Raw genomic sequence first — 49,136 nt, 5'->3', positions numbered from 1 at the left:
ACTGGCCTTGGGCTGCGGTCCATTCCTCCAGGGCACGGGCTTCCAGGCGCACCAGCGGGGCCAGGGCCGCCATCATGGCGGGGCTCTTCATCATCCCCGGCCGGCCCACGATGCAGCCCCACAGGTTAGGGAACTCCTGCCAATCGCTGCGGGCCTGGGGGCGGATGGCGCAGCGCCGGCCCACCAGGTTGCCCAGGGCGGCCACCATGGGCACGGCAACGAAATCCGGCGGGCACTGCATGCGGTCGGCCACGTCCTGCACCCAGGGGCGCAGGCGGTCGGGCAACAGGGCGTAGTCGAAGGGCGCCACCGGGGCCAGACCCTCGGGCAGGGGCTGGGGATCGGGCCAGGAGGCGACTGGCCAGGTGCGTGGGTCGCCGATGGCCGGGGCCAGGGTGGCGCGCTCATCGAGGCGGGCGGGCTCATAGGGCGGCGGGGCCTTCATGGTTGCACCTCCACCCCGCGGGCTTCGCTGATGATGAACTCGGCAGCCGGCACCCTGCCCGGGCGCAACAGGATAAGCCGCTTGGGGCGGGCGGCCACCAGCTCAGCCAGCAGGTGGCGCAGGCGCTCCGGGTCGGGTGCTGGCGAGGTTACCACCAGCACCGACAGGGCGGCCAGGTAACGCCAGTCCAGGCGCCCGGGGTGGAAGTCCGGCGGGCAGCAGATGGCCGGCCCCAGGCCGGTCACCCGCCCCACTGGCCAGCGGTCCAGATACACGGCCACCTGCCGCTGGGCCGGCACCAGATCCCGCGCCCGGGCGTCGGCCAAGTCGCGGGCGTAGGCCGGCAGGCGCCGGCCCGGGGAGCAACGCCAGAAGATGCGGGGGTCGGAGTGGGGCGCGCTCATGATGCCGGCCTCCCGGGCGCCAGCACCACACCCCGGGCCAGATCCAGGGCACGCAGCAGCTTGCACAGGGCCACCGCTTCGGGGTCGGGGCTGTCCAGGCGCCACTTGCCCTTGGCGAGCACGGCAGCAGCGGCTTCGGCAGCGGCAAACAGATCCGGGGCGGCGGCGATCAAGGCTTCGTTGGCGTCCGCCTCGGAGCAGTTGCCCCACGAGTACAGCTCGCAGATGGTGACCCGGCTGATGCCCACGCCGGCCGCGATGCTGCGGTGACCGGCGCGGCGCCAGGGGGCGGGGGTGAAGGTGGGGGCGGTCACAGCAGCCCCCTTTCAGCGAAGCTGGTGGGGCGGGCGGCTCCACCCACGATGAAGTGATCGAGGACACGCACATCGATCATGGCAAGCGCGCTTTTCAGCGAATTGGTAAGGGCGCGGTCGGCCATGCTGGGTTCCGTCACACCAGACGGGTGGTTATGGGCAAAGATGACTGCAGCGGCATTCAGCTCAATGCATCTTCTAATCACCTCACGCGGGTACACGCTGGTTTGGTCGAGCGTCCCAACGAATAGCGGTTCGCACGAGGTGACCCGGTTCTGCGAGTCCAAGAAAATGACGTAGAACACCTCCCGGGCCTCCTCGGCCAACTCGAAGACCAGAAAATCCCGGACTGCCTTCGGGCAGTCAAAGACCGCCCCAGGCTCGCCCAGGCGCCGGGAAAGCACCTTTTTGGCGCGGGCAATCAGCCGGTCTTCACGGGTCATGGTGGCCGGGTCCAGTACGCATCGGCTGATGGGTGAGGCGTAGAGCGCACTGGCCTCCCGCACCAGGTAGCGGCGTTGCAGCAGGGGGGCGCCCTCCGTCCCGCGGTGTGCTTTGGGTTGAGCCCTGGAGGTCATGCTGCGGACCTCCAAGCGAAAGCCGCACGCCAGGCGAGCACGGGGCCGACCAGGGGGCGCAGGGCGCGGTAAAGCTGCAGGGACAGAATGGGAGATGTGGGCGCGTGCAGACGTCTGCACGCCAAGGCGAGTGTTGCCATGGTGTGATGCTCCTAGGATTCGGACTGAATCCGCTCCCGCTGCTAAACGGGGGGCGGGCCAAAGTGGGGTTAGCAGACCGGCATCCTAGGAACCGGCAGCCCGTGAGGGCTCCCCACCCGGCCCACCATAGAACAGGCGCACCATGGGTGCTACGGACGTAAAAAAAGCCGCGGGGCGGCAGTGTCCGCCTAGGAATGTTCGGGCTGCTAAACCCGGTCACCACTGTCTAGGTGACGTCAGCATGATGGGGGCTGCCACGCGCCCACGTCAAGCCCTTGCGCGCGGAATCCGGGGGAGGAAGGCTTTACGCCAGTTTGCGCAGGCGACGGACGAAGGCAGGGGAATGTTCCCGCTGTTCCCTCTATGTTGACTGAGAGAGGGAACAATCATATCTACTGGGAACCCGCGCCCCGCTTGGGTTTCGGCGAGGTGTTCCCGCTGTTCCCCGTGTTCCCATGCAATCCGGCCTGTCCGGACAAGCCACCCTCCCCCCTGTCCATTTCGCGGTGCTGCGAACAAAGAGTACCGGCCGGTCTCATTGGGGGGCAGGCTGGACTTTTCGATACCCCCCTCTTGGGGCTGCCAGGAAAAAAATTCCCAAAACTCGCGCACGTAAAAATGTGCCTAACCGTCCGGTCCTGCAGCCAGGTCGGCCAAAGATTGATACCCCCCCTCCCACATGGAGGGGGGGCACCAGAACGGATGCAGTGCCCAGGCATGGCAGTCGGCCCCGTGGTTGGGGGGCAACCGGCGGAGGGGATGCCCAGGCCCGAAGGTGGGGGGCAGGTCGGGCCGACCACCACACAGCCCATCCGAGAGGCCGGGTCGGGCGAAGTGCCCGCAGCTCCGGCACGTGTGTTCGTGGGTTGCTTTTGCTGGCGCAGATTTTCCGGGAAGCCCGCCCCCACCCGGTACATTAAATGACGTATGACTTGAATTTTTGTGTTTCTCTTCCCTTTCCTCTTCAAAAACGATGGGGACACTGGGAACGTGGGAACATAAAACACTATTTCCTTTTGAATCAATGTCTTGAGTGGTCTGATCTGTTCCCAGTCCCTGGCCTGTGTTCCCTCTGTTTTGGAGGGAACAGGCCGTTTTAAGGGCGCAATCGATGGTTTTTAGCCATTCATCCATGGTCAGAATCCCATTCGAGCAGCTCGGGCTTCAGGCAGAACATCCAGCCCGTTCCTTTCGCGCCTGGCTCCCTTACCTTCACTTGATGGCGGGTCTTCTGCCCGTCCTGCGTGATCTGCAGTAGCTCCCGTTTGATCAGCTCCCGCTCTACCTGCTTGGGGTCGAAGCCGTTGCACAGCTCATCCCGGAAGACCGTGGGATAGACCAGGTACTCGAAGACGTGATCACGTTCGCTCAGGGATGCGGTTTCCTTGGTCGGGCGCCGCCAGCCGGCCCGGTTCATCGTCCGCGGGGCGTGGCTATCGACCACCGACGGCCGGCGCCAATCCTCCAGGCGGGTGCCGGCGTTGGCCTGAATCCAGGTCTGAACCTGCTCCACCATCTTGCGGGGCTCGCGGTTCTCCTCGCCACCGTAGGCCGTGAGCCAGTCCCTGAACATGCGCATGGCGGCGGCGCCTGCCTCCCCGGTCCGCCAGCCGGTGATGCCCCAGCGTGTGGCCAGCTCCCCGGCGTAGGCCACCGCCGCAAAACGGGTGGCGGCCCGGATGGCCTGGCCCCCGGCCTTGTCGGTGAGGGCATGGCGTTCGAAGGTGGCGCGGAGGGCTTCAAACTCCCCAGGCAGGGCGCCCCGGTGGGCGATCACCTGGCGGATGAACTCCGGCCAGACGGTGCCGTAGTGGCGGGCTGCCCGCCCCTGGATGGCATCGGTGAAGCGGGCGCCATCGGGCTGGCCGTGCAGGGTCTCCCAGCAGCCAAAGCCCGCCCCTGCATCAGCCGGCAGCTCGCAGAAGCGCACTTCCTGGCCGGCATAGGCCCGTTCCCCGTTCTCGGCCAGGAACTGGGTGAGGCCGAGTTCCCCGTTCGATTGGAACAGCAGGCTGAAGGACGCGGTTTCCCGCAGCCCGCCAGCCGCCTGGCCCCGCCCCTTACCCTGGCCGCTGGCCAGCATATAGGCGGCCTGCGCCACGTCCCGGGGGTTGCCGGCCTGCTTGAGTTCATCGAGGAGCAAGGGGGCGTCACAATGCCCGGCCGCCAGCCATTCGACTGCCGTACCGGTCTGCATCCAGGTGCGCCGGTATTCCTTGGGGCCGCACAGGCTGGCCGCGGCGAACAGGAGGCCGGATTTGCCAAGGGACGAACCACCCGACCAGTGAAAGCCCCCAGCCACGTTGGGGTGCAGCCAGCACAGGGCGCCCGCAAAGGCGGCCGAGATGGCAAAGCACAGGCGGGAGTTACCTACCGCCAGGGCGGCCACGTTGTCCCGCCAGTCGGCCAGGGTGCCGGCCTGCTTGAACTGGGCATGGCCCGCCCCGCTGCCCGCGTGCATCCACAGTTCGGCGCCCTCCGGGCTGATGGGGTCAAGATCGCCCGGCAGCACGTAAGACCAGCGGCCGGGTTCGATCACATCATCGTGCCAGCCGATCCGGCTTGTGCAGCGGGCGCGGGCGGGCGGCCTGGAGCGATTCACGTACATCTTGAGCAGCCCGCCCTTGTTGTCGCCGATGAACAGGCCGTGTGCCCGCAGCAGCTTGGCCAGGGCGGCCCCGTCGCCTTCGAGCATCTCATCGGGCACCAGCACCCGGCGGCGGCGCCCGTCGTGGTCGTTGAAGGTAGCCAGGCGCTGCCAGCCCTCGCCCTTGGCATCGCGGACCATGTGGGTGATCTCCAGCGGGGCGCAGACGAACTGCTCGATTGGCGCCCAGCCATCGCCCCGGCGCTCGACCTTCAGGCGATACACACCCTGCCCCTCGGCGCCGTCGCGCAGCTCGAACAGATCACCACCCGGTGCAGACGCCTCGACACCGGCCGCCTTGCCTTTGCCCTTGCTGGCCGGCTTTGCCTTGGGTTTACGGGCGGGCGGCGCCTTCGCTCCTTCCGGAGCGGCCTCCGGTGTCGATGAGACCGGCTCCGGATCGGTCGGCAGCACCGCTTCCGCGGAAAGCGCAGCGAGCTCGGCCGCGTCCTTCAGGGCTGTTCGTGCGGTAGCCAGGATCTGGCGCACGGCATCAAGCCCGCCGATCTGATGCAGGTCGTTGAAGTCAGTCGGTGCCTTGCCGGTCTGCTGGAAGCCCTCCCACCTGGCGGCCGGATCGGGCCACTCAGGTGAGGCAACCACACCGCCCACCGCTTGGGCAGCTTCCCGTGCGCGGATCTGGCCCGCGTTGCGGCGTTTGTGGGGCTGGCCACAGGCCGGGCAGGTGTCGCCATCCTCTACCCGCACCGGGGCCTTGCAGGCGAAGCACTCGCCGAAGGCATCATCGTCGGCACACAGGATGAAGCGGGCGGCCGGGTAGGCCTCCTGCAGGGCCTTGGCGGCCGCCTCCAGGCTGCCCGCATCGAAGGCCACGGCAACGGGCCAGCCGGTGGCCTGGTGGATGCTGGCGGCCGTGGCGTAGCCTTCGGCCACGCACAGGGACAGATCCGGCGACACCTCACCAATCAAGTGGAACTTGCCGGCCTTCTCGCCACCAGGGAGGAAGTCCTTGTCGCGGCCGTCCACCTTGTCCTGGTAGATCGCTTGCAGGCTGTGCAGGGTGCCCGACGGGCTGCGCATGGGTACCAGCAAGGCGCCGGGGATTCGTTCCTCCCGCCATTCGCCGGGGCAGACCTCCACCCACTTGGGCCAGGCGCCCACGCGCAGGCCATGCGCCGGCACGCCCTTGCGGAGCAGGTAGGGGTGATCGTCCGGGGCCAGCTTGGCGTTGTTCCAGATCGCGTTCGCCTTGCGGCGTGCCTTGGCCCGTTTGGCTTTGGCGTCGGCCTCGCGGGCAACCCGCTGGGCTTCGATCCGGGCACGGCTGGCGGCCTCCTCTTCGGGGGTGAGCTGGCGGCCAATGTCGGCTCGCCAGTTCTCCCACTCCAAGCCATCCTTGAAGTTCTGGAAACCACCGGCCGGCACACCATCCAGGTGCAGCAGGTAGGCGCCATCCTTCCTGCCCTTGGGGCCGTCCCTCAGCTCGCAGCGATGGAGCTTGCCGTCTGTGTCGAGATGGTCGGGGAGAAGGAGTCCACGGGCCCCGGCAGCCTGGCGGAACTGGGCCAGGATGGAGGTGGTATCGATCATGCCCGCCCCTGTACTTTCAGCGCCTCGGCAAGGCGGGCACGGTAGTCCGGCATTCTCTCGCCCGGGCGTGCTTCAAGGCCGAGTTCTCGCCCCTTCACCAGTGTTGCCGCTTCACTGGATTGCCAGGCATCGGCCGATGCAGACGCCTGCACGGCTTGTCGAAGACGCTCGACGGCAAGCCAGATTGCCGCCAGCAGGAGGAGAACAAGGTGAGCTGTCCGCCCTGGCTTGTCGAAAATCGGTGTAAGCAGGGCTTCTGCCTGGTGAAGATCGTCAGTCAGGGACGGGGCAGGGCGCTTGTCGGAGGTCATTCCCAGGCCTCCCCTTTGAGTGCCTGGCGGATCTGCCCGACGTTCCAGGCAGTGACGCCTTCAGACAGCTTCCGGGGTGCCGGCAGGGTGCCCTTTTTTACCCTTCGCCAGACCGTTGCTGGCGAGCTAGCAAAAAGGGCAACCACCGTAGGCAGCCGAATGTATCCCGCATCAGGTAGATACGGAAAGTTGCTGAGGGCGTCCGGTACGGTTGCCCCTGCAGGGGAGGGCCGTTTTCTGCCATTCAGTCTTGAGGCGTCTTGCATTTCTGTGCTCTCCGATGAGTTGAGACGAGAGCACGAATATTCAAGCTACGACAAACAGCAGAAGCCCTGAGTAATTCACATGATTTTTGGGTGCAATCTGGGGCCTGATTTAACCTTATTCAGGGGAGGGCATTACTCCCCCCCTGAACAAATAGGACAAATTCTCGTGACTATTTCAGGGGCTCAGATCAAAGCCCTTTAGCGCGGCCTCAACATCGCTTTCTGACAGCGCCTCATGCCAATCAAGCCCGACCGCCACCAGTGTTGCAACAGTGCCCCTGAGGACCATTCCCGTTCTGGGATGCAAGGCCTTAACGATTGCTCGGATTGCATGGTTTGCGCGTCTGTTCTTGGTATCCCGCTCGACAAGTCTGGGTTCCTCGGCAGCGCGCGCAGCAATCGTAGAGGCGCGCTCCGCGAGACTCCTTAGCACTTCGGATACCGAGGGCCAATACATGGGGCTTGCGGGCGCCGTAGGCCTGCGGTCTTCCATGTAATCGAGGAACGAGCCGTACAGATCCCTTGTCAAGGGCAGTCCATACCCTACCGTCTCGCCGCCGCTGTCGTGGATATACCTGTCTGGGGTGTAGTTCTCCGGGAGCGGGTCGGGGCTCAGAAAGTGCCACGTATCGCAGTAATCTCCATCGAACCGTTTTGGATCAAACCTCGATAGGATTGCCGCTAGGGTCTTGTCTGGAAGTAGGTGCATGGCACCACCGAATATGTAGTCCTCGCCCAACTCCGTGAGATCCAATTGCGCGGCTAAGTTGTTCGCCGCGGCGGCAATAGATTCGTATCTGTCTCTTTTTGCCGCACGGCTTTCAAAATCTCGATTCGCATCGAAGGCCGCTTTGACGACTTCCATTGCTACAAAGCGAAGCCAATCGTCTTCGCTTCGGTGAAGCGCTGTCGCCCAAATCCCCCTTACTGTTCCATCCGGCTGAGGGCGGTACTTAGAAAGCTCGGGCCACGCGTGCTTCATGCGGTCGTCGGAAACAAGACGGCGGTAGATCGGCTCTTCGAAATAGCTGGGCCTGAACTGGGCTGCCCCATCGTGAGGATGGCTCATCCTCGCAACTACGCGCTTATGTAACTCACAGACCGCAGGCGGCGCCCACTCGGGGTAATTCATAATGCGCTCCATCGTGCGCCCCATCGAAGAAGGTGCCGCGCCAGCGGGGTGAAGGTGTCCCCGTTTTCGGTTGGCCGACCTAGGCGCGGCGTGCTGCTCGGTTGATCCTCAGTTCATGCGGCCCGCCCCCGCAGCGGGACGACCTTCCCACCTGGTGGCAACCACTCCCGGCCCTCTTCGCAGGCCTGGAGGAAGGCTGCCCACAGCTCCAGGGCGGCGCGGCGTTCAGTCAGGTAATCGTGCTGGTCATACACCGCCACCAGCCCCCCCAGGGCGTGATTGAGGCAACGCTCGGCAATGAGCACGGGCACGCCCAGGGCGGCCAGGTGGCTGCGGGCGGTGCTGCGGAGGTCGTGGGGGGTGAAGCGGCGCACCGTGTCGCCCAGGTGGTCACACAGCTTGTGGAGCATGGCGTTCATGGTGCGTTGCTCGAAGTGCCTTTCCTCTCCGGCGCGCTTGTGGCGTTGCTGGCGCGCGGGGAGTACGTAGCGGGAGCCACAGGCCAGGGCCTGGAGCTCTTGCAACCACGCCACCGCACAGGGCGGCAGCGGGATGGTGAAGCCCTTGCCCGACTTGCTGTTTTCGTCGGGGATGAACCATTCGGCCTGCTTCAGGCTTACGTCTTTCCACTCGGCGCGGGTCAGCTCACCAATGCGCGTGCAGGTGACGAGCAGCAGCTTTACCGCCAGGGTGTTCTCGGTGCCGATGAAGGGCAGGGCGGGGAGCAAGGCCCGCAGCTCGGCCTCTGTGAGCTTGAGACGAAGCCGGCGGGGCGCCGGCCGGCCACAGATGGCAGCCACGGAGATGCCGCTGCAGGGGTTGGCGGCCACCACGTGGCGGGCCATGCCGTGCTTGAAGATCTCGGAGACTGCGGAGAGGACCATCTCGGCCACGTTGGCGGACTTGGCGCCCACGCTTTCGAGGAGGGCGACCACATCGGCGGTGGTGACTTCCCGGGCAGGAATGGCCCCGAGGTGCTTGGCGATGGGGCCGTCGATGTAGCGGCGCCGCTGCTTGATGGTGCTCTCCGACAGGCGCGGAAAGTTCTTCTCCATGTAGTCGGTGGCCAGCTCGCGGAAGGACTTGGCGGCAGCCCGGGTAATGCGGGTCTGCTGTTTCTCGCGGGCCACGTCGGTGCCCTGCTGGATCTTGGCGCGGGCTTCGGTGGCCAGGCCACGGGCCACCGCCAGGGAGAGATCCGGGTAGCGCCCCAGGGTGAGCTCCCGCCCCTTTCCGTCGAAGCGGTAACGGACAATCCAGGAGCCGGCTTTGTCCCGGGCCTGGTTGGCGGACATGGTGAAGTAGAGGCCGCCGCCGTCAGACTTGACGACGGGCACGCCTGCCTTGATCCACTTGCGGAGCTCGATGTCTGTGAGCCTGGCCAAAACCACCCCCTAGGGAACGTCCATTTGCTAGCTACAAACGTAGCTACACACATTGTACGCGCTTGGGCGGTTCTGGATGAAACGGCGTGATGCGGCGATTTTGAGGAAGTGATTGAATCCAAAGCAATCAGGCCACCGCATGGGGCGGCCTGATACATCATTTGAATTTATGGATGGCTGCGTTGATTTCCCGGATGGCGCGTTCGATCTCGTCTTCGCTGAGATCTTCCTGGTCGCGCTTGTTGCGACCGAAGCCTTCCATCTGGGTGGTGAATGCGTCGGCGGGCATGGTGCGGGTAGAGACGGTATCGGGGGTGTCTTCCTGGTGGTCGTCGTGCCAGGTCATGGCGATCAGGGACATGTTGTCGCACTGGGCACCGCCTAGGGCTTCGGCCTCGTTCATGAGTCGCGGCACGCCGTCCATGACGCGGCCGTCGGCCAGGGTCTGGACCAGGACGTCGCTGTCGAGGGGGCCCCACACGCCGTCCGAGCAGATGGCAATGACGTCACCGTTGATGAGGGGGGTGCCGCGGGAGAATTCAATCTGGGGCGGATGGCTGCCTCCCAGGCAGCTGAAGATGCGGTTGCGTCCGGGGTGCACGGCGGCGCTTTCCGCATCAAGGAGCCCCTGGTCGAGCATCAACTGAACCCGCGAGTGGTCACGAGTCTGGGTGGCCAGCTTGCCCTTGCGGATCAGGTAGAGGCGCGAGTCGCCAGCGTGGGCCCAGTGGGCGACGCCATCTTGAACCAGGCACGCAACGATGGTGGTGCGGGGAATGTCGGCCAGGTGCTTGTCGAAGGCGTAGTCGAGGATGGCATGGTGGGCGTTGCTGAGCACCCGCGACAGAAACAGGATCGGATCGGTGACCTTGGGGCGGGCCTCCTGCTGGAAGGATTGGGCAATGAACTGCACCGAGATCTGCGCAGCCACCTCGCCATACAGGTGGCCGCCCATGCCGTCCGCCAGAACCAGCAACAAGGCATCGCGGGTGTAGGAATAGGCGACACGGTCCTGGTTGGTGCGCCGCTTACCGACCCGGCTTTCCTGGAAAATGGTGAATCTCATGTACGGCCTATCATTGTTTTGAGTCGGGAGCCCAGCCCTTCTAGCCAGGTCTTCTGCGGCGGGGGCGCCTCGCGGTGGCGTTGGGCGAGCACCTTTTGCAGTGCGAAGCAGCTTTGAGGGCGCTTCAGAGGGTCAAGTTGCAGGCACCAGTCGATGGTGGCCAGAAAATGATGGGAATACTTGCCCGCCCATTGTTCGGTGGCCGGGACGACGGTGTCGTGATTGATGCGTTCGTCGGAGCGCTGGGGGGAGTTGCCGGCCAGGCAGGCGTACATGCTGGCGCCAACACTGTAGATGTCGCTCCACGGGCCGAGGGCGTCCCGGTTGTTGAACTGCTCCGGCGATGCGAAGCCGGGCGTATACATGGGTTTCAGGATCGGGGTGTCCGACATCAGGGTTTGCCGGGCCGCGCCGAAGTCGAGTAGCACCGGGGTACCGTCGGCGCGCAGGTAGATGTTGGAGGGTTTGATGTCCAGGTGCAGCAGCTTGTGGGCGTGCACCTCTCGCAGGCCGTTTAGCATGCGCGTGAAGACGCCGCGGATGAAGCGCTCGCGGACGTTGTTCTTGTTTTTGTAGGCGTAGTCGTGAAGGGTTCGACCCCGCTCGAACTGCATCACCATGTACACCGTGCCGTTGGCCCGAAAGAAGTTGAGCACCCGCACCACGTTGGGGTGTACCAGCTTGGCCAGGGCCCGGCCCTCTTCAAAAAAACACTTCATGCCGTAGCGGAATGCGCCCTGGTGGGCTTCCGTGACGTGGGGTGTCACTTCACCTTCAGCCCGCAGGGCCAGGGAGTTGGGCAGGTATTCCTTGATGGCGACAGGGGTGCCGTCCTGATCGTAAGCCAGGTACACAATGGAAAAACCACCCAGCGAAAGCTGCCGCTCGACCCGGTAGTGGTCGAGCTGAAATCCGGACGGGAGGGCGCAGTTCTGTTGAGTGGCCATCAGGCGGGGCGCTACACTTCGTCTTTTGGTGGCAATCTGGCTCGCTAGTGTAGCTGCGGATTGCCGCTCTATCTCGGGAAAAAATGATGATTCACAGCATGACGGGTTACGCCGTCCAGACTCGCGACCTGGGCCGCGTGGCATTGCATCTCGAACTGCGGAGCGTCAATTCCCGCTATCTCGACCTTGCCTTCCGGATCAATGATGACCTGCGCCAGGCTGAACCCATGTTGCGCGAGGCGATCACCGCCAAACTGCGGCGGGGAAAGGTGGAATGCCGTTTCAACCTGCAGTCGAAGGATAACGCAGCCCGCGACATTTCCATCAACGGCACGGTACTGGGCCAACTGAAGCTTGCCCAGGCCGCCATCCAGGCCGAGTTGCCCCAGGCGGCCCCCCTGTCTGTGGTTGAGGTGTTGCGCTGGCCCGGCATCCTGGCCGACGACAGCGTGACCTTCGAAGCCATGCAACCGGAGATCGCGGCGACTATTGCCGTTGCCCTGGACGAGCTGATCGCCACCCGGCGACGTGAAGGTGACAAGCTGGCCGATATGATCCGCGGCCGTATTGCCCGCATGCGCCAGCTGGTGGCTACGGTGCAGCCCCGGGTTCCGGCGCTGGTTGCCGAATACCAGGAAAAGCTCGCCAGCCGACTGCGGGATGCTGCGGCCACCCTCGACGACGACCGTATCCGGCTTGAAGTAGGCCTCTTTGCCCAGCGCGTCGATGTGGCAGAAGAGCTGTCGCGCCTGTCCACCCATCTGGATGAGGTGGAGCGCATCCTGAAAGTCGGTGGGTCGGCCGGCAAGCGCCTGGACTTCCTGATGCAGGAGCTGAACCGCGAAGCCAACACCCTGGGTTCCAAGGCCATGGCTGCGGACATGACCGCCATCGCCGTCGAACTCAAGCTGGCCATCGAGCAGATGCGCGAGCAAGTACAGAACATCGAGTAGGAAGAGGCCTTCATGCCCGGCACTCTATTCATCGTCACGGCACCTTCAGGTGCCGGAAAGACCACCCTGGTAAGCGGTCTGCTGGCCCGCGATCCTTTGGTGAAGCTCTCTGTGTCCTACGCCACCCGTGCTCCGCGCGTTGGTGAAGTGGATGGCACGCATTACCATTTTGTCGATGTGCCCACCTTCCGCGCCCTGCGCGATAAGGGTGAATTCCTTGAGTGGGCCGAGGTTCACAGCAATTATTACGGGACTTCCCGCGCGTGGCTGGAGGCGCAGATAGCTGCCGGCAACGATATCCTGCTGGAGATCGACTGGCAGGGGGCGCAGCAGGTGCGCAAGGTCTTCCCGAAGGCGGTGGGCGTGTTTATCCTGCCCCCGTCGGTGGAAGAGCTGGAGCGCCGCCTGCGCGGCCGTGGCACTGACACGGAGGAGGTCATCGCCCGCCGAGTGCTTGGCGCCCGGGGCGAGATGCGCCATGTGGCCGAGTTCGACTACGTTATAATCAACGAAGACTTGCCTGCCGCGCTCGAAGATCTGGTTGCGGTGGTGCGAGCATCACGGCTTCGCTACGCCAACCAGGAGGCACGCAAGTCGGAGTTTTTCCATTACCTGGAACAGGATTGATATGGCCCGCGTTACCGTCGACGACTGTCTGAAAAGAATCCCCAACCGCTTCCAGCTGACGCTGGCGGCGACCTACCGTGCCCGTCAGCTGACGGCCGGGGCTACCCCCCAGGTCGATCTGGACCGTCACGACAAGGACAAGCCCACCGTGATCGCGCTGCGCGAAATCGCTGCCGGCAAGGTCGGCGCCGAAGTTCTCAACCGCGGTCAGGCTTGAACGCCTGTCCCGAGAGAGAGATGTCATGGAATCCGCCGCCCCAGTCCCCGTCAGTGGTAGCGGCGTTTTCCAGCCTCCTCCCTCCTGTGTCCTCCCCCTTGATTTCGGGCGGCTGAGGGCACAGGTTGCGGTTTACCTCCGCCCGGAGGACGTAGGCCGCATCGAAGCGGCATACCATTTTTCTGCTGATGCCCACCGTGGGCAGGTGCGCAAGAGTGGTGAACCCTACATTTCCCACCCGGTTGCCGTAGCCGAGATTCTTGCCGGCTGGCATCTGGATGCCCAGGCCCTGTGTGCGGCGCTCCTTCACGATGTGATGGAGGACACCCATATCACCAAGGCCGAGATCTCCGAGCGCTTCGGGCGTACCACGGCAGAGTTGGTCGATGGCGTCTCGAAGCTCGACAAGATCGAGTTTCAATCCCAGGAAGAAGCCCAGGCCGAAAACTTCCGCAAGATGCTGCTGGCCATGGCCAGCGATCTGCGGGTGATCCTCATCAAGCTGGCCGACCGTCTGCACAACATGCGGACGCTCGATCACATGCGCCCCGACAAGCGCCGCCGCATCGCCCGCGAAACCCAGGAGATCCATGCCCCCATCGCCAACCGGCTGGGTCTCAACAGCCTGTATCGCGAGCTTCAGGAACTGGCTTTCAAGCACCGCTACCCGCTGCGTTTCGGTGTGCTATCCAAGGCCATTCTTGCAGCCCGGGGTAATCGGCGTGAGGTGGTAGGCAAGATCCTCATCGCCATCGAGGAGCGCCTCCCCCAGTGGGACATCCAGGCCGAGGTCCGGGGGCGCGAGAAGCACCTCTACAGCATCTACCGAAAGATGGTCGAGAAGCGTCTGAGCTTTTCCCAAGTGCTCGACATCTACGGTTTTCGCGTCATCGTCCCCGATATCCAGACCTGTTACCGGGCCCTCGGGGCGCTGCATGCCCTCTACAAGCCGGTGCCCGGCAAGTTCAAGGACTACATCGCCATCCCCAAGGGCAATGGCTACCAGTCGCTCCACACCACGCTCATCGGGCCTTTCGGCACCCCGGTGGAGGTGCAGATCCGCACCCACCAGATGAACCACATCGCCGAGAGCGGAGTGGCCTCCCACTGGTTGTACAAAGAAGACGAAAAGACACTCACCGAGCTCCAGCACAAGACCCATAGCTGGTTGCAGTCTCTGCTTGAGCTTCAGTCCACCTCGGGTGATTCCAGCGAGTTCCTGGAGCACGTCAAGGTTGATCTCTTTCCCGGCGAGGTTTACGCCTTCACCCCCAAGGGCAAGATCTTTGCCCTGCCGCGGGGAGCGACAGTGGTGGATTTCGCCTATGCGGTGCATACCGACGTGGGCAACCGCTGCGTGGCCGGGCGCATCAACGGTGAGTTGATGCCCCTGCGGACCGAACTGCATAACGGTGACCAGATCGAGATCATCACCGCCGCCCACGCCAGCCCCAACCCGGCCTGGTTGAGCTATGTGCGAACCGGCAAGGCCCGCGCCCAGATCCGTCACTTCCTCAAAAACGCCCAGCAGGAGGAAGCCTCCACTCTGGGCGAGCGCCTGCTCAACCAGGCCCTGCGCCCCCATGGCCTGACCCTGGGCCAGGTAAGCATGTTTGCCTGGGAGCGCTTCTTGAAGGAGTTCACCCTGCCCAGCCGCCGTGAGTTGATGACCGACATCGGCCTTGGCCGTCGTTTGCCGGCCATTGTGGCGCGCCGTCTGGCGGAGATCCAGGATGTGGAGTCGGGCCGTGCCGATGTGGTCAAACCCAAGCCCGCCGGCGCCATCCTGATCCGCGGCACCGAAGGTGTGGCGGTGCAACTGGCCCGGTGCTGCCGGCCCATCCCGGGTGATCCCATCGTCGGCATCATCCGCAAGGGGCAGGGCCTTGAGGTGCACCTCCACGACTGCCCCCAGGCCCGCAAGCTACGCAGCGAGCGGGATCGCTGGATCGACGTGGAATGGGAGGCCTCGTCAGACCGCCTGTTCGACGTCACGCTCAAGCTGCTTACCCAGAACGTGCGCGGGGTGCTGGCCAAGGTTGCCAACGCCATTTCCGAGCAGGACTGCAATATTCAGAACGTGAGTACGGACGGGGAGCAGGGGGCCTACTCGACCATCTACATCACCCTGCAGGTCACCCACCGCCTGCATCTGGCCAAAGTTATCCGCGGGGTGCGCAACATCCCCGAGGTGGTCCGCATCAACCGTCTCAAGGGCGACCAGAAAAGCGCCTGAGACTGCTAGAATCCACGCCGCTAAAAGGGAGATCAAACATGGCAGGTTACGAATCCGAGCACACCAAGTTCATGCGTGAATGGATGGAGAAGCATCCGGAAGAGCGCGAAGAGCAGAAGAAGGGCCGCGCTTTGTGGTGGGACAAGCCCCAGGATGCAGAGACCACCCGGCAGTACGCCGAGGGCCAGGTGCCGGCCAAGGCCTATCCTTACTCGACTGAAGCTTAAGCGGCGGATTGTTCGCGCCACGACTCGCCTTCATTGACGTCGAAACCACCGGAGCCAATCCGGTGGTCGACCGGATCACCGAGATTGCCGTCCTGCGGGTTGAGGACGGTAATCTCGTTGAGCGCTGGTCCAGCCTGGTGAACCCAGGCATTCCCATTCCCGACAATATCCAGAGCCTGGTTGGCATTACCGATGAAATGGTGGCCAACGCACCGGCCTTTGCCGAACTGGCTTCCCGGGTAAGGCTGTTGTTCGCCGATTGCATTTTCGTCGCTCACAATGCCCGTTTCGACTACGGTTTCATCAAGAACGAATTCCAGCGCATCGGTGAGCGCTTCGAGGCGCCGGTGCTGTGTACCGTCAAGTTGTCCCGGGCGCTGTATCCGCAGCATCACAAGCATGGGCTGGATGCGCTGATTGAACGCCATGGCCTCAGCTGTTCGGCCCGCCATCGGGCCATGGGCGATACCGAGGCTTTGCACCAGTTTGCCGGTATCGTGACTGCCAGCTTCGAGCGGAGTGTGCTCGACATGGCCATCGTCAAGGCCATGAAGGCGCCGAACCGGCCGGCAGGGCTGCCTGAAGGCGTGCTCGAAGGCATCCCCGAAGGTCCGGGGGTGTATATTTTTTACGGCGAGGATGATCTCCCGGTCTATGTGGGGCGTGGGGTCAGCCTGCGTTCCCGGGTGATGAGCCATTTCTCGTCCGACCACAAGGGCAGCAAGGAAGCCAAGATCGCCCAGCATGTGCGTAGGGTGGATTGGCGGGTGACTGCGGGGGAGCTGGGTGCCCTGCTCCTTGAGTCGCGCCTGCTCCGTGAGCTGAAGCCTGCCGAGAATCGCCAACAGCGGGATTCGGAGGGCGTGTTCGGACTGCGCTACGATGCAGCCCGGAAGCGTGGCCCGGTCTTGCAGCGAGAGAGCCTGAACGGGCTTGACCCCCAGGCGGGGGTCGCGCTTTACGGTGCGTTTCGCAGCAAGAAAGAGGCAGACAGTGCGTTGCGGGAATTCGCCAGCCTCTACCGTCTGTGCCCCAGGCGCCTGGGTACGGAGCCCTGGAATGACGGCCCCTGCCTGGCCCACTCGGCAAAACGCTGTGCCGGTGTGTGCGCCGGCAAGGAAAGCCCGGCGGAACACGACCAGCGCCTGCTCAAGGTGCTGGAAAGCCTGCGCCTGAAGCGCTGGCCCTGGGCAGGGCCGGTGATTGTTCGCGAGGCGCATCCGGAGTCCGGCCGCCTGGCCTTTCATCTGCTGGACGGCTGGTGCGTGCTGGGGTCGGTGGAGGATGAAGCCGCTCTGGCCGCGCTCATCGCCGCAGCACCGCCGCGGGTCTTTGATCTGGATACCTATCGCATCCTGCTGCGCTGGCTGGATACGCCGGCCGGGAAGGCGTCTGTCAGTGTCGTGCCCGGGGCGCCGGAAGCCACGCCCTGATTCCGCTCAGCCGAACGTCGGCTCGGTAGCCTTGTGGCGCCGCTCACGCCAGCCTTCCACCAGTGAATACACCGCCGGCACCACCACCAGGGTGAGCAGGGTCGAGCTGATCATGCCGCCGATCACGGCAATCGCCAGAGGCTGATTGGTCTCGTTGCCGGCGCCAAAACCCAGCGCGGCCGGGGCCAAGGCCAGGATCACCGTTGCCGAGGTCATCAGCACTGGACGCATGCGGATCGGACAGGCATTGCGCAGGGCCGCGTCCACGGGCAGACCTTCACTCCGACGCTGGTTGGTGAGGTCCACCAGCAGGATCGAATTCTTGGCCACCAGGCCGATCAGCAGCACCAGACCGATCATGGAATAGATGTTCAGGGTGTGGCCTGTGGCCCACAGGGCTGCCACGCCCCCGACGATGGCCAGAGGCTGGGCCAGCATGACGATGAAGGGCTGCACGAAGCTGTTGAACTGGCTGGCCAGCACCATGTAAAGCAGGGTGAGGGCCAGGGCAAAGGTGAAACTCATGTATTTCTGGGTCTTGCCGAACTCCTCGGCCTGGCCGATCAGCTTTATCTGGTAGCCCGGGGGCAGCAGCTCTGCCGCGCTGCGTTTGACCAATTCGACCGCCTCGCCCAGGGGTAGGGTTGGAGATGCATAGAATGTGGCGGCGTATTGCAGGTCGAATCGCCCCACGACGGCCGGCCCCAGGGTTTCCCGGAAGCTGGCCACGCTGTCGAGGCGCACCAGCTGGCCCGACTTGTTGCGCAGGAAGATCTTCGACAGATCCGAAGGTTGGGTGAAGCTGCCCTCCCGGGCCTTCACCCGGATGTCGTAGCGCTGGCCGTCACCGGGCTCGTCGCTGTACTTGGCGATGTCCACCCCGCCGGTGAGCATGTTGATGGCCAGGGCCACGTCCTGGGTGCTCAGGCCGGCATCGGCGATGCGCAGGCGGTCGGGGGCGAAGGCCAGCTGGGGGAGATCGAGCTGCAGGTCAGTGTCCATGCGGCCGATGCCGGGGATGGTGGCCAGCTTGCGTTGCAGGGCCACCGCATGGCGACCGAGCTCCTGCAGGTTCTCGCCGGTCAGCACGAACTGCAGCGGCTCGCCACGCTGCCCCTGGACCATCGGATAGGGTGCGGCAAAGACCCGGGCGCCGGCAATCTGACTGAATTCCTTGCGCAGCAGCGGGATCACGTCCTGCTGTTTCACGCTGCGTTCCTCTCGCGGAACCATGCGCACCACCACCGTTCCCTGATTCACCTGCCCGGCGGTGCCGAGGCCGATCAGGGCGAACTCGGAGCGGATCTCCGGGTGTTGGTCGAGGATGGCCTCCACCTCGCGCAGCTTGCTGTCGGTGTAGTCGATGCTCGATCCCAGGGGCGTGCGCAGGGACACCAGAAAGCGTCCCTCGTCCTGCTCCGGGGTGAAGGCCTTGCCTACTTGAGTGAAGAAGAAGGCACTGGAGCCGACCACGGCCAGGGTGGTCAGCAGCACCCATAGGCGATGGCTGAGGGCGCCTTCCAGCAGGCGCACGTAGATGGCGTCCAGGCCGGCGAACAGGCGATCAAAAGCCCGGTAGATGGGGCCGTGCTGCTTCTCGACCCGCAGGTAGCGGGCGCACAGCATGGGCGTCAGGGTGAGGGATACGAACAGCGAAACCAGCACGCCGAAGGTGACCACCAGGGCAAAACTGCGGAAGAACTGGCCGATGATCCCGGAGATGAAGGCCACCGGCGCAAAGATGCACACCAACGAAAGGGTGGCCGCCATGACCGCAAAGACCACTTCGTTGCTGCCGTTGATGGCGGCGGATACCGGGTCCGGATCCAGCTCTTCCCGGTGCCGGAAGATGTTCTCCAGCACCACGATGGCGTCGTCCACCACCACTCCGATGAGCAGCAGCAGAGCCAGCATGGTGAGGGAGTTGAGGGTGAAGCCAGCAAAATAGATCACCGCGATGGCACCCATCAGGGAAACCGGGATGGCCAGGGCGATGATCAGGGTGGAGCGCACGGAGCGCAGGAAGAACCACACCACCAGGGAGGCCAGCAGGGTGCCCTCGATCAGGTGCTCCTTCAGGGAGTCCACGATCTCGAGGATGAAGACCGCATCGTTGGAGACCACCGACAGGCTCATGCCCGGCGGCAGGGCCGGGCGCAGCTCCTGTTCCACACGTTCCAGGATGCGTTCGGTGATGGCCACGGTGTTGGCGTTGGCGATCTTCACCATGCCCAGGCCTACCGTGGTCTTGCCGTTGAAGCGGGCCAGCTGGCGGTTGTCGGTGAGGCCGTCCTCGATCTCGGCCACGTCGCCCAAGCGGATCGGTGCCTTGTTGCGCCAGGTGACTATGAGGCCCCGCAGTTCATCGACCTGGTGGAACTCCAGGTCAAGCTTGAGCAGGCTTTCGGTTTTCTGGCCGACCACGAAGCCACCGGCGAGCTGCACGTGCTCCCGGGCAAAGGCGTCGCTGATGTCCTGGGCGGTGATGGTATGGGCGGCCATGCGCTCCGGCAGCAGGTTCACCCGGATGGTGCGGTCACGGCGCCCGCCGAGGCGCACCTCACCCACGCCATCGATGGTCTCCAGGCGTTTCTTGAGCACGTTGAGGGCGTACTGGTTGAGCTGCTGCTGGGTGCGGTCGCCCTGCAGGGCCAGCCACATGATGGGCTGGGCGTTGGTCTCGACCTTGGCGATGACCGGTGGGTCCGCGTCCTTGGGCAGGCGGCGCAGCACCTGATTGACTTTGGACTGGACCTCGTTGAAGGCGACGTCCACTTTCTTTTCGAGGGCGAAGGTGATGTTGACCACCGAGACGCCGGGAGACGAGGTGGACTGCACGTGCTCGATGCCCGGCACGCTGTTGACTGCCGATTCGATCACGTTGGTGATGCTTGAGTCGACAATGTCCGGGTTGGCACCCTTCAGCGCGGTGGTGATGGAGATGACCGGAAATTCAATATACGGAAAGCGGTCCATGCCGATCCGCTGGTAGCCGATCACGCCGACCAGCACCAGTACGGCGCTCATCATCCACGCCAGCACATGGCGTTTGATGGACAGCTCGGGCAGGGTCATGGCTTGAGGCTGGGCGGGGCCTTGATATTGACGCTGGCGCCGTCACTCAGAAAACCCGCGCCATCCTCGGCCACTGTTTCGCCATCGGCCAGGCCCTTGACGATCTCCACCCGGCCATCGCGTTTGGCCCCGACTTCAACCACCCGCTGGACGGCCTTGCCATTGGCGATCACATAAACCACCTTGCCGGCCGGTCGCAACACCACACTCTGTTCAGGGACCATCACCGCCGCGGCCTTGTGTCCCGTGATGATCGATGCATTGACGGTGCCTCCCGACAGTAGGCTGCCGTCGTTGCGGAGCCGAACGAGGACGTCCAGAGCCCGGCTGCTGTCGTTGATGGTGGGCTTGACGTCCTCCACCGTGCCCTCGATCACCTTCCCGGGTAGATGGGGCAGGCTCAGACGCACAGCCTGGCCGGCGCGGATGCGCCCTGCCGCAGACTCCGGGTAGGGCAGGTGGGCGCGCAGAATGCGGTTGGAGATCAGGCGGAAGAGCGGGTCGCCCACCTTCACATAGTCGCCGGGGGAGACGATCTGGGTTTCGATTATGCCATCCACCGGCGCCACGACCCGGGTGCGCCCGAGATCGTTGCGGCTGCCACTCTCCCGTGCCCGTGCGGTGGCCAGTTGGGCGCGCAGGGCATCCCGCTGGGCCAGGCTGTCTTCAGCGCCGTTGCGCGAGATGAAGCCCTTGGCGACCAGGCCCTGCTGACGCTCGGCAAAGCGCTCGGCCTGGGCCGCCAGGGCTTCCAGCCGGGCAATCTCGGCGCCATCGACCCGGGCCTGGGTGGTGAAATCGGTTGCGTCCAGTTCGGCGAGCAGTTGGCCACGCCGGACCTTGTCGCCGCTATGGGCCAGAACCCGGGTGACCCGAGCCGCCACCTCGGCGCCGATGCTGGGATCAATCAAGGCTTCCAGCGTACCCAAGGTGTCCTCGGTGATGTCGAGGGCCAGGCTGCGTGAGGTGGTGGTGGTGACCAGCGTGGGGGGCGGGCCGGAAGGTTTGTCCGGGATTGCTTCGGGTTTGTTGCCGCAGCCGGCGAGCCCGAGGGCGAGGAGCAGGGTGACGCGGGAAGCGAAACGCATGATCGTGGCCATCGGGCTGGGGGTTGGGCGGGGTCAGGGAAGTGGGCGCTCGCCTTTGAGCAGATGTTCGAGGGTTTCCCGCTCGCGGATGACATGGACCGTGTCTCCGTCCACCAGCACCTCGGCGGCCCGGGGGCGGGTGTTGTAGTTGGAGCTCATGGTCATGCCATAGGCGCCGGCAGAGAGGATTGCCAGTAGGTCGCCGGTGTCCACTGCCAGGTCCCGGTCGTGGCCCAGGAAGTCTCCGCTCTCGCAGATCGGGCCGACCACCTCGTAGCGGGTGGCGGGCAGGCTTCGCGGGGCGACGGCGACGATCTCGTGGTAGGCGTCGTAAAGCGCCGGTCGGGCCAGGTCGTTCATGGCCGCGTCGATGATGGCGAAGTTCTTCTCTGCGCCGGGCTTGAGATATTCGATGCGGGTCAGCAGCAGGCCGGCGTTGCCCACCAGGGAGCGGCCCGGTTCGAAGCACAGGGCTTCATCGCGGCCGGCAAAGCGTTCCAGCAGGGGCTTGAGGTATTCGGTGGGGGTGGGCGGTTCTTCGTCGCGATAGCGGATGCCCAGGCCGCCGCCCAGGTCGATGTGATCGAGCTTGATGCCTTCGCTGGCCAGCTGGTCCACCAGGCCGAGGATCTTGTCGGTGGCTTCGGCCATGGGGGCCGGGTCGAGGAGCTGGGAGCCGATGTGGCAGTCGATGCCGCTGATCTCTATGTTGGGCAGGACTGCAGCCTTGCGATAGAGATCCAGCGCTTCGGTGAAGGCCACACCGAACTTGTTGCTGCGCAGGCCGGTGGAGATGTAGGGATGGGTGTTGGGATTGACGTCCGGGTTTACGCGGAAGGCAATCGGCGCACGCTTGCCCATGCTGGTGGCCACTTCGTTGAGCCGGTCGAGCTCGGCGGCGGATTCGACGTTGAAACAGCCGATGCCGGATTCGAGGGCGTAGCGCATCTCGTCGCGGGTCTTGCCGACGCCGGAAAAGATCACCTTGCCGGCGTCGCCACCGGCCGCCAACACCCGCGCCAGCTCGCCTCCCGAGACGATGTCGAAGCCGGCGCCTAGGCGGGCGAACACCGACAGGATGCCGAGGCTGGAGTTGGCCTTGACGGCGTAGCACACCAGCGCCTTGCGCTGGCCGAGGGCCTGCTGATAGGCCTCGTAGGCGGCGGTGAGGGCGGCGCGGGAGTAAACGTAGGTGGGCGTGCCGAAGCGCTCGGCGATGTCGGCAAGGGCGACCCCTTCGAGGGTCAGGCCGGCGGGGCCGGCAGTGAGCGTCGGCACGGGCAGGGCGGTCGTCATTGGGCGGGGTCCTGGGAGACGGGTTTGTTATGATCCATGTCAGGCACCCGGCTGGGCGCAGGCGTGGTGTCGGCAGGTGTGGCGGCCTTGGCTGCAGGCTTGGGGATCTGCGGGTAGTGCAGCGGGCCCTTGATGCCGCAGGCGCTCAGCAGGAGTGCGCCGCAGGCCGCGGCGGCGATGGCGATGGCGAAGGTTCGCATGGGTTCCGCGCAAAAACGGGAATGTTAACAGAACAAGGGATCAGACGATGGATGAAGCAGACTTCAATGCCCTGGCGGAAGCGGAGTTGGACCGCCTGGAGCATCTTCTCGATGCGTGTGCCGCGGATATCGACTATGAGGTCAAGCCGGGGGGAATCGTCGAGATCGAGTTCGAGAATGGCAGCAAGATCATTGTGAATCGCCACTCGGCCGCTCGGGAGATCTGGCTGGCGGCCAAGTCCGGGGGCTTTCATTTCCGTCCCGTCGAGGGGCGTTGGGTTGGGACTCGCGACGGCGCCGATTTCTATGCCGTGCTGTCCCGCTGCATGTCGGAGCAGGCTGGGGAGGCGATCAGCCTGGCGGGCTGACATCCTCCCTTCTGATCAGTTAGTCCCGACCCCGGGGCTTGCAGGCGCTTCCTCCGTGGGGGTGCCAGAAGGCTCAGGCGGTGCTTCGGGGGGCGCTGCGGGCAGGTTCTCCTGGTAGATCATTTCCTCATTTGGGCTGCCGGCCGGCTGGATGCGGATCAGACCCTTCGGTGCCTTCGGATAGCTTTCGGGTACGTTGTCCAGGGCCTTGCGCATGTAGTTGATCCACATGGGCAGGGCTGCGGCACCCCCGGTTTCCCCGTTGCCGAGCTTGCGTGGTTGGTCAAAACCAATCCAGGCGACGGCGGCGACGGTGGGTTGATAGCCGCAGAACCAGGCGTCCACGTATTCGTTGGTGGTGCCCGTCTTGCCAGCCAGGTCGCCCCGCTTGAGCACCATGGCCTTCGTTGCCGTGCCCCGGCGTACAACGTCCTTCATGATTGAATCCATGAGATAGGCGTTGCGTTCGTCGATGACCCGTTCGGCGGTTTCACCGGCGATCGGGGGGTCTACGCGGGCGAGAACGTTGCCGGCTTCGTCGCGAATTTCCTTCACCAAGAATGGCTCAACCCGGTAGCCGCCGTTGGCGAACACGGAGTAGCCGCGCAGCATCTGCCAGGGGGTTACCGAGCCGGCGCCGAGGGCCATGGTCAGATAGGGCGGATGGCGTTCCGGATCAAAGCCGAACTTGGAGATGTAGTCTTGGGCGTAGCGGGGGCCGATGGACTTGAGCAGGCGGATCGACACCATGTTTTTTGAGCGCGCCAGGGCTGAGCGGAGCGAAATCGGGCCGTCGTAGCGGCCGTCGTAGTTTTTCGGCTCCCAGGACTGGCTGCCAGTCTCCCCGGCCGGGAAGGATAGGGGGGAGTCGTCCACCACACTGTTCGGTCCGTAGCCTTTTTCGAAGGCCGCCGAGTAGATGAAGGGCTTGAAGCTTGAGCCGGGCTGCCGCCAGGCCTGTGTGGCGTGGTTGAATTTATTGCGGTTGAAGTCGAAACCGCCTGCCAGGGCGCGCACGGCGCCGGTCTGGGGATCGGCGGCTACCAGGGCGCCTTCGACCTCGGGTAGCTGGGTGATCTCCCAGCGGTTCTCGCCGCGGGTGATGCGGATGATCGCGCCGGGACGGATGCGCTTGTTGGGCGGGGCCTTGTCGCCGAGCATGCTGGAAGCAAAGCGCAGGCCGTCGCCACTGATCCGGATGGATTCCCCGTAACGGTAAACTGTGACCGATCCGCCTCCCGCCTGGGTGACGATGGCAGCCAGCATGTCGTCGTAGTCGGGGATCTCGGAAAGGATCTCGTCCATGGATTCGGTGTGCTGGGTATTCAGGCGGCCCGGGTCGGCGTAACTCTCTGCGCCGCGGTAGCCGTGGCGTCGGTCGTAGTCGAGGATGCCGCGGCGGAGCGCCTTGTATGCGGCCTCCTGCTCGGCCTTGAGAACGGTAGTGATGACTTTTATGCCTTTTGTATAAGTCTCGTCCCGGTACTGTTCATAGGCGATCTGCCTGGCCATTTCGGCAATGTAGTCGGCACTGCCGCCCAGGTCGGCTGCACTGCTGACCACCTTGAGGGGTGTGTCTAAGGCTTGTCGGTGTTCGGCGTCGCTGATGAAGCCCAGTTCGGCCATCCGGCGCAGCACATACTGCTGGCGCTGTGCGGCCCGCTTCGGATTGACGACCGGGTTGTAGGCGGAGGGTGCCTTCGGCAATCCGGCGAGCATTGCCGCCTCGGGTACGTTCAGATCGCGGATGGATTTGCCGAAATAGGTGTGCGAGGCCACGGCGAAGCCATAAGCCCGCCGCCCGAGAAAGATCTGGTTGATGTAAACCTCAAGGATCTGGTCTTTGGTGAGGTTCTGCTCAATCTTGAAGGCGAGGAGAACTTCGTACAGCTTGCGAGAGTAGGTCTTCTCCCGGGTCAGGAAGAAGTTGCGCGCCACCTGCATCGTGATGGTCGACGAACCCTGGCGCTTGCTGCCGGTGGCCAGGTTGGCGCCAGCGGCGCGCAGGATGCCCGCGAAATCCACGCCGGGGTGTTGGTAGAAGCGGTCGTCTTCTGCGGCCAGGATGGCATGCTTGAGTACGGGGGGTACATCCTGGATGCGAATGAAAGCACGACGTTCTTCGCCGTACTCACCGATCAACTCACCGTCCGCGGTGTAGACCCGTAGTGGGATCTTGGGGTGGTAGTCGGTAAGGGCTTCCAGCGAGGGTAGGGTCGGCCAGGCGAAGGCCACGGCGAGGGCAAGGATTGCCATGCCGATGGCGATCAGGCCGAGGAGGGCAACGAAGGGGTAGAGTACCCAGCGCATGTCAGGGGCGGGAGGCAGATTAAAGTCCTGCATTATACGAGGCGGGGCGTTTTGACGCCCGTTGCATGAATCGGTGTTTTACCGGCACTTGCTTTACACATGTCATGGTTGTTGTTAGGATTTGAAGTAGATTGTTGTAATTGCGCCTAACGTGAAGAATTTTCAGGACTTTTTGTGATCGACCTATCCTTTCTCAGCCCTGGGGCGCGCCCCCTGATCGGTGTCGACATTTCGTCGTCATCGGTCAAGATGGTCGAGTTGGCCGCCGCTTCCGGGGGAGGGTTCCGGGTAGAGCGCTACGCGATCGAGGCTCTGCCCAGAGATGCGGTCTCCGATGGCAATATCGCTAATCTCGAGGCGGTGTCCGAGGCGATTCGGCGGGGGTGGCGCAGGCTCGGCACCAACACCAAGTTCGTTGCCTTGGCACTGCCTGCATCGGCGGTCATCACCAAGAAGATCATTTTGCCGGCAGGTCTGCGTGACCAGGAGCTTGAAGTTCAGGTCGAGTCGGAGGCCAACCAGTACATTCCCTTTGCTCTCGATGAGGTCAATCTCGACTTTCAAGTTGTCGGGCCGGCCGCGTCGGGTGCCGATGAGGATGAAGTGCTGATAGCAGCGTCGCGCAAGGAGAAGGTGGAAGATCGGGTTGCCGCGGCAGAGGCGGCGGGTCTGAAGGCGCTCGTGATGGATGTCGAGTCCTACGCGGCGCTTTCCGCTTTCGATCTCGTTCAGGCGGATCTCCCCGATGCGGGGCACGATAAGATCATTGCTCTTGTCGATGCTGGTGCCAATGTCATGAATGTGTCGGTCCTGCGGAATGGCGTGCAGGTCTATGCCCGGGAGCAGGCCTTTGGCGGTTTTCTTCTGACCCAGGACATCATGCGGCACTTCGGCATGTCGCTTGAGGAAGCCGAGGGCAGTAAGCGTACAGGGGCTCTCCCGGAAAGTTATGAGGCGGATCTGCTGAGGCCGTTCATGGATGCTCTGGCACTGGAGGTGTCGCGTGCCTTGCAGTTCTTCTTTACTTCGACCCAGTTCAACCAGGTGGATCACATCGTCCTGGCCGGGGGCTGTGCAGTGATCCCGGGGCTTGCTGAAACGGTTGCCGGTCGTACCCAGGTCGATACTCATATTGCCAATCCTTTTGCGGGAATGAGCCTGAGCCCCAAGGTCCGCCCCAAGAACCTGTCGGCGGATGCTCCGGCGCTGCTTGTGGCCTGCGGCCTTGCCCTGCGGAGGTTTGATTCGTGATCCGCATCAACCTGCTTCCCCACCGGGAGGAAAAGCGCAAGGCCCGGCGCCAGCAGTTTGTCCTGCTGGCAGCGTTGACGGCAGTGGCGGGTCTGGCCGTCTGGTTTGTCGGCCATTCCATCATCGCCGGCTATGTCGAAGGGCAGGAGGCCAAGAACGCCTTTCTCAAGCAGGAGATTGCCGTCCTCGATAAGGAGATCGCCGAGATCAAGGGCTTGCGCGAGCAGGCCGAGGCGCTACTGTCGCGCAAGCAGGTCATTGAGTCTCTGCAGACCAACCGGACCGAGACCGTGCAGATATTCAACGAGCTCGCCCGGCAGATGCCTGAAGGTGTCTATCTCAAGTCACTGAAGCAGACGGGTTCGAAGATCAATCTGGTTGGTTATGCCCAGTCCAATGCGAGAGTCTCCAATTTGATGCGCAATCTCGAGGCGTCACCCTATCTAGAACGCGCCGATCTCGTCGAGGTCAAGGCTGCTGTGCTGAATACCCGTCGTGTGAGTGAATTCAGCCTCAACGTTGATATTGAACGTGCCAAGGCTGCAGATACCGATCTGGCCAAGGAAAAGGGTGCGTCGGCCGCGGCCCCGAAGGGAAAACCATAATGGGCCTCAAAGATTGGCTGGAGAGCCTGCGCAATCTCGATCTGCAGACCCTGCAGCGGGAATTCAGGGGGCTTGATCCGAATGATCCCGGGCAATGGCCCCTGTTGCCGCGGGTGGTGACGCTGGTGGCCTTGTTTGCTGCCATTGTTGTGGGTGGGTGGTGGTTCGATTGGAGCGATCAGTTTGCTACATTGGATAACCGCGAGCGGGAGGAGCTGACCCTCAAGGAGGACTGGCTGGGCAAGAAGCGGCAGGCGGTCAATCTGGCGGAGTACCGCAGGCAGCTCAGCGAGATTGACCGGCAGTTTGGCGCTCTGCTCAAGCAACTGCCCAACCGTTCCGAAATCGAATCCCTTCTTGCCGACATCAACCAGGCCGGGTTGGGGCGTGGCCTTCAGTTCGAGTTGTTCAAGCCGGGCTCCGAAGGCTCTAAGGATTTCTATGCCGAATTGCCGATTGCCGTGCGTGTCACCGGCAACTATCACGATCTCGGCGAATTTGTCAGTGACGTGGCCCAGATGCCTCGTATCGTGACCCTCAACGACATTGCGATCGAGGCCATGAAGGAGGGCAACCTGAAGTTCGACGCCACTGCCGTCACCTACCGCTATCTGGACGACGAGGAAGTTGCCCGGCTGCGCAGGGAAAAAGCCAAGGAAAAGGCGGCCAAGTGAGGATCATGCGACTGACTTTGATGCTGCCGCTGGCGGCTTTCCTCGTCCTGCCGGGCTGTTCGGATCAGCAGGACGACCTTCGGCACTGGATGACCGAGTCTTCGAAAGACCTCAAACCCAATCTCAAGCCCCTGCCTCCGATCCAGCAGGCAGTGCCGGTGGTTTACGAGGGAGCGGCAAAGATTGACCCCTTCCGTGCGGCGAAACTCGAGCCGGACAAGAAGTCAGGGATGTTCATGCCCGATGCCAACCGCCGCAAGGAGCCGCTGGAGTCCTTCCCTCTCGAATCCTTGAAGATGGTGGGGGTCTTGATCAAGCGGGGCCAGTCCCACGCCATTGTGGCGGCGGACAAGACCTTGCACCAGGTCAAGGTCGGAAACTATCTCGGACAGAACTACGGCCAAATCACGGCCATCTCCGAGTCGGAAATCACATTAAAAGAGCTCGTCGAGGATGCCGGCGGCGAATGGACCGAGCGTATCAGCACGCTGCAACTGCAGGAGCAGGCGCCTCAGGAGGCGAAGAAATGAAAATGGGACGTTGTAGCTTCAGGTTTGGCGCATTGGCTGTCGTGGCAGTGCTGGGATGCATGGCCCCAGTGGCGCCTGTGTTCGCCCAGACCACTCAGGCTGCTGTGCCGGCGGGGAATCGGATCGAGAAGATTGTTGCCGCCGAGCAAGGGGGGAGCATCATCCTCAAGCTGACTATGGCACAGCCGCTGGCGGTGGCGCCGGGTAGTTTCAGCGTTGCAAGTCCTGCACGGATTGCTTTCGACTTTCCGGATACCGCCAATGGCCTGGGCAGGAACAGTCAGGTTCTCAATACCGGCGATCTGCGCAGTGTGAATATCGTACAGGTTGGGGATCGTACCCGGCTGGTGCTGAACCTCTCCCGGGTTTATCCCTACGAGACACGGATTGAAGATCGAGAGATCTACATCACCCTGGCCGCCGGATCTTTCAAGGAGGCCTCGGGGGCCGCGCCCCAGTCCACCCAGTTTGCGCCGGCAGTGGTCGGGGAAAACGAAAAGCATGCCATTCGTGATGTCAATTTCCGGCGCGGGAAGGACGGGGAGGGGCGCCTGGTGGTCGATCTGTCCGATCCCAATGCGGGCATCGACATTCGCCAGCAGGGCTCCAGCCTGATCGTTGATTTCCTGAAGACAGATGTTCCCGAGCAACTGCGTCGCAAGCTTGATGTCGTGGACTTTGGGACGCCCGTGTCCTCTGTGCTGACCCAGGCTCAGGGGGGCAATGTACGGATGACAGTGACGCCTCGGGGGTTGTGGGAGCACAACGCGTATCAAAGCGACAATCAATTCGTGCTTGAGGTGAAGCCTGTCAAGGAAGACCCTAACAAGCTGACCCAGGGGGCAGGCAAGGCACGTTTCGGTGGAGAGAAGCTCTCCCTGAATTTCCAGAATATCGACGTACGCTCGGTTCTCCAGGTGATTGCCGACTTTACGAACTTCAACATCATCACCAGCGATTCGGTCCAGGGAAACCTTACCCTGCGCCTCAAGGATGTTCCGTGGGACCAAGCCCTGGACATTATCCTGCAGGCCCGGGGTCTTGATCTGCGCAAGAATGGCAACGTGATCTGGATTGCGCCGCGGGACGAACTTGCGGCCCGTGAGAAGCTTGATCTTGAATCCAAGGCGCAGATTGGTGATCTGGAGCCCTTGCGGACGGAGAGCTTCCAGATCAACTATCACAAGGCCAAAAATGTCGCTGAGTTCCTCAAGAGCAAGGATCAAAGCGTGCTCTCGAAGCGCGGCAGTGTGGTGCCTGATGAGCGCAGCAACAAGATCTTTGTCAATGATGTGGCATCGCGACTGGAGGAGTTGCGTCGCCTGATCGCTGAAATCGACGTAGAGGTCCGCCAGGTTCTGATCGAAGCCCAGATTGTCGAAGCCACGGACACCTTCACCCGGAACCTTGGTGTACGCCTCGGTTTTGGTGCCAAGACCGGCGGGTTGCTCGGCAAGACCGATGGTGGCGTTTCCGTGTACCGGAACACTTTTGGTTCCGGTTCCCTGACTTCAACGGGTTACCAGGCGGGGCAGATCTCCACGGTGCCCAATTTCACCGATTCCTTGGCAGTCAATCTGCCGGCTTCCACCATCAATGGCAAGCAGGCCGGTGCCTTCTCCCTTGCCTTGTGGAACAGCGCGGCTACCCGGTTCATCGATATGGAAGTGTCTGCACTGGAGGCTGATGGCCGGGGCAAGGTGGTTTCCAGGCCCCGGGTCATGACTGCAGACAAGGTTGAGGCACTCATTGAGCAGGGTACTGAAGTGCCCTTCCAGACCCAGGGTGGTGGAACGACGGCGCCGACTGTGTCGTTCAAGAAGGCCAACCTGGCGCTCAAGGTCAAGCCGCAGATCACGCCGGACGGCAAGGTAATGATGAGCATCGAGGTCAATAAGGATCAGCCGCGTTACGATCGTCCGGTGGCCAACGGCAATGTGCCGATTGATACCAAGCACGTGAAGACCGAAGTCGTAGTGGAAAATGGTGGCACCATTGTGATTGGCGGCATCTACACGCAGGACGTATCTAACAATACGGTTAAAATTCCGCTTCTCGGCGATCTTCCTGTCCTGGGTTACCTGTTCCGCAGTAACGAGCGGACCGACAACAAGACCGAGTTGCTCATTTTCATTACGCCCCGCATCATCAACGATCAGCTGGGTTTGCGCTGACCACTGGCCAGAATGGATTTTTCAATGCGTGAATTTTTTTCAGGGGCTGCCCGCTCCCATGTCCGACTCATCGCCCCGTCACTGATTGCTCTGGCACTGGTCAGTTGTGGTGGCGGAGGTGGCGGCGGTAGTGGTTCCACCAGCTGCCCGGGTGGATTTTTGACCTGTAGCGGCACAGGAACCGACAATGGCAGCACCACCCAGACACCGAAGGTCACCTTGACCTTGGTGGACGCAGGGACAGGAACCGCCACCAATAATCTCACCTCCGGGAAGCCGCTGACGGTTCGTGCCGTGCTTGTGTCACCCACGGGGTTGCCGCTTGCGAATCGGGTGGTCACCTTCACGACAGATAGTTCTCTGGCGGTTTTTGATCCGACCTCTGGTACCCGCCTGACTGATGCAAATGGGCTTGCCACGATCAATCTGCTGGCTGCGGATCTCGCCTCCAGCGGTGCAGCTCAAGTCACCGCCACGGTGGATGTGGATGGTGCTTCGGTCACTCAGAAGATCGCCTATGCTGTCAGCCCAGGGGCGGTGACTTTGTCGAATCTGACGGCGAATTCCAACTCCCTGAGTGCCTATGGGAGCACTTCGGTGTCTGTTCAGGTGTTCTTTAACGGTGTGCTGACGACGACGCCGCTCACCGTCAATTTCTCGTCGGGCTGTGACAGTAACGGTAAGGCCAGCATCACCAAGAGTGTTGCAACCATCAATGGTGTTGCGACTGCCACCTATACCGACAAGGGTTGTGCCGGTTCGGACATCATCACGGCCTCCCTGCAGGGCACATCCGCCCAGACCACGATCGCGGTTGCTGCGCCGAGGGCTTCGAATATCGGCTACGTTTCGGCCAGTCCTTCGTCGATGGCGCTCGCAGGTACTGGGGGAGCCGGGCTGTCTTCCAGCTCTGTCGTAACCTTCAAGGTGGTGGATAGCACCAACAATCCGGTCGCATCCAAGGCGGTCAGCTTTGACCTTTCCACCCGTGTGGGCGGTATCAAGCTCAACAATCAGGCGTCCGGTCCGGTGCAGGCAACCTCGGATGGTTCCGGTCTGGTCAGTGTGACGGTGTCTGCCGGTTCTGTGCCGACCCCCGTCTGGGTCACGGCCACTCTGGTGGACGATCCGACCATCGTGACCCAATCCACCAATCTCACGATCTCCACGGGGCGTCCGACTCAGGATCGTTTCTCCCTGTCGATCGGAACCTTCAACATTGAAGGCTGGAGCCGGGACGGCACGACGACAAGAGCCAATGTGTATGCGTTCGACCGGTTGGGTAATCCGGTGGCCGATGGCACGGTGATCAATTTCATCAGTGAAGGCGCAGGCATTCAGCCGTCCTGTGTAACAGCAGCCGGTTCCTGCAGCGTCACCGTTACTAGTGGCGAACTCCGTCCGCGGGTGGACAGCGAACCCTCCAACTTTGCGGTCAAGGCCGGTCGGGTGACGATTCTTGCTTATGCTCAGGGCGAGGAAAGCTTTGACGATCTGAATCAGAACAACATCTACGATGCAGGCGAGGTGTTCCGTGATTTGGGCGACGCTTTCGTTGATAACACGGAGGACAGGGTTTGGGCTTCAGGTGAGCGGGAGATCCAGTTCAGCGCGCTGAACACCTCCGCGTGCCCGGCTTATCCGTCCGACGGACGATATGCCAATGCGCCCTACAAGGCGGGCACCTGCGATGGCGTCTGGGGTAATGCTCACGTGCGTCGGAACATCGTGCTGGTCCTGTCCAGCCATGTGATCGGTACCGTGACCCCGTCGACCTTCACCATAACCCCTAAGGCCAACCCGACGGCAGTGCCGCCGGTGGCTCCGGTTTGTTCGGCCTCCTTCACGTTCAGGATGTCTGATATCAACAATAACCCGTTGCCTGCCGGTGCCGCCCTCACGGCGACCTCCAGTGTCACTTACAAGAACGATACGGGTGATACGGTGAAGGCAACCGTTTCCTTCCCGCCGGGGTCTGACACTGTGTCCAATACCAACGCTCCGGGTGGAACGTTCCATACTGTGCTGATCGAAGGTTCCAAGTGCGCAACGGACATGGCCGGCAAGATCGGTATCACCGTGACTTCTCCGAGCGGGGATGCGAGCAGCGCCGAACTTACGATCAACTGATGACTGTTCCGGGGATTCCTAGCCGAGCCCCGGTCCTATGGGGCGGGGCATGAATCATCCGAAATGTATCGTCCTTGTCGGAATGCCCGGTTCCGGCAAGACAACCGTAGGCCGAGAGCTTGCCAAGCGTCTCGGCCTTCGGTTTGTAGACAGTGATCACGAGATCGAGCTGCGCACTGGCGTCAAGATCCCGACAATTTTCGAGATCGAGGGTGAGGAGGGCTTTCGCAAGCGCGAGACCTGTACCCTCGATGCTCTCACCCAAGAGGCTGGCCTGGTGCTGGCCACGGGTGGTGGGGCGGTGATCAGCCCCACCAACCGTGAATTGCTCTCGGGGCGCGGCGTGGTGATCTACCTCAACGTGCCTCCGCACATCCTGTGGGAGCGCACCCGTCACGACCGCAGCCGTCCGTTGCTGCAGGTTCCCGATCCGCGGGGGCGGCTCCAGCAGCTTTATGTCGCCCGTGATCCTCTTTACCGCGAAGCCGCACACATCATCGTCGAGGGTGGGCGGGGAACGCCCCACGCCATGGTCCGGATGATCGAGAAAGAACTGCAGATCCTATGCGCACACTGAATGTAGAGCTTGCCGAGCGCAGCTATCCGATCCGTATCGGTGCCGGGCTGGTGGGCGACCCAGCCCTCCTCCTGCCTTACCTGAAAACAAAGCGAGTTGCGGTGATCACCAATGATGTGGTCGGGCCACTCTACCTTGCACCCTTCGTGGCAGACCTGCATGCCCTGGGGCTGCAGGTAACCGAGATCGTTCTGCCGGATGGCGAGGCCAACAAGGACTGGCCGACCCTCAACCTCATCTTCGACGGGCTGCTGGCGGCGCGCTGTGACCGCAGCACAACTCTCATTGCCCTGGGCGGAGGTGTTGTCGGTGATATGGTGGGATTTGCCGCCGCGACCTATCAGCGTGGCGTGCCCTTCATCCAGGTGCCGACAACGCTGCTGTCCCAGGTGGATTCTTCGGTGGGTGGGAAGACCGCCATCAATCATCCCCTCGGCAAGAACATGATTGGTGCCTTTTATCAGCCCCGACTGGTGCTGGCTGATACTCGCGTGCTCAATACCCTGCCTGATCGGGAGCTCAGGGCGGGGCTTGCGGAAGTCATCAAATACGGCCTGATCCGTGACCTGCCCTTCCTCGAATGGATCGAGTCCCACCTGGACAGCCTCCTCGCAAGAGACCCTGAAGCGCTTGCGGAGGCGGTTGAGCGCTCCTGCCGCAACAAGGCCGAAGTGGTTGCTGCTGATGAAACCGAGCAGGGTGAGCGGGCTACCCTCAATCTCGGTCACACCTTTGGCCACGCCATCGAGACGGGGATGGGCTACGGCGAGTGGCTGCACGGCGAGGCCGTGGCCGCCGGCACCATCATGGCCGCCGATCTTTCCCGGCGAATGGGCTGGCTCGGCGACGCCGATGTGGCCCGCATCCGGCTCATTCACGAGCGCGCCGGGCTGCCGGTGCTTGGGCCGGCGCTCGGTGCCGATCGCTACCTGGAGCTCATGTCCCACGACAAGAAGGTGTCGGACGGCACGCTCCGGCTCGTGCTCCTGAAGGGCCTGGGGCGCGCGGTGATCAGCGCCGAGGCGACGCCTGCGCAGATGCGGGCCAGCATCGAGGCGTGCTGCGCCTAGGCGCGGTTGCGCAGCCATGACTCAGCTCGCATCCTACGCCGTCACTGAAGCCAACAGCCGGGGCCGCCAGCTTGCTGAGGCTCCCCCTACGGCCCGGGGCGAGTTTCAGCGTGACCGGGACCGCATCGTGCACAGCACCGCGTTCCGGCGGCTGGAGTACAAGACACAGGTGTTTGTGAATCACGAAGGAGATCTGTTCCGAACCCGTCTGACCCACAGCATCGAAGTTGCCCAGATCACCCGTTCCATTGCCCGGGCCCTGCAACTCAACGAGGATCTGGCCGAGGCTGTCGCCCTCTCCCATGACCTCGGTCACACCCCCTTCGGTCATGCCGGTCAGGAAGCCCTCAATGCCTGCATGAAGGACTTCGGCGGCTTCGAGCACAATCTCCAGTCCCTCCGCACCGTGGATCTGCTTGAGGAAAGTTACGCCGAATTCAACGGCCTCAACCTCATGCATGAAACCCGGGAAGGCATTCTCAAGCATTGTTCTCCCAAAAATGCCGAACTGCTCGGTGACATCGGCCGGCGTTTTCTCGAGGGGCGTCAGCCCTCCCTGGAGGCCCAGCTGGCCAATCTGGCGGACGAGATTGCCTACAACAACCACGATGTCGACGATGGCCTGCGTTCCGGCCTGATCACGCTCGAACAACTCGAAGCCGTGCCGATCTTCGCGCTCAAGCGCCAGGTCGTCGAGGAGGCCTATCCCGGCATCAGCGGTCGGCGGCTGATTCACGAAACCATCCGGCGCATGATCAACATGATGGCAGTGGACCTGATCGAGCAGACCCATCGCAATATCGCCGCTGCCGGCGTAGGCTCCCTCGATGAAGTCAGGGCTGCTCCGCGCCTCGTGGCTTACAGCCCCGATCTCCTGCCAGCGCTGCGCGTCCTCAAGACCTTTCTGCGGGACAACCTCTATCACCACTACCAGGTGCTGCGCATGACCGACAAGGCCAGGCGCATCATCCAGGATCTTTTCGGGGCGTTCATGAACGATCCCCGTCTGTTGCCGCCCCAGTACCAGCTGATGGCCCGGATCGACAAGCCGCGTGCCATTGCCGACTACATCGCCGGAATGACCGATCGCTATGCGATGCGGGAGCATCGGCGCCTGTTTGCCGTCGGCGAGATCCATTGAGCCGCAGCTGCCATGCGGCAGCGCAAAAATTCCTTGAAGAACGGGCGCCTGCGGCGGTATATTCGACCCTCGCCCAATGTGTTTGAACGGTCTCCTCGCCGGGATCGAGCGTAGCCGGCTGGCCAGCATCCGCCGGCTTTTTCACGGTTCGGACGGGGCGACTTTCCGCAGTTTGAATGTCCGGCGCCGCAGGAATGCTAGCGCCGGTGTGTGTTGTGTCGAGGAAAAACAAGATGGATCTTCCCCTGGAGCAGGGTCTTTACGACCCCGCCAACGAACATGACGCCTGTGGTGTCGGCTTCATTGCACATATCAAGGGCAACCGAACTCACGAGATCGTAAATCAAGGTCTCGAGATCCTCAAAAACCTGGATCACCGGGGTGCTGTTGGCGCCGACCCGTTGCAGGGCGACGGTGCCGGTATCCTGATCCAGATTCCGGATACCCTTTTCCGCGAGGAAATGGCCAAGCAGGGCGTGACGTTGCCGCCCGCTGGCGATTACGGTGTCGGCATGGTCTTCCTGCCGAAGGAGCACGCTTCGCGCCTCGCCTGTCAGGACGAAATCGAGCGTGCTGCCCGTGCCGAAGGCCAGGTCGTGCTCGGCTGGCGTGATGTGCCCACCGACCCGGCCATGCCCATGTCGCCGACCGTCAAGGCCAAGGAGCCGGTGATCCGTCAGGTCTTCATCGGTCGTGGCCCCGACGTGATGGTGACCGAGGCCCTTGAGCGCAAACTGTACGTGATCCGTCGCCGCGCCGCCAATGCCATTGGCAGCCTCAAGCTCAAGCACTCCAAGGAGTTCTATACGCCGTCCATGTCGGCGCGGACCATCAACTACAAAGGTCTGCTGCTCGCCGATCAGGTTGGCCAGTATTACCTCGACCTCCAGGATCCGCGCTGTGTTTCCGCGCTGGCCCTGGTGCACCAACGCTTCTCCACCAACACCTTCCCCACTTGGCATCTGGCCCATCCGTTCCGCTACATCGCCCACAACGGCGAAATCAACACCGTACGCGGCAACTACAACTGGATGCGCGCCCGCGAGAAGGGTACCCACTCTCCGTTGCTGGGTGATGACCTGCAGAAACTGTGGCCGTTGATCTACCCGGGTCAGTCCGACTCGGCGTCTTTCGACAACGCCCTCGAACTGCTGGTAATGAGCGGTTACTCCCTGGCCCACGCCATGATGATGATGATCCCCGAAGCCTGGGAATCCCACACCCTCATGGACCAGAAGCGCCGCGCCTTCTACGAGTATCACGCCGCCATGATGGAGCCGTGGGACGGCCCCGCCGCCGTGGCCTTCACCGACGGTCGTCAGATTGGCGCCACCCTCGACCGCAACGGTCTGCGCCCCGCCCGTTACTTCGTCACCGACGACGACTACGTGGTCATGGCCTCCGAGTCCGGCGTGCTGCCCTTCCCTGACGAGAAAATCGTCAAGAAGTGGCGCCTCCAGCCGGGCAAGATGTTCCTGATCGACATGGAGCAGGGCCGCATCATCGACGACAAGGAAATCAAGGATTCCCTTGCCGCCGCCAAGCCCTACCAGGAGTGGATCAGCCGCATCAACATCCGTCTCGACACCTGTGCCGAGCCGGAGAGCGCAGTGGCCCCCGAGTACGCAGCATCCCTGCTGGATCGTCAGCAGGCCTTCGGCTACACCCAGGAAGACGTCAAGTTCATCCTTGAACCGATGGCCAAGAGCGGTGAAGAGTCCACCGGCTCCATGGGCAACGACAGCCCGCTGGCCGTGCTGTCCGCCAAGTCCAAGCCGATCTACAACTACTTCCGCCAGCTCTTCGCTCAGGTGACCAACCCGCCGATCGACCCGATCCGCGAACAACTGGTCATGTCGTTGGTGTCCTTCGTCGGCCCGCGCCCCAACCTGCTCGGCATCAACGAGATCAACCCCCCGTACCGCCTGGAAGTTCCCCAGCCGGTGCTGACCTTCTCCGACATGGCGAAGCTGCGGGAGATCGCCCGTTATACCGAGAACAAGTTCCGCTCTGCCGAGCTGGATATCTGCTACCCGCTGGCCTGGGGCAAGGAGGGCGTCGAAGCCCGCCTGGCCTCCCTGTGCGCGGAAGCCGAGAACGCGGTGCTCAGCGGCTCCAACATCCTGATCATCTCCGACCGTAAGGTGGATGCCATGCACGTGGCCATCCCGGCCCTGCTTGCAACCTCTGCGGTTCATCAGCACCTGGTGACCAAGGGCCTGCGCACCCGCACCGGCCTGGTCGTGGAAACCGGCTCCGCCCGGGAAACCCACCACTTTGCCGTGCTGGCCGGCTACGGTGCCGAAGCCGTCCACCCCTATCTGGCCCTGGAAACCCTGGCCCAGATCGCCGGTGGCGATGCAGAGACCGCCGAAAAGTACACCAAGCACTTCATCAAGGGTGTCGGCAAGGGCCTCATGAAGGTCATGTCCAAGATGGGCATCTCCACCTTCATGTCCTACACCGGCGCGCAGATCTTCGAAGCCATCGGCCTGCAGAAGGGGCTGATCGAGAAGTACTTCACCGGCACCTCCTCGCAGGTCGAGGGGATCGGCGTGTTCGAGGTCATGGACGAGGCCATCCGCCTTCACCAGCAGGCCTTCAGTGCCGACCCTGTGCTGGCCAACATGCTCGATGCCGGCGGCGACTACGCCTACCGTATCCGCGGCGACGAGCACATGTGGACGCCGGACGCCATTGCCAAGCTGCAGCATTCCACCCGCTCCGGCAAGTTCGACACCTACAAGGAATACGCCAAGATCATCAATGATCAGAGCAAGCGCCACATGACCCTGCGCGGCCTGTTCGAGCTCAAGCCCGCCGGCACCCCCGTGCCGCTGGAAGAGGTCGAACCCGCCAAGGAGATCGTCAAGCGCTTTGCCACCGGCGCCATGTCCCTGGGCTCCATCTCCACCGAAGCCCACACCACGCTGGCCATCGCCATGAACCGCATCGGCGGCAAGTCGAACACCGGTGAAGGCGGCGAAGATCCGAAGCGTTTCATCCCCATCGCCCAGCCGACCAAGCTGTCCGAGATCATCGGCGCCAGCCGCATCGAGCGCGACATCGAGCTGCAGGCCGGCGACAGCCTGCGCTCCTCGATCAAGCAGGTGGCGTCCGGCCGTTTCGGTGTCACCACCGAATATCTGGTCAATGCCGACCAGATCCAGATCAAGATGGCCCAGGGTGCCAAGCCCGGTGAAGGCGGTCAGCTGCCCGGTCACAAGGTCTCCGAGTACATCGGTTTCCTGCGTCACTCCGTGCCCGGCGTCGGCCTGATTTCGCCCCCGCCGCACCACGACATCTACTCCATCGAAGATCTGGCCCAGCTGATCCACGACCTGAAGAACACCAACCCCGTGGCGGATATCTCCGTCAAGCTGGTGTCCGAAGTGGGTGTGGGTACCGTGGCGGCCGGTGTGGCCAAGGCCAAGGCCGACCACGTGGTGATCGCCGGTCACGATGGCGGCACCGGTGCCTCGCCCTGGTCCTCCATCAAGCACGCCGGTTCGCCGTGGGAGCTCGGCCTGGCCGAAACCCAGCAGACCCTGGTCCTCAACCGTCTGCGCAGCCGTATCCGCGTGCAGGTGGACGGCCAGATCAAGACCGGTCGCGACGTGGTCATCGGCGCCCTGCTGGGGGCGGATGAATTCGGCTTTGCCACCGCTCCGCTGGTGGTCGAAGGCTGCATCATGATGCGCAAGTGCCACCTCAACACCTGTCCGGTGGGTGTGGCCACTCAGGATCCGACCTTGCGCAAGCGCTTCTCCGGTCAGCCCGAGCACGTGGTCAACTTCTTCTTCTTCATTGCCGAAGAAGTCCGCGAGCTGATGGCCCAGCTGGGCGTCCGCAAGTTCGATGACCTGATCGGCCGTGCCGACCTCCTCGACATGCGTGCCGGCATCGAGCACTGGAAGGCCCGCGGTCTGGACTACAGCCGCATCTTCCACATGCCCAACGTGCCCGCCGATGTGCCGCGCATCCACACCGAAACCCAGGACCACAACCTGGCCAAGGCGCTGGACAACAAGCTCATCGAGCTGGCCAAGCCGGCTCTCGAGAACGGCGAGAAGGTCTCCTTCGAGATCCCCGTGCGCAATATCAACCGCACCGTCGGCGCCATGCTGTCCGGGCGTTTCGCAGCCAAGTACGGTCACGCAGGCCTGCCTGACGACACCGTGCATATCCGCCTCAACGGCACCGCCGGCCAGAGCTTCGCTGCTTTCCTGTCCCGTGGCCTGACCCTCGAACTGGTGGGTGAAGGTAACGACTACGTGGGCAAGGGCCTCTCCGGTGGCCGCATCATCGTGCGTCCGGCGGCGGGTTTCCGTGGCGATACGCCGAGCAACATCATCATCGGCAACACCGTTCTGTACGGTGCCACCGAAGGTGAAGCCTACTTTGCAGGTGTCGGCGGCGAGCGTTTTGCCGTGCGTAACTCCGGCGCCACCACCGTGGTGGAAGGCGTGGGCGACCACGGTTGCGAGTACATGACCGGCGGCACCGTGGTGGTGCTGGGCATGACCGGCCGCAACTTCGCGGCAGGCATGTCCGGCGGCGTGGCCTACGTGTTCGACGAAGACGGCACTTTCGAATCCCGCTGCAACATGGCCCAGGTGGCCCTGGAGCCGGTCGAGGAAGAAATCGAAGCCCGCAAGGGTTCCGAGTCCGGCGACGAGCTCGAATCCCACGGCCGCGTCGATGTGCGTCACCTGGGCATGGCCGACGAAGCCCTGCTCAAGATGCTGATCGAACGTCACGCCACCTACACCGGCAGCGAGCGCGCCAAGTCCATTCTTGCCGACTGGGCCACCTACCGAGCCAAGTTCGTCAAGGTGATGCCGCACGAATACCGTCGCGCGCTGGCCGAGATGGCCGCGCAACAACAGAAAGAACTGGAGGCCGCGTAACATGGGCAAGCCAACTGGATTTCTCGAGTACCAGCGTCTTTCCGAGGCCTATGCCCCGGTCGAGCAGCGTCTCAAGCACTACAAGGAGTTCGTCGAGCACCTGAGCGACGACGAGGCCGCCAAGCAGGGCGCCCGCTGCATGGACTGTGGCGTGCCCTTCTGCAACAACGGCTGCCCGGTGAACAACATCATTCCCGACTGGAATGACCTGGTTTTCCGGGGCAACTGGCAGGAGGCCATCGCGGTTCTGCACTCCACCAACAACTTCCCGGATTTCACCGGCCGGATCTGTCCCGCCCCGTGCGAGGCCGCCTGTACGCTGAACATCAATACCGATGCCGTGGGCATCAAGTCGATCGAGCACGCCATCATCGACAAGGCCTGGGAGAACGGCTGGGTCAAGCCCCAGCCCGCCGCCGTCAAGACCGGCAAGAAGGTTGCCGTGGTTGGCTCCGGCCCCGCTGGCCTGGCCGCGGCCCAGCAGCTGGCCCGTGTCGGCCACGACGTGACCGTGTTCGAGAAGAGCTCCCGCATCGGTGGCCTGCTGCGTTACGGCATCCCCGACTTCAAGATGGAGAAGTCCCACATCGACCGTCGCGTCGCGCAGATGGAGGCTGAAGGCGTCACCTTCCGCACCAAGGTCTGTGTCGGCACCAAGCCGGGCGTTACCGGTATCAACGACGATGCCGTCGAAGTGGTGACCGCTGACCAGCTCAAGTCCGAGTTCGATGCGGTGATCCTGGCCGCGGGCTCCGAAGTGCCCCGTGATCTGCCTGTTCCGGGCCGCGAGCTGGCCGGCGTGCATTTTGCGCTTGAGCTGCTGGTGCCCCAGAACAAGGAAGTGGCTGGCGACGACAAGAACCCCATCTCCGCCACCGGCAAGCATGTCATCGTGATCGGCGGCGGCGACACCGGTTCCGACTGCGTGGGCACTTCCAACCGCCATGGTGCGGCATCCGTGACCCAGTTCGAAGTCATGCCCGAGCCGCCGAAAGAAGAGAACCGTCCGCTGACCTGGCCCTACTGGCCGATCAAGCTGCGCACCTCTTCTTCCCACGAAGAAGGCTGCAGCCGCGAGTTCGCCGTGTCCACCAAGGAGTTCATCGGCGAGAACGGCAAGGTCAAGGCCCTGCGTACCGTCGAACTCGAATGGAAGGATGGCAAGCCGTCTGAAGTTCCGGGCTCCGAGCGTGAGCTGCCGGCCGATCTGGTGCTGTTCGCCATGGGCTTCACCAATCCGGTGGCCTCTCTGCTGGAGGCTTTCGGTGTCGACAAGGATGCCCGCGGCAATGCCAAGGCAAGCACCGACGGTGAAGGCTGTTATGCCACCAACGTGGCCAAGGTCTTTGCTGCCGGCGACGTGCGCCGTGGTCAGTCCCTGGTGGTGTGGGCCATCCGCGAAGGCCGTCAGGCCGCCCGCGAGGTGGACAGCTTCCTGATGGGCAGCAGCGTCCTGCCGCGCTGATCAGAAACAGGCACCCAGCAAAAAGGCCCGGTTCTCCGGGCCTTTTTGTTTGAGCGGGGTGTGTGGCCGGGTAAGCGATGTCCGGCCAGCGCCTGTGCTAGCCGAGGCCCAGCAGATTCACCGCATGGTGGCCGATCATCCATTCCTCATTGGTGGGTACCACCAGCACTTCGATCTTGCTGTCCCTGGCGTGGATGCGGGTGGCGTGGCGTTCGTTGGCGGCAGGGTAGAGAGACAGCCCCGTCCATGCCAACCATTCGGCAATGCGGGCACGCACCGGCGCTGCGTGTTCGCCGATGCCACCGGTAAATACCAGGGCCTCAAGCCCGCCGGCAGCCATGCTGAGCTGGCCGATCATGCAGGCAGCGCGGTAGCAGAACAGTTCAATGGCCTCCTTCGCGGATTCCTCATCCGACTCCAGCAGGGCGCGCATGTCCTGGCTCAGGCCGGAGACGCCGAGCAGGCCCGACTGCTTGTAGAGCAGATTGCTCAGGGCTTTGGCGTCCATCCCCTTTTGCTCGACCAGATGCAGGATCACACCCGGGTCCAGGCTTCCGGTGCGGGTGCCCATCATCAGGCCGTCCACCGCGGTGAAGCCCATGCTGGTGTCCCGTGACTGGCCGTCCCGCAGGGCGCACATGCTTGCGCCATTGCCCAGGTGGGCGATGACGATGCCGCTCCGCGCTTTCTCTTCACCCAGCAGATCGGGCAGCTGGCGCGATACGAATTCGTAGGAGAGACCGTGGAAGCCGTAGCGCTTGATGCCCTCGTTGCTCAACGCACGGGGGATGGGAAAGCGGCTCGCCACCGGCAGGCGGGTACGGTGGAAGGCAGTGTCGAAGCAGCCGACCTGGCGCACATTGGGCATCAGCCCGAAGAGCAGCTTGATGGCGCGCAGGTTGTGCGGTTGATGCAGGGGGGCCAGGGGGATCAGTCCTTCAAGTTCGGTAACCAGCTCGGGCGTCAGCATCACCGGCGCGCCGTAATGATCACCCCCGTGGACGATGCGATGGCCGGCGGCCACGATCTCCACGCCTGGGCTGTGGCGGTTGATCCAGTCGAAGATGAACTCCAGGGCCAGGCGGTGCTGGCCGTTCTGGTCGGTCCCTTCCGGCACGCTGAGCGCCTCGGTGAAACGTTCGCCGGTGTGGGTGTCCTTGGCGTGCATCAGGGGTTCGGCGCCGATGCCTTCCACCTGGCCCGACAGGCGCGGCGTATCGGCCAGGCGCGGGGTCATGGGGAAGAGGGCAAACTTCAGGCTCGAAGACCCCGCGTTGAGGATCAGGACGGCTTTCATAGACGGACTCCAAGGCGACGTTTGTGGGCCATGAGCTGTGCGATGGCACAGGAGGCGGTTCGGGTTTCGGCGGTATCGGCACGGCTGGTGAGCACGATGGGGACGCGGGCGCCCAGCACCACGCCGGCCATCAGGGCGTCGGCGAGATATTCGAGCTGTTTGGCCACCATGTTGCCGGACTCCAGGTCAGGCACCACCAGAATGTCCGCCTGGCCGGCCACGGCCGAGCGGATGCCCTTGGTCTTGGCGGCTACCAGGGACACCGCATTGTCGAAGGCCAGCGGGCCATCCAGCAGGCCGCCCTTGATCTGGCCGCGATCGGCCATCTTGCACAGGGCAGCAGCATCAAGCGTCGAGCGGATTTTTTCATTCACCGTTTCGACTGCCGACAAAATGGCCACCTTCGGTTCGGGCACGCCCATCATGATCGCCAGTTCGATGGCGTTCTGGATGATGTGCACCTTGTCGGCCAAGGTTGGTTCGATGTTGATCGCCGCGTCGGTGATCAGCAGCGGATGGGGGTAGGTCGGCACGTCGGCCATGAACACATGGGACAGTCGTCTTGCCGTGCGCAGGCCGGTTTCCTTGGCAACCACCTCGCTCATCAGCTCGTCGGTGTGCAGGGAGCCCTTCATCAGGGCCTCCACCTCGCCGCAGCGGGCCAGGCGCACGGCCGTCTCGGCCGAGGCGTGGCTGTGGGGCACGTCAACGATGCGCACGCCGCGCAGGTCGATGTGCTCACGCTCGGCGACCTCACGGATCTTGTTCTCCGGGCCAACCAGCACCGGGATCACCAGTCCGGCATCGCGGGCCTGGATGGGGCCGCGCAGGGATTCGGTGTCGCAGGGGTGGGCCACCGCGATGGGAACCGGCTCCATGCCCTTGGTCATCTCCAGCACGTGCAGGTAACGCTGCTGGCGGTCGGAGATGGTGACCTCCGGCAGGGCCATGCGCGGGCGCTTGACCTTCTCGGTGGGGGCCATCACCTCGGCAGTGCCGTCGATGACCTTCAGCCCGTCCTGGTTTATGCACTGGCAGTCGAGCAGCAGATGGTGGTTGTGCTCGAAGCGCTGGGTGCAGGTGATGGTGACGGTGAGGGTGTCGCCAATCGTGATGGGCCGCCAGAACTTGAGGGTCTGGCCCACGTATACGGTGCCCGGCCCGGGAAACTCGGTACCGAGGATGGATGAGATGAGCACGCTGCCCCACATGGAGTGGCCGACCACCTCGCGGAACTGGCTCGAACGGGCAAATTCCGGGTCCACATGGGTTGGGTTCACGTCGCCCGACATCACAGCGAACAGATGGATGTCTTCGGGGCGAAGGGTGCGAACCAGTAGCGCGGAGTCGCCCACGGCGATCTCGTCAAAGGTGCGGTTCTGGATGAAATCGCTAGTGTCGGTTGTCATGGTGTGTCCTGAAGTTGCAATGCAGCATGAGCAATTCTACGGAAGTAGCCTTGGGGAACTTTAGTATTAGATCAAAGGAGTGTTGCATTGCATCACCCGTGCGGACTTTGTGGGCGTATGTAGTCCGAGAACTGCGCCGCAAAGGCTCAAAAATGCCCCATGTTAGAATTTGCCGGAATGTCATCTCACCCTATCAAGGGCTCTTATGGAAGTGATCGTACTGGCCGCCGGCCAAGGTAAGCGCATGCGTTCGGTGTTGCCCAAGGTTTTGCAGCCGCTGGCTGCCAAGCCGATGCTGGCACACGTTCTGGATACCGCCCGCACCCTTGAAGCACGCCGTATCGTGGTGGTGTATGGCCACGGTGGCGAGGTGGTGCGTGATGCCCTCGACGCCCCCGACCTGGCCTGGGCCCGGCAAGACCCGCCCCAGGGCACCGGTCATGCCGTGCAGCAAGCCATGCCCCTGGTGGAAGACGGCGACATCGCCCTGATCCTCTACGGCGACGTGCCCCTCATCGGCGTGCCCACCCTGCAGCGCCTCGTGGCCGCCGCGGGGGGTTCCAGCCTGGCGCTGCTCACCGTGTCCATGGACAACCCCACCGGCTACGGCCGCATCCTGCGCGACGCCACCGGCAAGGTCACACGCATCGTCGAAGAGAAGGACGCCACCCCCGACGAGCGCCGGGTGACGGAAGTGAACACCGGCATCCTCGCCGCCCCCGTGGCCCGCCTGCGCCAGTGGCTGGGCAATCTCACCAACGACAACGCCCAGGGCGAGTACTACCTCACCGACATCATCGCCATGGCCGTGGCCGACGGCCTGGCGGTCATCACCACCCAGCCCGACGCCGTCGAGGAAACCCTCGGGGTGAACAACAAGACCCAGCTCGCCGAACTCGAACGCATCCACCAGCGCAACATCGCCCGCCGCCTCACCGATGCCGGCGTCACCCTCATCGACCCGGCCCGCCTCGACGTGCGCGGCACCCTCGAATGCGGCCGCGACGTGGAGATCGACATCAACTGCATCTTCGAAGGCAAGGTCGTGCTGGGCGACGGCGTACGCATCGGCGCCAACTGCATCGTGCGCAACGCCACCCTGGGCGCCGGCACCCGCGTGGCCGCCTTCTCCCAGATCGAAGACACCACCATGGGCGAAGCCTGCGTCATCGGCCCCTACGCCCGCACCCGCCCCGGCACCGTGCTTGGCAATGACGTGCACCTGGGCAACTTTGTGGAAGTGAAGAACAGCGTGATCGCCGACCACTCCAAGGCCAACCACCTGGCCTACGTGGGCGACGCCGACATCGGCCAGCGCGTCAATGTGGGCGCCGGCACCATCACCTGCAACTACGACGGCGCCAACAAGTTCCGCACCATCATCGAAGACGACGTCTTCATCGGCTCCGACACCCAGCTCGTCGCCCCCGTGCGCGTCGGCAAGGGCGCCACCCTCGGCGCCGGCACCACCCTCACCAAGGACGCCCCCGCCGACCAGCTCACCGTCTCCCGCGCCCGGCAGATGTCCCTGGCCGGCTGGCAACGCCCGGTGAAGATCAAGAAGTGAAGCTTTCCCTTGGGGGCACCTGTAGGGGCGACTTCAGTCGCCCACCCCGCGTCCCTTGCAGGCATGCCGCCGATCAAAGTCCGCGGGCGACTGAAGTCGCCCCTACGCGAGGCCGACGGCGCCCCCCTCGTCTTGCCCTGACAACACCCAACATCTGAAAGGCCCCCACCATGTGTGGCATCGTTACCGCTATTGCCCGTCGCAACATCGTCCCCGTACTGCTCGAAGGCCTGCGCAAGCTGGAATACCGGGGCTATGACTCCGCCGGGCTGGCCGTGCTCAAGGACGGCCAGCTCCAGCGCCTGCGCGCCGTCGGCCGCGTCGCCGAACTCACCGCCCAGGCCGACGCCACCGGGCTGGCCGCCGAAATCGGCATCGCCCACACCCGCTGGGCCACCCACGGCGTGCCCTGCGAGCGCAACGCCCACCCCCACATCTCCGCCGGCCTCGCCGTCGTCCACAACGGCATCATCGAGAACTTCGAAGCCCTGCGCAGCACCCTGCAGGCCAAGGGTTACGCCTTCACCTCCGACACCGACACCGAGGCCATCGCCCACCTGCTCCACGACACCCTCAAGACCACCCCCGACCTCTTCGAGGCCGTGCGCGTCACCATCAACCAGCTGATCGGCGCCTACGCCATCGGCGTGGTCAGCGAAGCCGAACCCAACCGCGCCATCGTCGCCCGCAAGGGCTCGCCCCTGCTCCTGGGCATCGGCGAAGACGGCCACTACGCCGCCTCCGACACCGCCGCCCTGCTGCAGGTCACCCGCAAAGTGGTGTACCTGGAAGACGGCGACGTGGCCGAGCTGACCCTCGAAGGCTTCCGCGTCACCCTCTCCGACGGCACCCCCGTCGAGCGCCCGGTCAACATCTCCAGCCTCTCGGCCGACGCCGTCGAGCTGGGCAAATACCGCCACTACATGCAGAAAGAGATCTTCGAGCAGCCCCAGGCCCTGGGCAACACCCTCGAAATGATCGCCGGTGGCGGCGGCATCTCCCCCCAGCTCTTCGGCTCCGACGCCGTCGGCATCTTCGGCGCCACCCGCCGCGTCCTCATCCTCGCCTGCGGCACCAGCTACCACGCCGGCCTCGTCGCCCGCTACTGGATCGAATCCGTCGCCAAGCTGCAATGCACCGTCGAGATCGCCAGCGAATACCGCTACCGCGAATCCGTGCCCGACCCCGACACCCTGGTCGTCGTCATCTCCCAGTCCGGCGAAACCGCCGACACCCTGGCCGCCCTCAAGTTTGCCAAAGGCCTGGGCATGACCAAGACCCTGGCCATCTGCAACGTGCCCGAATCCGCCATCGTCCGCGAAACCGCCCTGCGCTTCGTCACCCGCGCCGGCCCCGAGATCGGCGTCGCCTCCACCAAGGCCTTCACCACCCAGCTCGCCGCCCTGGCCCTCCTCACCCTGGCCCTGGCCAAGGTCAACGGCCACCTCAGCGAAGTCGCCGAAGCCGAGCACCTCACCCAGCTGCGCCACCTCCCGGTGGCCGTCGCCAAGGTCGTCGAGCTCGAACCCGAGATCGAACGCTGGGCCCAGCGCTTCGCCGACAAGCAGCACGCCCTCTTCCTGGGCCGCGGCGAGCACTACCCCATCGCCCTCGAAGGCGCCCTCAAGCTCAAGGAAATCTCCTACATCCACGCCGAGGCCTACCCCGCCGGCGAGCTCAAGCACGGCCCCCTGGCCCTGGTGGACAAGGACATGCCCGTCATCTCCGTGGCCCCCAACGACAGCCTGCTCGAAAAGCTCAAGAGCAACCTGCAGGAAGTCAAAGCCCGCGGCGGCGAGCTGTACGTGTTCGCCGACGCCGGCAGCGAGATCCCCGAGAGCGAAGGCGTGCACATCCTGCACCTGCCCGAACACTACGGCATGCTCTCCCCCATCCTCCACGTCATCCCCCTGCAACTGCTCAGCTACCACGCTGCGCTGGTGAAGGGTACGGATGTGGACAAGCCGCGGAACCTGGCGAAGAGTGTGACGGTGGAGTGAGGTGGGCTGAGGTTCTGAGTCGCTGAAGTCGAAAGTTCGATTGCTTCGTTAAAACGCCCGGCATGCCGGGCGTTTTAACGTCTGATCGGTGGATGGCAGGCTTTTGATGTCCACGTAATTGACGTTCCAACCAACTCCGAAAGCAGGAGTTGTCGTCAGTCCACTAAAACCAGCCTCTGCTAGACTGATGACGATTTAAAACGACTTTAGGGCTTCAGTCGGAGCGCCAATGCCATGAATTCCGAACCGTGGGTCACTGCCATTGATGTTGCCCGTCATCTGGGCGTCGTCAAAGACACTGTCTATCGCTGGCGCGAGCGCAAAGGCTTGCCTGCACACAAGATTGGCCGGCTCTGGAAATTCCAGCTGTCCGAGGTCGATGAATGGGTGCGTACCGGTGGCGCGGATGAAGATTCAAGCAACCCCGTGCAACAAGAACAATAAGGGAGATCGGCACTGATGATTTTCAGCGAAGACTCACGGGTCAAGATTCCGTGCATTCTGCATCTGGCCCGGCTTGGCTACCGTTACCTCTCGCTCAAGAATGCTGTCTGGGACGATGAAACCAATATCTTCCCCGCGCTTTTCAATGAAGTCATTGCCCGCATCAATCCTGATTTGAGTGCCGAAGACCTCACTCGATTGCTGGCCGACGTCAAACTCCTGCTGGATAACGAAGACCTCGGTAAAGCCTTCTATGATCGGCTTAGCGAGCGTTCTGGCGTCCGTCTGATCGACTTCGAGAACTTCGACAACAACAGCTTTCACGTCGTTACCGAACTGACCTGCAAGAACGGCGACGATGAGTTCCGGCCCGACATCACCGTGCTCATCAATGGCATGCCGCTGGCCTTTATCGAGGTCAAGAAGCCCAACAATCGCGAAGGTGTGCTGGCCGAGCGCAACCGCATCATCACGCGCAGCCGCAATCCAAAATTCCGGCGCTTCATCAACATCACGCAGTTGATGGTCTTCTCCAACAACATGGAGTACGACGACGGCTCGCCGCAGCCTATTGAAGGCGCGTTTTATGCCAGCCCATCCTATGACTCGCCCGTCTTCAACTATTTCCGTGAAGAAGAAACGCTGGACCTCAGCCAGCTTTTGGCGGAGGAGGAT

40 protein-coding genes are annotated in these 49,136 nt (G+C 63.3%); 22 read left to right on the top strand and 18 right to left on the bottom strand.

Annotated features, from left to right (window positions below; translation table 11 throughout):
- The 11 genes from PHI64_RS14645 to PHI64_RS14595 form a co-directional block, all read right to left on the bottom strand.
- Window positions 1-445 (bottom strand): DUF3987 domain-containing protein (locus PHI64_RS14645; RefSeq protein WP_299884077.1); only part of this gene is annotated, 445 nt, incomplete at its 3' end.
- Window positions 442-849 carry a hypothetical protein gene (locus PHI64_RS14640; RefSeq protein WP_299884075.1) on the bottom strand — a complete coding sequence of 136 codons (408 nt, stop codon included), beginning with the start codon at window positions 847-849 and terminating at the stop codon, window positions 442-444. The genes PHI64_RS14640 and PHI64_RS14645, both read right to left, overlap by 4 nt.
- On the bottom strand, window positions 846-1,163 hold the full coding sequence (locus PHI64_RS14635; RefSeq protein ID WP_299884073.1) for a hypothetical protein: 318 nt from the start codon (window positions 1,161-1,163) through the stop codon (window positions 846-848). Before PHI64_RS14635 ends, PHI64_RS14640 begins: the two co-directional genes overlap by 4 nt.
- Window positions 1,160-1,606 (bottom strand): DNA repair protein RadC, encoded by a 447-nt coding sequence (gene radC / locus PHI64_RS14630; RefSeq protein ID WP_299884083.1) that lies wholly within the window; start codon window positions 1,604-1,606, stop codon window positions 1,160-1,162. Before radC ends, PHI64_RS14635 begins: the two co-directional genes overlap by 4 nt.
- 1,402 nt (window positions 1,607-3,008) lie before the next feature.
- Window positions 3,009-6,080: a DUF927 domain-containing protein gene (locus PHI64_RS14625; RefSeq protein WP_299884070.1), complete on the bottom strand. Its 3,072-nt coding sequence runs from the start codon at window positions 6,078-6,080 to the stop codon at window positions 3,009-3,011.
- Window positions 6,077-6,391, bottom strand: a complete 315-nt coding sequence (locus PHI64_RS14620) for a hypothetical protein (protein ID WP_299884068.1) — start codon at window positions 6,389-6,391, stop codon at window positions 6,077-6,079. The genes PHI64_RS14625 and PHI64_RS14620 overlap by 4 nt, the downstream gene beginning before the upstream one ends.
- Complete coding sequence (locus PHI64_RS14615; RefSeq protein WP_299884066.1) at window positions 6,388-6,657, bottom strand: AlpA family transcriptional regulator; 270 nt, start codon at window positions 6,655-6,657, stop codon at window positions 6,388-6,390. Before PHI64_RS14615 ends, PHI64_RS14620 begins: the two co-directional genes overlap by 4 nt.
- A gap of 175 nt (window positions 6,658-6,832) precedes the next feature.
- Window positions 6,833-7,789 carry a hypothetical protein gene (locus PHI64_RS14610; RefSeq protein ID WP_299884064.1) on the bottom strand — a complete coding sequence of 319 codons (957 nt, stop codon included), beginning with the start codon at window positions 7,787-7,789 and terminating at the stop codon, window positions 6,833-6,835.
- 113 nt (window positions 7,790-7,902) lie between these two features.
- Window positions 7,903-9,174, bottom strand: coding sequence for a site-specific integrase (locus PHI64_RS14605; protein WP_299884062.1), 1,272 nt, complete (start codon window positions 9,172-9,174; stop codon window positions 7,903-7,905).
- A 157-nt stretch (window positions 9,175-9,331) separates the two neighbouring features.
- Complete coding sequence (locus PHI64_RS14600; protein ID WP_299884060.1) at window positions 9,332-10,240, bottom strand: PP2C family serine/threonine-protein phosphatase; 909 nt, start codon at window positions 10,238-10,240, stop codon at window positions 9,332-9,334.
- Window positions 10,237-11,187 carry a serine/threonine-protein kinase gene (locus PHI64_RS14595; protein WP_299884058.1) on the bottom strand — a complete coding sequence of 317 codons (951 nt, stop codon included), beginning with the start codon at window positions 11,185-11,187 and terminating at the stop codon, window positions 10,237-10,239. The genes PHI64_RS14600 and PHI64_RS14595 overlap by 4 nt, the downstream gene beginning before the upstream one ends.
- 86 nt (window positions 11,188-11,273) lie before the next feature.
- On the opposite strand from PHI64_RS14595, the gene PHI64_RS14590 reads away from it, so the two are divergent.
- From PHI64_RS14590 to PHI64_RS14565, 6 genes are read left to right on the top strand one after another with little or no spacing between them, the layout of a single operon-like run.
- On the top strand, window positions 11,274-12,140 hold the full coding sequence (locus tag PHI64_RS14590) for a YicC/YloC family endoribonuclease (protein WP_299884081.1): 867 nt from the start codon (window positions 11,274-11,276) through the stop codon (window positions 12,138-12,140).
- Between the two features lie 12 nt (window positions 12,141-12,152).
- A complete protein-coding gene (gene gmk, locus PHI64_RS14585; RefSeq protein WP_299884056.1) occupies window positions 12,153-12,767 on the top strand; it encodes a guanylate kinase in 615 nt (204 codons plus the stop codon).
- Between the two features lies 1 nt (window position 12,768).
- Window positions 12,769-12,984 carry a DNA-directed RNA polymerase subunit omega gene (gene rpoZ, locus PHI64_RS14580; RefSeq protein WP_169145968.1) on the top strand — a complete coding sequence of 72 codons (216 nt, stop codon included), beginning with the start codon at window positions 12,769-12,771 and terminating at the stop codon, window positions 12,982-12,984.
- 25 nt (window positions 12,985-13,009) lie between these two features.
- On the top strand, window positions 13,010-15,220 hold the full coding sequence (locus tag PHI64_RS14575; protein ID WP_299884054.1) for a bifunctional (p)ppGpp synthetase/guanosine-3',5'-bis(diphosphate) 3'-pyrophosphohydrolase: 2,211 nt from the start codon (window positions 13,010-13,012) through the stop codon (window positions 15,218-15,220).
- A gap of 38 nt (window positions 15,221-15,258) precedes the next feature.
- On the top strand, window positions 15,259-15,447 hold the full coding sequence (locus tag PHI64_RS14570) for a DUF3460 family protein (protein ID WP_299884052.1): 189 nt from the start codon (window positions 15,259-15,261) through the stop codon (window positions 15,445-15,447).
- Window positions 15,448-15,455: 8 nt separating this feature from the next.
- On the top strand, window positions 15,456-16,880 hold the full coding sequence (locus PHI64_RS14565; protein WP_299884050.1) for an exonuclease domain-containing protein: 1,425 nt from the start codon (window positions 15,456-15,458) through the stop codon (window positions 16,878-16,880).
- A 6-nt stretch (window positions 16,881-16,886) separates the two neighbouring features.
- Here PHI64_RS14565 and PHI64_RS14560 read toward each other — a convergent pair whose 3' ends face one another.
- From PHI64_RS14560 to PHI64_RS14545, 4 genes are read right to left on the bottom strand one after another with little or no spacing between them, the layout of a single operon-like run.
- The gene (locus PHI64_RS14560) at window positions 16,887-19,955 is read right to left on the bottom strand and encodes an efflux RND transporter permease subunit (protein ID WP_299884048.1); all 3,069 of its coding nucleotides are present in this window, start codon (window positions 19,953-19,955) and stop codon (window positions 16,887-16,889) included.
- A complete protein-coding gene (locus PHI64_RS14555; RefSeq protein WP_299884046.1) occupies window positions 19,952-21,043 on the bottom strand; it encodes an efflux RND transporter periplasmic adaptor subunit in 1,092 nt (363 codons plus the stop codon). The genes PHI64_RS14560 and PHI64_RS14555 overlap by 4 nt, the downstream gene beginning before the upstream one ends.
- A 33-nt stretch (window positions 21,044-21,076) precedes the next feature.
- Window positions 21,077-22,339, bottom strand: a complete 1,263-nt coding sequence (gene lysA, locus PHI64_RS14550; RefSeq protein ID WP_299884045.1) for a diaminopimelate decarboxylase — start codon at window positions 22,337-22,339, stop codon at window positions 21,077-21,079.
- Window positions 22,336-22,539, bottom strand: a complete 204-nt coding sequence (locus PHI64_RS14545) for a lipoprotein (RefSeq protein ID WP_299884043.1) — start codon at window positions 22,537-22,539, stop codon at window positions 22,336-22,338. The genes lysA and PHI64_RS14545 overlap by 4 nt, the downstream gene beginning before the upstream one ends.
- Window positions 22,540-22,586: 47 nt before the next feature.
- On the opposite strand from PHI64_RS14545, the gene cyaY reads away from it, so the two are divergent.
- On the top strand, window positions 22,587-22,907 hold the full coding sequence (gene cyaY / locus PHI64_RS14540; protein ID WP_299884041.1) for an iron donor protein CyaY: 321 nt from the start codon (window positions 22,587-22,589) through the stop codon (window positions 22,905-22,907).
- A gap of 15 nt (window positions 22,908-22,922) precedes the next feature.
- On the opposite strand, the gene PHI64_RS14535 is transcribed toward cyaY, so the two are convergent.
- Complete coding sequence (locus tag PHI64_RS14535; RefSeq protein WP_299884039.1) at window positions 22,923-25,217, bottom strand: penicillin-binding protein 1A; 2,295 nt, start codon at window positions 25,215-25,217, stop codon at window positions 22,923-22,925.
- A 174-nt stretch (window positions 25,218-25,391) separates the two neighbouring features.
- Here PHI64_RS14535 and PHI64_RS14530 point away from each other — a divergent pair, with 174 nt between their 5' ends.
- The 11 genes from PHI64_RS14530 (at window position 25,392) to PHI64_RS14480 (ending at window position 41,744) form a co-directional block, all read left to right on the top strand.
- On the top strand, window positions 25,392-26,468 hold the full coding sequence (locus PHI64_RS14530) for a pilus assembly protein PilM (RefSeq protein WP_299884037.1): 1,077 nt from the start codon (window positions 25,392-25,394) through the stop codon (window positions 26,466-26,468).
- Complete coding sequence (locus PHI64_RS14525) at window positions 26,465-27,073, top strand: PilN domain-containing protein (protein ID WP_299884035.1); 609 nt, start codon at window positions 26,465-26,467, stop codon at window positions 27,071-27,073. Before PHI64_RS14530 ends, PHI64_RS14525 begins: the two co-directional genes overlap by 4 nt.
- Window positions 27,073-27,747, top strand: a complete 675-nt coding sequence (locus PHI64_RS14520) for a type 4a pilus biogenesis protein PilO (RefSeq protein WP_299884033.1) — start codon at window positions 27,073-27,075, stop codon at window positions 27,745-27,747. The genes PHI64_RS14525 and PHI64_RS14520 overlap by 1 nt, the downstream gene beginning before the upstream one ends.
- Before the next feature lie 5 nt (window positions 27,748-27,752).
- Window positions 27,753-28,277, top strand: a complete 525-nt coding sequence (locus PHI64_RS14515) for a pilus assembly protein PilP (protein WP_299884031.1) — start codon at window positions 27,753-27,755, stop codon at window positions 28,275-28,277.
- Between the two features lie 59 nt (window positions 28,278-28,336).
- Window positions 28,337-30,451 (top strand): type IV pilus secretin PilQ, encoded by a 2,115-nt coding sequence (locus PHI64_RS14510; RefSeq protein WP_299884079.1) that lies wholly within the window; start codon window positions 28,337-28,339, stop codon window positions 30,449-30,451.
- A 24-nt stretch (window positions 30,452-30,475) separates the two neighbouring features.
- Window positions 30,476-32,581 (top strand): hypothetical protein, encoded by a 2,106-nt coding sequence (locus PHI64_RS14505; RefSeq protein ID WP_299884029.1) that lies wholly within the window; start codon window positions 30,476-30,478, stop codon window positions 32,579-32,581.
- 49 nt (window positions 32,582-32,630) lie between these two features.
- Window positions 32,631-33,158, top strand: coding sequence for a shikimate kinase (locus PHI64_RS14500; protein ID WP_299884027.1), 528 nt, complete (start codon window positions 32,631-32,633; stop codon window positions 33,156-33,158).
- Window positions 33,146-34,228 (top strand): 3-dehydroquinate synthase, encoded by a 1,083-nt coding sequence (gene aroB, locus PHI64_RS14495; RefSeq protein WP_299884025.1) that lies wholly within the window; start codon window positions 33,146-33,148, stop codon window positions 34,226-34,228. The genes PHI64_RS14500 and aroB overlap by 13 nt, the downstream gene beginning before the upstream one ends.
- Before the next feature lie 16 nt (window positions 34,229-34,244).
- The gene (locus tag PHI64_RS14490; protein ID WP_299884023.1) at window positions 34,245-35,369 is read left to right on the top strand and encodes a deoxyguanosinetriphosphate triphosphohydrolase; all 1,125 of its coding nucleotides are present in this window, start codon (window positions 34,245-34,247) and stop codon (window positions 35,367-35,369) included.
- A gap of 233 nt (window positions 35,370-35,602) precedes the next feature.
- Window positions 35,603-40,279: a glutamate synthase-related protein gene (locus PHI64_RS14485; protein ID WP_299884021.1), complete on the top strand. Its 4,677-nt coding sequence runs from the start codon at window positions 35,603-35,605 to the stop codon at window positions 40,277-40,279.
- A gap of 1 nt (window position 40,280) precedes the next feature.
- A complete protein-coding gene (locus tag PHI64_RS14480) occupies window positions 40,281-41,744 on the top strand; it encodes a glutamate synthase subunit beta (RefSeq protein WP_299884019.1) in 1,464 nt (487 codons plus the stop codon).
- A gap of 97 nt (window positions 41,745-41,841) precedes the next feature.
- Here the strand turns inward: PHI64_RS14480 and PHI64_RS14475 are convergent, their stop codons facing one another.
- Together PHI64_RS14475 and PHI64_RS14470 are read right to left on the bottom strand one after the other, a co-directional pair.
- Window positions 41,842-43,041, bottom strand: coding sequence for an acetate/propionate family kinase (locus PHI64_RS14475; RefSeq protein WP_299884017.1), 1,200 nt, complete (start codon window positions 43,039-43,041; stop codon window positions 41,842-41,844).
- Window positions 43,038-44,450 (bottom strand): bifunctional enoyl-CoA hydratase/phosphate acetyltransferase, encoded by a 1,413-nt coding sequence (locus tag PHI64_RS14470; RefSeq protein WP_299884015.1) that lies wholly within the window; start codon window positions 44,448-44,450, stop codon window positions 43,038-43,040. The genes PHI64_RS14475 and PHI64_RS14470 overlap by 4 nt, the downstream gene beginning before the upstream one ends.
- Before the next feature lie 205 nt (window positions 44,451-44,655).
- Between PHI64_RS14470 and glmU the strand changes: the two genes are divergently transcribed.
- The 4 genes from glmU to PHI64_RS14450 all read left to right on the top strand — a co-directional run.
- Window positions 44,656-46,017 (top strand): bifunctional UDP-N-acetylglucosamine diphosphorylase/glucosamine-1-phosphate N-acetyltransferase GlmU, encoded by a 1,362-nt coding sequence (gene glmU / locus PHI64_RS14465; RefSeq protein ID WP_299884013.1) that lies wholly within the window; start codon window positions 44,656-44,658, stop codon window positions 46,015-46,017.
- Between the two features lie 170 nt (window positions 46,018-46,187).
- Entirely contained in the window at window positions 46,188-48,017 is a 1,830-nt protein-coding gene (gene glmS, locus PHI64_RS14460; RefSeq protein ID WP_299884011.1) for a glutamine--fructose-6-phosphate transaminase (isomerizing), read from the top strand.
- A 234-nt stretch (window positions 48,018-48,251) separates the two neighbouring features.
- Complete coding sequence (locus PHI64_RS14455) at window positions 48,252-48,461, top strand: helix-turn-helix domain-containing protein (RefSeq protein ID WP_050416254.1); 210 nt, start codon at window positions 48,252-48,254, stop codon at window positions 48,459-48,461.
- A gap of 15 nt (window positions 48,462-48,476) precedes the next feature.
- Window positions 48,477-49,136: type I restriction endonuclease (locus PHI64_RS14450; protein ID WP_299884006.1), on the top strand; the 660-nt coding region annotated here is incomplete at its 3' end.

This window comes from Zoogloea sp. (assembly GCF_028689785.1).
GTDB lineage: Bacteria > Pseudomonadota > Gammaproteobacteria > Burkholderiales > Rhodocyclaceae > Zoogloea.
This window is presented reverse-complemented; position numbering and strand designations above follow the sequence as displayed.

Coding starts and splice junctions, on each gene's coding strand:
- PHI64_RS14455 (WP_050416254.1), top strand. CDS start 48,252: ATGAATTCCGAACCGTGGGTCACTGCCATTGATGTTGCCCGTCATCTG.
- PHI64_RS14615 (WP_299884066.1), bottom strand. CDS start 6,657: ATGCAAGACGCCTCAAGACTGAATGGCAGAAAACGGCCCTCCCCTGCA.
- PHI64_RS14570 (WP_299884052.1), top strand. CDS start 15,259: ATGGCAGGTTACGAATCCGAGCACACCAAGTTCATGCGTGAATGGATG.
- PHI64_RS14490 (WP_299884023.1), top strand. CDS start 34,245: ATGACTCAGCTCGCATCCTACGCCGTCACTGAAGCCAACAGCCGGGGC.
- PHI64_RS14625 (WP_299884070.1), bottom strand. CDS start 6,080: ATGATCGATACCACCTCCATCCTGGCCCAGTTCCGCCAGGCTGCCGGG.
- PHI64_RS14500 (WP_299884027.1), top strand. CDS start 32,631: ATGAATCATCCGAAATGTATCGTCCTTGTCGGAATGCCCGGTTCCGGC.
- PHI64_RS14620 (WP_299884068.1), bottom strand. CDS start 6,391: ATGACCTCCGACAAGCGCCCTGCCCCGTCCCTGACTGACGATCTTCAC.
- PHI64_RS14475 (WP_299884017.1), bottom strand. CDS start 43,041: ATGAAAGCCGTCCTGATCCTCAACGCGGGGTCTTCGAGCCTGAAGTTT.
- lysA (WP_299884045.1), bottom strand. CDS start 22,339: ATGACGACCGCCCTGCCCGTGCCGACGCTCACTGCCGGCCCCGCCGGC.
- PHI64_RS14520 (WP_299884033.1), top strand. CDS start 27,073: ATGGGCCTCAAAGATTGGCTGGAGAGCCTGCGCAATCTCGATCTGCAG.
- PHI64_RS14640 (WP_299884075.1), bottom strand. CDS start 849: ATGAGCGCGCCCCACTCCGACCCCCGCATCTTCTGGCGTTGCTCCCCG.
- PHI64_RS14590 (WP_299884081.1), top strand. CDS start 11,274: ATGATTCACAGCATGACGGGTTACGCCGTCCAGACTCGCGACCTGGGC.
- PHI64_RS14600 (WP_299884060.1), bottom strand. CDS start 10,240: ATGAGATTCACCATTTTCCAGGAAAGCCGGGTCGGTAAGCGGCGCACC.
- gmk (WP_299884056.1), top strand. CDS start 12,153: ATGCCCGGCACTCTATTCATCGTCACGGCACCTTCAGGTGCCGGAAAG.
- PHI64_RS14470 (WP_299884015.1), bottom strand. CDS start 44,450: ATGACAACCGACACTAGCGATTTCATCCAGAACCGCACCTTTGACGAG.
- PHI64_RS14535 (WP_299884039.1), bottom strand. CDS start 25,217: ATGCGCTGGGTACTCTACCCCTTCGTTGCCCTCCTCGGCCTGATCGCC.
- PHI64_RS14555 (WP_299884046.1), bottom strand. CDS start 21,043: ATGCGTTTCGCTTCCCGCGTCACCCTGCTCCTCGCCCTCGGGCTCGCC.
- PHI64_RS14480 (WP_299884019.1), top strand. CDS start 40,281: ATGGGCAAGCCAACTGGATTTCTCGAGTACCAGCGTCTTTCCGAGGCC.
- PHI64_RS14485 (WP_299884021.1), top strand. CDS start 35,603: ATGGATCTTCCCCTGGAGCAGGGTCTTTACGACCCCGCCAACGAACAT.
- PHI64_RS14515 (WP_299884031.1), top strand. CDS start 27,753: ATGCGACTGACTTTGATGCTGCCGCTGGCGGCTTTCCTCGTCCTGCCG.
- PHI64_RS14545 (WP_299884043.1), bottom strand. CDS start 22,539: ATGCGAACCTTCGCCATCGCCATCGCCGCCGCGGCCTGCGGCGCACTC.
- PHI64_RS14575 (WP_299884054.1), top strand. CDS start 13,010: ATGGAATCCGCCGCCCCAGTCCCCGTCAGTGGTAGCGGCGTTTTCCAG.
- cyaY (WP_299884041.1), top strand. CDS start 22,587: ATGGATGAAGCAGACTTCAATGCCCTGGCGGAAGCGGAGTTGGACCGC.
- aroB (WP_299884025.1), top strand. CDS start 33,146: ATGCGCACACTGAATGTAGAGCTTGCCGAGCGCAGCTATCCGATCCGT.
- PHI64_RS14505 (WP_299884029.1), top strand. CDS start 30,476: ATGCGTGAATTTTTTTCAGGGGCTGCCCGCTCCCATGTCCGACTCATC.
- rpoZ (WP_169145968.1), top strand. CDS start 12,769: ATGGCCCGCGTTACCGTCGACGACTGTCTGAAAAGAATCCCCAACCGC.
- glmU (WP_299884013.1), top strand. CDS start 44,656: ATGGAAGTGATCGTACTGGCCGCCGGCCAAGGTAAGCGCATGCGTTCG.
- PHI64_RS14510 (WP_299884079.1), top strand. CDS start 28,337: ATGGCCCCAGTGGCGCCTGTGTTCGCCCAGACCACTCAGGCTGCTGTG.
- PHI64_RS14560 (WP_299884048.1), bottom strand. CDS start 19,955: ATGACCCTGCCCGAGCTGTCCATCAAACGCCATGTGCTGGCGTGGATG.
- PHI64_RS14610 (WP_299884064.1), bottom strand. CDS start 7,789: ATGAATTACCCCGAGTGGGCGCCGCCTGCGGTCTGTGAGTTACATAAG.
- PHI64_RS14595 (WP_299884058.1), bottom strand. CDS start 11,187: ATGGCCACTCAACAGAACTGCGCCCTCCCGTCCGGATTTCAGCTCGAC.
- glmS (WP_299884011.1), top strand. CDS start 46,188: ATGTGTGGCATCGTTACCGCTATTGCCCGTCGCAACATCGTCCCCGTA.
- radC (WP_299884083.1), bottom strand. CDS start 1,606: ATGACCCGTGAAGACCGGCTGATTGCCCGCGCCAAAAAGGTGCTTTCC.